Source organism: Micromonospora sp. NPDC052213, from assembly GCF_040679695.1.
Taxonomy (GTDB): domain Bacteria; phylum Actinomycetota; class Actinomycetes; order Mycobacteriales; family Micromonosporaceae; genus Micromonospora.
In genome coordinates, this window is sequence record NZ_JBFAVI010000049.1 from 1 (window position 1) to 40,835 (window position 40,835).

Annotated in this window: 33 protein-coding genes and 2 pseudogenes; 11 read left to right on the plus strand and 24 right to left on the minus strand. The window is 75.9% G+C overall.

Annotated elements, in window-relative coordinates:
• From AB0L34_RS14945 to gltB, 5 genes and pseudogenes are all read right to left on the minus strand, one after another.
• Positions 1 to 241 (minus strand): annotated as a pseudogene (locus AB0L34_RS14945) (hypothetical protein); the annotation flags it as partial.
• Positions 242 to 245: 4 nt separating this feature from the next.
• Positions 246 to 2,864, minus strand: coding sequence for an FtsK/SpoIIIE domain-containing protein (locus AB0L34_RS14950; RefSeq protein WP_363705086.1), 2,619 nt, complete (start codon positions 2,862 to 2,864; stop codon positions 246 to 248).
• A gap of 127 nt (positions 2,865 to 2,991) precedes the next feature.
• Positions 2,992 to 4,530, minus strand: a complete 1,539-nt coding sequence (locus AB0L34_RS14955) for an MFS transporter (RefSeq protein WP_363705087.1) — start codon at positions 4,528 to 4,530, stop codon at positions 2,992 to 2,994.
• A 176-nt stretch (positions 4,531 to 4,706) separates the two neighbouring features.
• Positions 4,707 to 6,215 carry a glutamate synthase subunit beta gene (locus AB0L34_RS14960; protein WP_363705088.1) on the minus strand — a complete coding sequence of 503 codons (1,509 nt, stop codon included), beginning with the start codon at positions 6,213 to 6,215 and terminating at the stop codon, positions 4,707 to 4,709.
• Positions 6,208 to 10,902 carry a glutamate synthase large subunit gene (gene gltB, locus AB0L34_RS14965; RefSeq protein ID WP_363705089.1) on the minus strand — a complete coding sequence of 1,565 codons (4,695 nt, stop codon included), beginning with the start codon at positions 10,900 to 10,902 and terminating at the stop codon, positions 6,208 to 6,210. The genes AB0L34_RS14960 and gltB overlap by 8 nt, the downstream gene beginning before the upstream one ends.
• A gap of 155 nt (positions 10,903 to 11,057) precedes the next feature.
• Between gltB and AB0L34_RS14970 the strand changes: the two genes are divergently transcribed.
• Complete coding sequence (locus tag AB0L34_RS14970) at positions 11,058 to 11,894, plus strand: GNAT family N-acetyltransferase (RefSeq protein WP_363705108.1); 837 nt, start codon at positions 11,058 to 11,060, stop codon at positions 11,892 to 11,894.
• A 30-nt stretch (positions 11,895 to 11,924) separates the two neighbouring features.
• Here AB0L34_RS14970 and AB0L34_RS14975 read toward each other — a convergent pair whose 3' ends face one another.
• Positions 11,925 to 13,112 carry an NAD(P)/FAD-dependent oxidoreductase gene (locus tag AB0L34_RS14975; RefSeq protein WP_363705090.1) on the minus strand — a complete coding sequence of 396 codons (1,188 nt, stop codon included), beginning with the start codon at positions 13,110 to 13,112 and terminating at the stop codon, positions 11,925 to 11,927.
• A gap of 13 nt (positions 13,113 to 13,125) precedes the next feature.
• Positions 13,126 to 14,283: a prolipoprotein diacylglyceryl transferase gene (lgt, locus tag AB0L34_RS14980; protein ID WP_363705091.1), complete on the minus strand. Its 1,158-nt coding sequence runs from the start codon at positions 14,281 to 14,283 to the stop codon at positions 13,126 to 13,128.
• Between the two features lie 101 nt (positions 14,284 to 14,384).
• Between lgt and AB0L34_RS14985 the strand changes: the two genes are divergently transcribed.
• Positions 14,385 to 15,011, plus strand: coding sequence for an NUDIX domain-containing protein (locus tag AB0L34_RS14985; RefSeq protein WP_363705092.1), 627 nt, complete (start codon positions 14,385 to 14,387; stop codon positions 15,009 to 15,011).
• 36 nt (positions 15,012 to 15,047) lie between these two features.
• Here AB0L34_RS14985 and trpA read toward each other — a convergent pair whose 3' ends face one another.
• The 3 genes from trpA to trpC all read right to left on the minus strand — a co-directional run bounded on the left by trpA (position 15,048) and on the right by trpC (position 18,003).
• On the minus strand, positions 15,048 to 15,851 hold the full coding sequence (trpA, locus tag AB0L34_RS14990; protein WP_363705093.1) for a tryptophan synthase subunit alpha: 804 nt from the start codon (positions 15,849 to 15,851) through the stop codon (positions 15,048 to 15,050).
• Positions 15,852 to 15,855: 4 nt separating this feature from the next.
• The gene (trpB, locus tag AB0L34_RS14995; RefSeq protein WP_357456683.1) at positions 15,856 to 17,094 is read right to left on the minus strand and encodes a tryptophan synthase subunit beta; all 1,239 of its coding nucleotides are present in this window, start codon (positions 17,092 to 17,094) and stop codon (positions 15,856 to 15,858) included.
• A gap of 105 nt (positions 17,095 to 17,199) precedes the next feature.
• Complete coding sequence (gene trpC, locus AB0L34_RS15000) at positions 17,200 to 18,003, minus strand: indole-3-glycerol phosphate synthase TrpC (RefSeq protein WP_363705109.1); 804 nt, start codon at positions 18,001 to 18,003, stop codon at positions 17,200 to 17,202.
• Positions 18,004 to 18,485: 482 nt separating this feature from the next.
• Here trpC and AB0L34_RS15005 point away from each other — a divergent pair, with 482 nt between their 5' ends.
• Positions 18,486 to 18,743 (plus strand): hypothetical protein, encoded by a 258-nt coding sequence (locus AB0L34_RS15005; protein ID WP_350709287.1) that lies wholly within the window; start codon positions 18,486 to 18,488, stop codon positions 18,741 to 18,743.
• Here AB0L34_RS15005 and AB0L34_RS15010 read toward each other — a convergent pair.
• The 6 genes and pseudogenes from AB0L34_RS15010 to AB0L34_RS15035 form a co-directional block, all read right to left on the minus strand.
• The gene (locus tag AB0L34_RS15010; protein ID WP_363705094.1) at positions 18,736 to 19,359 is read right to left on the minus strand and encodes a Trp biosynthesis-associated membrane protein; all 624 of its coding nucleotides are present in this window, start codon (positions 19,357 to 19,359) and stop codon (positions 18,736 to 18,738) included. The two genes, AB0L34_RS15005 and AB0L34_RS15010, sit on opposite strands and share 8 nt — an antisense overlap.
• Complete coding sequence (locus tag AB0L34_RS15015) at positions 19,356 to 20,945, minus strand: anthranilate synthase component I (protein WP_357456677.1); 1,590 nt, start codon at positions 20,943 to 20,945, stop codon at positions 19,356 to 19,358. The genes AB0L34_RS15010 and AB0L34_RS15015 overlap by 4 nt, the downstream gene beginning before the upstream one ends.
• On the minus strand, positions 20,942 to 21,379 hold the full coding sequence (hisI, locus tag AB0L34_RS15020; protein ID WP_357456838.1) for a phosphoribosyl-AMP cyclohydrolase: 438 nt from the start codon (positions 21,377 to 21,379) through the stop codon (positions 20,942 to 20,944). The genes AB0L34_RS15015 and hisI overlap by 4 nt, the downstream gene beginning before the upstream one ends.
• Positions 21,380 to 21,559: 180 nt before the next feature.
• Positions 21,560 to 22,156, minus strand: a pseudogene (locus tag AB0L34_RS15025) (phosphoribosyl-AMP cyclohydrolase); the annotation flags it as partial.
• 159 nt (positions 22,157 to 22,315) lie between these two features.
• A complete protein-coding gene (locus tag AB0L34_RS15030) occupies positions 22,316 to 23,320 on the minus strand; it encodes an aldo/keto reductase (RefSeq protein WP_363705095.1) in 1,005 nt (334 codons plus the stop codon).
• A complete protein-coding gene (locus AB0L34_RS15035) occupies positions 23,317 to 23,703 on the minus strand; it encodes a MerR family transcriptional regulator (protein WP_363705096.1) in 387 nt (128 codons plus the stop codon). The genes AB0L34_RS15030 and AB0L34_RS15035 overlap by 4 nt, the downstream gene beginning before the upstream one ends.
• 108 nt (positions 23,704 to 23,811) lie before the next feature.
• Between AB0L34_RS15035 and AB0L34_RS15040 the strand changes: the two genes are divergently transcribed.
• The 3 genes from AB0L34_RS15040 to AB0L34_RS15050 are packed head-to-tail and all read left to right on the plus strand — an operon-like array spanning position 23,812 to position 25,978.
• Positions 23,812 to 24,558 carry an ABC transporter ATP-binding protein gene (locus AB0L34_RS15040; protein WP_357456672.1) on the plus strand — a complete coding sequence of 249 codons (747 nt, stop codon included), beginning with the start codon at positions 23,812 to 23,814 and terminating at the stop codon, positions 24,556 to 24,558.
• Entirely contained in the window at positions 24,555 to 25,310 is a 756-nt protein-coding gene (locus tag AB0L34_RS15045) for an ABC transporter permease (RefSeq protein ID WP_357456669.1), read from the plus strand. Before AB0L34_RS15040 ends, AB0L34_RS15045 begins: the two co-directional genes overlap by 4 nt.
• Before the next feature lie 59 nt (positions 25,311 to 25,369).
• A complete protein-coding gene (locus AB0L34_RS15050) occupies positions 25,370 to 25,978 on the plus strand; it encodes a TetR family transcriptional regulator (RefSeq protein ID WP_363705097.1) in 609 nt (202 codons plus the stop codon).
• 99 nt (positions 25,979 to 26,077) lie between these two features.
• Here the strand turns inward: AB0L34_RS15050 and AB0L34_RS15055 are convergent, their stop codons facing one another.
• The 3 genes from AB0L34_RS15055 to AB0L34_RS15065 all read right to left on the minus strand — a co-directional run bounded on the left by AB0L34_RS15055 (position 26,078) and on the right by AB0L34_RS15065 (position 30,710).
• On the minus strand, positions 26,078 to 26,836 hold the full coding sequence (locus tag AB0L34_RS15055; protein WP_363705098.1) for a DUF2470 domain-containing protein: 759 nt from the start codon (positions 26,834 to 26,836) through the stop codon (positions 26,078 to 26,080).
• A 76-nt stretch (positions 26,837 to 26,912) separates the two neighbouring features.
• The gene (locus AB0L34_RS15060) at positions 26,913 to 28,664 is read right to left on the minus strand and encodes an ABC transporter ATP-binding protein (RefSeq protein WP_363705110.1); all 1,752 of its coding nucleotides are present in this window, start codon (positions 28,662 to 28,664) and stop codon (positions 26,913 to 26,915) included.
• Positions 28,665 to 28,829: 165 nt separating this feature from the next.
• On the minus strand, positions 28,830 to 30,710 hold the full coding sequence (locus tag AB0L34_RS15065; protein ID WP_363705099.1) for an ABC transporter ATP-binding protein: 1,881 nt from the start codon (positions 30,708 to 30,710) through the stop codon (positions 28,830 to 28,832).
• 146 nt (positions 30,711 to 30,856) lie between these two features.
• On the opposite strand from AB0L34_RS15065, the gene AB0L34_RS15070 reads away from it, so the two are divergent.
• The 3 genes from AB0L34_RS15070 to AB0L34_RS15080 all read left to right on the plus strand — a co-directional run bounded on the left by AB0L34_RS15070 (position 30,857) and on the right by AB0L34_RS15080 (position 34,525).
• Positions 30,857 to 31,486: a TIGR03085 family metal-binding protein gene (locus AB0L34_RS15070; RefSeq protein WP_363705100.1), complete on the plus strand. Its 630-nt coding sequence runs from the start codon at positions 30,857 to 30,859 to the stop codon at positions 31,484 to 31,486.
• Positions 31,487 to 31,609: 123 nt separating this feature from the next.
• Complete coding sequence (locus tag AB0L34_RS15075) at positions 31,610 to 32,560, plus strand: terpene synthase (RefSeq protein WP_363705101.1); 951 nt, start codon at positions 31,610 to 31,612, stop codon at positions 32,558 to 32,560.
• 138 nt (positions 32,561 to 32,698) lie between these two features.
• Positions 32,699 to 34,525, plus strand: a complete 1,827-nt coding sequence (locus tag AB0L34_RS15080; RefSeq protein WP_363705102.1) for a long-chain fatty acid--CoA ligase — start codon at positions 32,699 to 32,701, stop codon at positions 34,523 to 34,525.
• A 99-nt stretch (positions 34,526 to 34,624) separates the two neighbouring features.
• Here AB0L34_RS15080 and AB0L34_RS15085 read toward each other — a convergent pair whose 3' ends face one another.
• A complete protein-coding gene (locus tag AB0L34_RS15085) occupies positions 34,625 to 36,082 on the minus strand; it encodes a PLP-dependent aminotransferase family protein (RefSeq protein ID WP_363705103.1) in 1,458 nt (485 codons plus the stop codon).
• A 57-nt stretch (positions 36,083 to 36,139) separates the two neighbouring features.
• Between AB0L34_RS15085 and AB0L34_RS15090 the strand changes: the two genes are divergently transcribed.
• Both AB0L34_RS15090 and AB0L34_RS15095 read left to right on the plus strand, forming a co-directional pair.
• Positions 36,140 to 36,793 carry a hypothetical protein gene (locus AB0L34_RS15090; RefSeq protein ID WP_363705104.1) on the plus strand — a complete coding sequence of 218 codons (654 nt, stop codon included), beginning with the start codon at positions 36,140 to 36,142 and terminating at the stop codon, positions 36,791 to 36,793.
• Between the two features lie 215 nt (positions 36,794 to 37,008).
• Positions 37,009 to 37,470 carry a hypothetical protein gene (locus AB0L34_RS15095; protein ID WP_350709318.1) on the plus strand — a complete coding sequence of 154 codons (462 nt, stop codon included), beginning with the start codon at positions 37,009 to 37,011 and terminating at the stop codon, positions 37,468 to 37,470.
• Positions 37,471 to 37,494: 24 nt separating this feature from the next.
• Here AB0L34_RS15095 and hisF read toward each other — a convergent pair whose 3' ends face one another.
• The 4 genes from hisF to AB0L34_RS15115 all read right to left on the minus strand — a co-directional run.
• Entirely contained in the window at positions 37,495 to 38,262 is a 768-nt protein-coding gene (hisF, locus tag AB0L34_RS15100) for an imidazole glycerol phosphate synthase subunit HisF (protein WP_357456648.1), read from the minus strand.
• 140 nt (positions 38,263 to 38,402) lie between these two features.
• Entirely contained in the window at positions 38,403 to 38,960 is a 558-nt protein-coding gene (locus tag AB0L34_RS15105; protein ID WP_363705105.1) for a hypothetical protein, read from the minus strand.
• Positions 38,957 to 39,235: a hypothetical protein gene (locus AB0L34_RS15110; protein WP_363705106.1), complete on the minus strand. Its 279-nt coding sequence runs from the start codon at positions 39,233 to 39,235 to the stop codon at positions 38,957 to 38,959. The genes AB0L34_RS15105 and AB0L34_RS15110 overlap by 4 nt, the downstream gene beginning before the upstream one ends.
• 46 nt (positions 39,236 to 39,281) lie before the next feature.
• Positions 39,282 to 40,835, minus strand: a 1,554-nt coding sequence (locus tag AB0L34_RS15115) for a helix-turn-helix transcriptional regulator (protein ID WP_363705107.1), incomplete at its 5' end; no start/stop codon positions are given.

Consider the following 40,835-nt stretch of genomic DNA (forward strand, 5'->3'; position numbering starts at 1 on the left):
CCGCGGGTGCGGTCGCCGGCGCGGGCGCGGGGCCGGTGGGCACGCCGGGGGCCGGGACGCCGATGGCCTGGCCGAGCTGGTCGAGGCGCTGCCCCTGGGCGGTCAGCCGGTGCTGGAGGTAGTCCGCGGCGGCGTGCAGGTTGCGCCGGCGCTCGGCCTCGGCGGCGGCGCCGCGCTCACCGGCCCGACGCCGCTCGGCGAGCTGGCGGGCCAGCGCCGCGTACTCGGAGTAGTCGGACACCGCCTCAGTCCTCCCCGTCCGGGCCGTGCCCGTCGCGGGCGAACGGCACGATGAGTCGGGTGCGCTGGTCGTGCCGGTCGACCAGCAGCGCCCGGTCGGGCCGGGGCGCGTACGCGAGGTCGTGCACCCCGAGGTGCAGCCCGAGGTCGGCGCCGGGCACGTTCAGCGCCACCAGACAGGCGACGTCGTCGCGGTTGTGCGCGCCGCCGAGGTCGTCGGCGAGCCGGCGCAGCCCGCGCCACCAGCCGAGCAGGTGCACGCCCCGCGCGGGGCCCTGGCGCAGCAGCGCCCCCAGGTCGTCGTGGCCGGAGCGGAACGTCTCCGGGTCGGTGGCGGCGAGCGCCGCGCTGGCGGCGTCCATCCCGAACACGACGAGGTAGGTGCGGCCGGTGTCCGGCGCGGCACCGCCCTCCGGCCGGGCCGGGGCGACCGGGCCGGACGGCGTGGTGGCGGCCGAGCCGGACGGCGTGGTGGGGGCCGACAGCCCGGCGGCGAGGGTGGCGACGTGCCGGCGCAGGCCGGCGGTGTCGAGGCGGTCGACGGCGTGACCGGCGGCGACCAGCGTGGCGGTGGTGTCGTCGGCGGCGGGCTCGGCGGCGGCGACCAGCGGGGCGATGAGGAACCGGGCGTCGCCCGGGGCGTGCTGGCGGGCGAGGCTCAGGGTGGCCGCCCGCAGCACCTCCGCGCCGGTGGCCGAGGTGCCCACCACGGCCAGGTGCCGGCCCGGGGTGGCGTCCAGCATGAACAGCGCGGAGGTGCCGTCCACGTCGACCGTCCGCCCGACCAGGGCGAGCGGGCGACGCCCGCCCGGGCGCAGCCCGGCGAAGGTGGGGTCGTCCTCGACGCGCGCGGTCTCGTAGCCCCTGAACACCGACGGGGGGCGCGCGCCCGCCGGCCGCGCCTGCCACAGCTCGTGCCGCAGCGCGGCCAGCTCGGCCGCGGCGGCGTGGGCGTCGGGGAAGCGGACGACGGTGTCGGCGCCGACCGCCCCGGCGGCGGTGTTGAGCACGGCCGAACCGACGGGCAGGGTGTGGGCGGCCTCGTTCAGCGGGTCGAGGACCCCGCCGCCGCCGGGCAGCGCCACCCGGAGCGCGAACTGACCGAAGATCGCCTCGGCCCGCCCGTAGAGCGCCTCGACGCCGGTCATGCTCTGGCTCGCCAGGACCAGGTGCACGCCGTACGAGCGGCCCTTGCGGGCCAGCTCCTCGAGCAGGTCGACCGACTCGCGGGCCAGCGCGTCGTTGCCGGCGAGCAGCACGTGGAACTCGTCGACCACCGCCACGATCCGGGGTACCGGCGTGTCGCGGGGCAGGTCGGCGAGCTTGGTGACGCCGTGCCGCTTGAGCGCGGTGGCCCGCCGCGACAGCTCGCGGCGCAGCTCCCGCAGGACGGCGACGCCGTACTCCCGGTCGGACTCGATGCCGACGGCCCGGGCGTGCGGCAGCCAGGACGGGTCGCGGGGGGTGGGGACGAACTCGGTGAAGCTCACCCCCTCCTTGAAGTCGAGCAGGTAGAGCTGCAGCTCGGCGGGCGAGTAGCGGGCGGCGAGCCCGTAGAGGACGTCGAGCAGGAAGACCGTCTTGCCGGCGCCGGTGCGCCCGCCGACGAGCCAGTGCGGGGTGGCGTCGTCGAAGGCGACGGTGACCCGGTCCCGGCCGGCGCGGCCGACCACGGTGCGCAGCCCGTTGCCCGCCGACTCGGCCCACCGCCGCTCGGGCAGCAGCTCGGCGAAGCCCACCGCGTCGCCGCGCCGGGCGGCGGCGCCGAGATGGGCGGCGAGGGCCGCCACCGACGCGGCCGGCGGGTCGCCGTCGAGCAGCACGGGGGCCGCCAGGCCGGTGCCGTCGACGCTGAACGGGGCGCCGGGCGGGTCGCCGACGTGGGCGTACCGCTCGGTCAGCCGGACCGTGGTGGTGGCGCCGAGCTGGGGCGGCGGGTCGGCGGACGCGGCGGACGGCTGGCCGGCGACCAGGACGCAGACGGCGGCGGCCGGCCCGGCGTGGGTGAGCGCGGCGAGCCGGGCCGCCTCGCGGGGCGGCGGCGTCGACGCGGCGACGACCAGCAGCAGCTCCTGGTCGGGACGGTCGGCGTGCCGGGCGGCGCGGGCGTGCCGCTCGGCGGCGTCGAGCAGGGCGGCCACCTCGGCCTCGCCGGTGGCGGGCGGGTCGAGCACGCCGGCGTCGACCAGCGGGCGCAGCGGCCCGAAGGTGGCGCCCAGCGCGGCGGTGTCGATCCCGGCGACCCGGACCCCGCCGGGCGGCGCCGTGGCGAGCAGCCGCAGCACGAGCGCCCGCAGCAGGCCGGCCACCCGGGGGTCGCGGGCGTCCGCGTCGACCGCGAGGTGGTGTCCGCCGCCCAGCGGCACGAGGACGGGGAAGGCGCCGTCGGGAGTGGACGCCTCGCCGACGCGCACCGGGACGGGCGCGACGGCGACCGGGGTGGCCCCGGGGGTCGGGGTGGCGAGCGCGCCGCCGAGTTCGGCGAGCCGGGCGACGAGCGCGCCCGCGCCGTTCGGGACGGCCGGGGCGTGCCCGGCGAGCGCCCGACGGGCGGTGTCGAGGTGGGACCGGGCCGCGCGGTGCGCCGCGACCGCCTGCCCGTACGCCGACGCGAGCCTGCCCACCCTCTGCTCCCGTCGCCGTCGCCCCGCCTGGTCCTCAAGGACCCTAACGGACACAGGCGACACCCGGACAGTGGCGAGGCGGGCGCGTCGGTCCTTCCGCACACCGGGAGCTGGTGGGGCGGTGGGGTCAGCCGGAGCGGGGGCACTCGGCCGGCTGGTCGAGCGGACGTGCCGCGCCGGTCAGGCGGGAGCGGCGGCGGGCACGGCGCGGCGCGCAGGCGGCGCATTCGTGCGCCTCCCGGCCCGCCCGGGGTCGACCGGTGGCCGGCCGGGGCAGCACGGGGCGGCCGGCCGGGACGTCGCCTCCCGCCGGTCGGACGATCCGTGCGACGGCCCGGACGGGCCGGACGGACCGCACCGCGCTCGACGCCGGTCGGACGACGCGGGCCGCCGTCGAGGCGACCCGACGCACCGGACGCCGTACCGCCGGCACGGCCAGTGCCAGGGCGACCCGCCGGCGCAGCGGGCGCCCGCGCAGTCGGTCGAGCCCGATCCCCGCCACCACGGTGGCGATCGCCGTCACCGTCCCGGCCAGCACGAGGGTCTCCCGGGGGCCCGCGTGTTCGGAGAGCCAGCCGAGCAGCGGCGCGCCGACCGCGGCGGAGACGGAGCCGGTGACCGCCAGCGCGGCCAGCACCCGGCCCCGCATCGCGTAGTCGGTGTCGAGCTGGGCCCGGGCACCGACGGTGGTGTCGATGACCACGGCCGCGGCGGCGACCGGCAGGATCACCGCGGCGAAGCTCAGGGTGCCCGGGGCCAGCCCGGCGACGATCTGCAGCACGCTGGCCAGCAGGCCGGCCGCGAGCAGGATCCCGTAGCCCAGCTCACGCCGCCGGGCCGCGACGAGGGCGCCGAGCACCGTGCCGACCGCGAAGACGGTGGAGAGGAACCCGTAGCCGGAGGCACCGCCGCCCAGCGGTCCGTCGCTCATGGCCGCCATGGTCACCTGGTAGTTGCGGCCGAGGCTGCCGAGCACGAACGACAGGGCGAGCGCGACGAGCACCACCGGTTGGCGCAGCAGATAGCGGAATCCGGCGACGATGCCGCGGTCCGCCGGCTCCGCGTCGGCCGGCGCCGGCTCCCCCGCGTGCAGCTCCCGCTCGCGTACGGCGAACAGGGCCACCACCACCGCGACGAAGCTGGCGGCGTTGACCGCGAAGAGCAGCGCGGGGCCGACGGCGGCGACCAGGACGGCGCCGGCGCTCATGCCGAGGATGCGGCCGGCGGAGTTGGTCAGCGAACCGAGCGCCAGGGCGTTGCCGAGGCTCTCCCGGTCCACCAGGGTCGAGCACCAGCGCCCCATCACCGGGCCCTCGATGGCCGAGACGGCGCCGGTCACCAGCGAGATCGCGTAGATCGCCGGGAGGCCGCCCACGCCGGTGACGGCGACCAGCGCCAGCCCGGCCGCCAGGGCCGCGTGGAGCGCCTGGGCGACGATCAGCAGCGGCTTCGCGCGCAGCCGGTCGGCCAGCGCCCCGCCCCAGACGCTGAGCAGCAGCGTGGGCAGGGCCTGGAGCAGGACGGTGAAGCCCATCGACGTCGCCGAGCCGGTCTCGGCGAGCACGTACCAGTTCACGCCCAGGACCTGCATCCAGGTCCCGACGACGGACACGAATCCGGCGGCGGCCCAGATCCGGTAGTTCCGGTGGCGCAGCGCGGCGAACACGACTGATTCCCCCGTGGGACGGCGACATGACGGTGCCGAACCCGGGTGGCGGTGCGCGGCAGCCGCCAAGTCTGGCGGCAATTAAACCTATTTGCCGTCTTTCGTGAGGCGGCTCACGCGACGTGGCCCCGGCCTGCCAGGCGCAGGCCGGGACCACGTCGGGCCCGAGCGGGTGGTCAGCGGGCCGCGAGCGGCTGCCGGGCCGGGTCCACCGGGGCCGGAAGCGTTCCGACCCCGCCGAGGTACGCGTGGATCGCGGCGGCCGCCGCCCGCCCCTCGGCGATCGCCCAGACGATCAGCGAGGCGCCCCGGTGCATGTCACCGGCGACGAAGACGCCGTCGGTGTCGGTCTGCCAGTCCGGCCGGGCGTCGACGGCCCCGCGCGCGTTGCGGACGACCCCGAACTGGTCGAGCAGCGGCTGCGCCTCGGTGCCCTCGAAACCGATGGCCAGCAGCACCAGGTCGGCCGGCAGCTCCCGCTCCGAACCGGGCAGCGGGGTGACGATCCGCCGCCCGTCCCGCTTCTCCACGCTCACCTCGGCGATCCGCACCGCCCGCACCTGCCCGGTGCCGTCGTCGACGAACTCCTGCACCGCGACGGCGAAGACCCGCTCGCCGCCCTCCTCGTGCGCCGGGTAGCTGCGCAGGAGCCACGGCCAGGTCGGCCACGGGTCCCGGGCCTCGTCGCGGGCCTGCGGCGGCCGCGGGTAGAGGTCGAGCTGGTGTACGCCGGCCGTGCCCTGCCGGTGCGCCACGCCGAGGCAGTCCGCCGCCGTGTCGCCGCCACCGATGATCACCACGTGCTTCCCGGCCGCGTCGATGGGCGTGCCGTCGGGCAGCACTGCGGTGTCGGGCCGGCCGCCCGCCGCCGCGGCGACCACCCGGTTGGCCGCGACGAGGTGCTCCATCGCCTGGTGCACGCCGCGCAGGTGCCGGCCCGGGGTCTCCGGGGTGTCCCGGCCCTGCAACGCGCCGCAGGCGAGCAGCACCGCGTCGTGCTCGGCGCGCACCTGCTCGGCGGTGACGTCGACGCCGACGTTCACCCCGGTGCGGAAGCGCACGCCTTCGGCGGCGAGCTGGGCCAGCCGCCGGTCGATGTGGGCCTTCTCCAGCTTGAAGTCGGGGATGCCGTACCGGAGCAGGCCGCCGATCGCGTCGTCGCGCTCGTACACCGTCACGGCGTGACCGGCGCGGGCGAGCTGCTGCGCGGCGGCGAGGCCGGCGGGCCCGGAGCCGACCACGGCGACCGACCGGCCGGTCGGCGCGGGCACCGGGCGCGGCAGCAGGCCGCCCCGCGCGACGGCCGCGTCGGCGATCTCCACCTCGACCTGCTTGATGGTGACGGGCTGGCCGCCGCCGATGCCGAGCACGCAGGCCGCCTCGCAGGGCGCCGGGCAGAGCCGGCCGGTGAACTCCGGGAAGTTGTTGGTGGCGTGCAGCGACTCCACCGCTGCGTCCCAGCCGCCCGTCCGGACCAGGTCGTTCCAGTCGGGGATGCGGTTGCCCAGCGGGCAGCCGTCGTGGCAGAACGGGATGCCGCAGTCCATGCAGCGCGTGGCCTGCTCGCGGATCAGCTCCTCGCCGGCCGGCGGGTAGACCTCCCGCCAGTCGCTGATCCGCACCGGCACCGGGCGGCGCGCCGGCAGCCGCCGGTCGTAGCGCAGGAAACCGTTCGGGTCAGGCACGAGCCACCTCCTGGACCGCCGCCCGCGGGGCGGGCGTGGTCGGCATGGACTTCGCGGCGGGCGCGGAGAGCGCGCTCATCACCGCGTCGTCGACGTCGCGGCCGGCGGCTTCGGCGGCCCGCATGATCTCCAGCACCCGGCGGTAGTCCCGGGGCACCACCGCGGTGAACTCCGCCACCGCCTCCGGCCAACGCTTGAGCAGCTCCTCGGCGACCGCCGAGTCGGTCTCGGCGAAGTGCCGCTGCACCAGCTCGTGCAGCACGGCCTGCTCCTGGTCGGACAGCGGGGCCAGGTCGACCAGCTCCGCGTTGACCCGGCGGCGGTCCAGCCGGTACACGAACGCGGTCCCGCCGGACATGCCGGCGGCGAAGTTGCGGCCCGTCGGCCCCAGCACCACCACGGTCCCGCCGGTCATGTACTCGCAGCCGTGGTCGCCGACGCCCTCGACGACGGCAACCGCGCCGGAGTTGCGCACCGCGAACCGCTCCCCCACCCGCCCGCGCAGGAAGAGTTCGCCCGCCGTGGCGCCGTAGAGGATGGTGTTGCCGGCGATGGTCTGGTCCTCGGCCCGCTCCCCCGGTGCGGCGTCGCCGTCGACGAAGGGGGCGGCGGCGTCCGGCCGCACGATGAGCCGGCCACCGGAGAGGCCCTTGCCCACGTAGTCGTTGGCGTCGCCGTGCAGCCGCAGGGTGACCCCGCGCGGCAGGAACGCGCCGAACGACTGCCCGGCGGTGCCGCGCAGCGTGAACTCGACCGTGTCGGCGGGCAGGCCGGCCCCGCCGAAGCGGCGGGTGACCTCGCCGCCCAGCATCGCGCCGACGCTGCGGTGCTCGTTGCGCACCGCCACCTCGACCCGTACGGGCGTGCCGTCGCGCAGCGCCGGCCCGGCGAGGGCGATCAGCTCGTTGTCCAGCGCCCGGTCCAGGCCGTGGTCCTGGGCGCGGACGCCCCGGCGGGCGGCGCCGGCCGGCAGCTCCGGCAGGTGCAGCACGGGCGTCAGGTCGAGCCCGCCGGCCTTCCAGTGCGCGATCGCCGGGGCGACGTCGAGCAGCTCGGCGTGCCCGATGGCCTCCTCGATCGAGCGGAAGCCCAGCTCGGCCAGGTAGCCGCGGACCTCCTCGGCGAGGAAGAGGAAGAAGTTCTCCACGAACTCCGGCCGGCCGGTGAAGCGTTCCCGCAGCACCGGGTTCTGGGTGGCGATGCCGACCGGGCAGGTGTCCAGGTGGCACACCCGCATCATCACGCAGCCCTCGACGATCAGCGGGGCGGTGGCGAAGCCGAACTCCTCGGCGCCGAGCAGCGCCGCGACCAGCACGTCCCGGCCGGTCTTGAGCTGGCCGTCGACCTGCACGGTGACCCGGTCGCGCAGCTTGTTGAGCAGCAGCGTCTGCTGCGCCTCGGCCAGCCCCAGCTCCCACGGGGTGCCGGCGTGCTTGAGCGAGTTCAGCGGGGACGCGCCGGTGCCGCCGTCGTGGCCGGAGATCAGGATGACGTCCGCCTTGAGCTTCGCCACGCCCGCCGCCACGGTGCCGACGCCGACCTCGCTGACGAGCTTGACGTGCACCCGCGCGGACGGGTTGACGCACTTGAGGTCGTGGACGAGCTGGGCGAGGTCCTCGATGGAGTAGATGTCGTGGTGCGGCGGCGGGGAGATCAGGCCGACGCCCGGCGTGGCGTGCCGGGTGCGGGCGATCCACGGCCAGACCTTGTTGCCGGGCAGCTGCCCGCCCTCGCCGGGCTTGGCGCCCTGGGCCATCTTGATCTGGAGGTCGTCGGCGTTGACCAGGTATTCGCTGGTCACCCCGAACCGGCCGCTGGCGATCTGCTTCACGGCGGAGCGGCGGGCCGGATCGTGCAGCCGCTCGACGTCCTCGCCGCCCTCGCCGGTGTTGGACTTGCCGCCGAGGCGGTTCATGGCGATGGCGAGGGTCTCGTGCGCCTCCGCCGAGATCGACCCGTACGACATGGCGCCGGTGGCGAACCGCTTGACGATCTCGGTGGCCGGCTCGACCTCCTCGATCGGCACCGCCGGCCGCACTCCCGTCCGCAGGGTGAACAGCCCACGCAGCGAGCCGGCCTTCGCGGCCAGCTCGTCGACCTTCGCCGTGTACTGGCGGAAGACGTCGTACTGGCGGCTGCGGGTGGCGTGCTGGAGCAGGAAGACCGTCTCCGGGTTGAACAGGTGCAGCTCACCCTCGCGGCGCCACTGGTACTCGCCGCCCACCGCCAGCCGCCCGGAGGACTCGGCGCCCGGCTCCGGCCAGGCCACGGCGTGCCGGGCGGCCACCTCGGCGTGGATGCCGTCCAGCCCGATCCCGCCGATCTTGCTCGGGGTGCCGCGGAAGTAGCGCTCGACCAGCCGGGAGTCCAGCCCGACGGCCTCGAAGACCTGCGCCCCGCAGTACGACGACACCGTCGAGATGCCCATCTTGGACATGATCTTCAGGACGCCCTTGCCGAGGCCCTTGACGTAGTTGCGGACCGCCTTCACCGGCTCGACGCCGACGAGCGCGCCGGTGGAGATCATGTCCTCCACCGACTCGAAGGCCAGGTACGGGTTGACCGCCGCCGCGCCGTAGCCGATCAGCACGGCCGCGTGGTGCACCTCGCGGCAGTCGCCGGACTCGACGACCAGCGCCACCTGGGTGCGGGTCTGCTCGCGGACCAGGTGCTGGTGCACGGCGGCGGTGAGCAGCAGCGACGGGATCGGGGCGAGGTCGGCGTTGGAGTCCCGGTCCGACAGCACCAGGATCCGCACGCCGTCCTCGATCGCCTCGGAGACGTGCCGGCAGATCTCGGTCAGCCGGGCCTTGATCCCGGCGCCGCCGTCCCGCACGCGGTAGAGCCCGGAGACCCGGACGGCCTTGAAGCCCGGCAGGTCGCCGTCCTCGTCGATGGAGAGGATCTTGGCCAGCTCGTCGTTGTCGATCACCGGGTACGGCAGCACGATCTGCCGGCAGCTCGCCGGGCCCGGGTCGAGCAGGTTGCCCTCCGGCCCGATCGTCGACGCCAGGCTGGTCACCAGCTCCTCGCGGATGGCGTCCAGCGGCGGGTTGGTGACCTGCGCGAAGAGCTGGTGGAAGTAGTCGTAGAGCAGCCGCGGCCGGGTGGACAGCGGGGCGATCGGGGTGTCGGTGCCCATCGAGCCGAGCGGCTCGGCGCCCGTCCGCGCCATCGGCGCGAGCAGGATCTTCAGCTCCTCCTCGGTGTAGCCGAAGGTCTGCTGCCGGCGGCGCACCGAGTCGTGGGTGTAGACGATGTGCTCGCGCGGGGGCAGGTCGGTCAGCTCGATCAGGCCGGCGTGCAGCCACTCGGCGTACGGCTGCGCGGCGGCCAGCTCCGCCTTGATCTCGTCGTCGTGCACGATCCGCCCGGCGACGGTGTCGACCAGGAACATCTTCCCCGGCTGGAGGCGGCCCTTGGCGACCACCCGGGCGGGGTCGAGGTCGAGCACGCCGGCCTCGCTGCCGAGCACCACCAGGCCGTCGTCCGTCCGCCACCAGCGGCCCGGGCGCAGCCCGTTGCGGTCGAGCACGGCGCCGACGATCTCGCCGTCGGTGAAGGCGACCGAGGCCGGCCCGTCCCACGGCTCCATGAGGCTCGCGTGGAAGCGGTAGAAGGCCCGCTTGTCGGGGGCCATGTCCGGGTCGTTCTCCCACGCCTCGGGGATCATCATCAGCACGGCGTGCGGCAGGCTCCGCCCGGCCAGGTGCAGCAGTTCGAGGACCTCGTCGAAGTTCGCCGAGTCGGAGGCGGCGGGGGTGCAGACCGGGAAGACCCGGCGGATGTTGCCCGACAGCTCCGGGGTCCGCAGCAGTGCTTCGCGGGCCTGCATCCAGTTGCGGTTGCCCCGGATGGTGTTGATCTCGCCGTTGTGCGCGATGAGCCGATACGGGTGCGCCAGCGGCCAGGACGGGAACGTGTTGGTGGAGAACCGGGAGTGCACCAGCGCGATCGCGCTCTCCACCCGCTCGTCGGTCAGCTCGGGGTAGAACGCCGGGAGCTGGTCGGGGGTGAGCATGCCCTTCCAGACCATGGTCCGCGCGGACAGCGACGGGAAGTACGCCGGCACGCCCCGCTCGGCGCTCTCCCGCTCGGCCTGCTTGCGGACGCAGAACGCCACCCGCTCCAGCTCGATGCCGCCTAGCGGCGACCCGGCCGGCCCCGCGGGCGAGTCGGTGAGCCGGTGCGCGGCGAGGAACAGCTGCCGGACCCGGGGCATCGCCGCGAGGGCGGTCTCGCCGAGGCCGCTCGGGTCGACCGGCACGTCCCGCCAGCCGAGCAGGTCGGCCCCCTCGACCAGCGCGTACTTCTCCACCACGCGGCGGGCGCGGGCCTCCGCGGCGTCGTCGTCGGGGAGGAACACCAGGCCGGTGGCGTACTCTCCGGCGGGCGGCAGCGGGAAGTCGACCACCGCGCGCAGGAACGCGTCCGGCACCTGGATCATGATCCCCGCGCCGTCGCCGGTGTTCGGTTCCGCGCCACGGGCTCCCCGGTGGTCCAGTCGGCAGAGCGCGTCGAGGCCGTTGACCACGACCGCGTGCGAGCGCCGTCCGTGCAGGTCCGCCACGAAGGCCACACCGCAGGCGTCGTGCTCCTGGGCGGGGTCGTAGAGCCCGGCCGCGGGCGCTCCCGGGCCGAGGTGCGGGGCCTGCTGGGGGCTGCGGTGAGGGTACGGAAAGGCCACCGGGCCTCCTGTCGTCACTCAGGATGGATCTGGATCGGGACGACGTCGGCCCTCGGGGGTCTATTGAGTCTACGTTAGGGTCCGACGCGCAAGGCCAGTGCAGATTGATCACACCTTCCAGACTCTGGGACGTGTAGTCTCGCCCGGTGGATCGCCTGCCGAAGGACCTGTTCGACCGGTTGGAACGCTTCTACGACGCGGTGCCCCGGGACGTCGCCCGGACGGAGGAGCACGGCGCACTCGTGTTGTTCGTCCGGAACGGGGTCGGCTGGCCGTTCTACGCGCGGCCCCGCCTCGACGCCACCGAGCCGCCGTCGCTGGCCGACGTCGCGGCGGTGCGCGAACGGCAGCGCGAACTCGGCCTGCCCGAGGCCCTCGAGTGGGTGCACGAGACGACCCCGGACCTGCTCGCGGTGGCCCGCTCGGCGGGCCTGTCCGTGCTGGAGGCTCCGCTGATGGTGCTCGACCCGGACGCCCTGCCCGACCGGGGCGCCCTCACCGACGTGCCGGTGCGGCTGCTCGACCCGGCGGGCCCCGGCTTCGCGGCGGACGTGGCCGCGCAGCGAGCGGTCGCCGCCGTCGGGTTCGCCGCGCCCGGCACCGACCGCGGCGAGGCCGGCCCGGCGCAGCGGGACGCCGCCGTGGCCGGGTTGGACGAGGCGGCGCTGGACGAGGAGCGGGCCCGGATCGCCGACGGTCGGCGACTGTCGGCGCTGGCCGGCACGCCCGCCGACGGCGCGCTGGCCAGCGGGATGGCGATGCGGGTCGGCGACGTGGCCGAGATCGCCGGGATCGCCACCCTGCCGGCCGCCCGCCGCCGCGGCCTGGGCGCGGCGGTCACGGCCGCGCTGGCCCGCACGCTGCTTGCCGCCGGCACCGACCTGGTCTTCCTCTCCGCCGGCAGCGAGGACATCGCCCGGGTCTACCTCCGCGTCGGCTTCCGCCGCGTCGGCACCGCCTGCATCGCCGAGCCCGCCCCCGTCACCCCCTGACGCCCGCCCTGGCGGAGCGGGGTGGGCGGGTCAGGTCGGGGGGCGCCACTGGGCGGCCGTGGTGGCGGCGGTCGAGAGCAGGCGGGGCGTGATCGTGCCGAGGGCGGCGTCGCGGGCGCGCAGCGCCAGCGGGCCCCGGGCCTTCAGCACCGCCGACATCCGGCGGGTCTGCCGGACCACCGTCGCCGCGCGGGGGCGGCGCACCCGGTCGTACGCGACCACGGCGTCGGGCAGTCGGGACTCGCGCAGCAGCGAGGCGAGGGTCGCCGCGTCCTCGAAGGCGAGGCAGGCGCCCTGGCCGAGGTGCGGCGGCATGGCGTGCGCGGCGTCGCCGAGCAGCACCACCCCGCCCGGGCCGGCCGGGAAACCGTACGACCTGGGCAGCGGTCGCAGCTCGCGGATCTCCTGCTGCACCAGGTCCGTCGGGTCGGTGGCGTCGAGCAGCTCGGCGATCGGCGCGGGCCAGCCCGCGTACCAGCGGCGCAGCAGGGCCAGCTGGGTCTCCGGCGGCTCCGGGCGCGGCGCCCCGGCGGCCGTGGCCACCCAGTAGATGCCGCCCCGGCTGGAGGCGCCGGAGGATCCGCGCTCGCCCAGCGAGGCGGACACGAACCGGTAACCGGCGCCGAGCACCTCGCCGCCGACGGGCCGGTCGGCGGGCAGCTTCGGGGCGCGGTACCAGGGGATCACCGCCCGCCACGCGGCGCAGCCCGAGCTGACCACCCCGGACTCCGGGGCGAGCTGCCGGCGGATCTCGCTGTCGGTGCCGTCCGCGGCGACCACCAGGTCCGCCTCGACGGTGTGCCGGCCGTCGCCGACCGACGGGCGTTGGCCGGGCTCGGCGCGGACCGTCCGCACCGTCACCCCGGTGCGCAGCTCGACCTCGTCGCCCAGCCCGGCGATCAGCGCGTCGTGCAGGTCCTCCCGGTGCACCACCACCGGCATCCGGTCGGCGGGGGTCGGCCGGGGCTGCACCAGCCAGTGGCCGTCCGGGCGGCGTACCCCGCCGTCGGGCAGCGGCGTGGCGATCGCCTCCAGGCCGGCGCCGAGACCGAGGGCGCGCAGCGCGCGTACGCCGTTGGGCCAGAGCACCACGGCGGTCGGCTCGGGGCGGACCCGGTCGGCGCGCTCCAGCAGGGTGACCCGCCACCCGGAGCGGGCCAGCGCGCCGGCGACCGCGAGGCCGCCGATGCCGGCGCCCACCACCACCGCGCTACGCATGTGGTGCTCCCCCTCAGCTGTCGCGGTCGGCGGGCCGGGAGCCGGCAGCCCCCGCCCGGTCCTCCGTGCTCTCCTCGTCGCCGTCCGACTCGGCGGACCCGTCGCCGGCGCTCGCGGCGTCCGTGTCGGTCGCCGTCTCCTCGCCGGTCGTGACGGGCAGCTCGCCGGTCTCCCGCCAGCGCCGGTACTGCTCCTCGCCGACCACCCGGTAGCCCTCCGGCGCGGCCTGCTTCGCCCCCGCCTCGGCGGCGGAGAGGTCGACCTGCGAGACGTCGGAGTCGGCGGGCACGGGCGGCGTCGCGGCGGCGCCGACCGGAACGAGGTACTCGCGGGGCCCGCGCACCCGCAGGAAGTAGACCAGGGCGCCGAGGAACACCAGGCCGGCGGTCCAGACGTTCAGGCGTACGCCGAGGATGGTGTTCGCCTCGTCGGTGCGCATCAGCTCGATCCAGAACCGCCCGGCGGTGTAGCCCATCACGTAGAGGGCGAACGCCCGCCCCCGGCCGAGGCGCAGCTTGCGGTCGAGGACGAAGACCAGCGCGGCGACGCCGAGGTTCCACAGCAGCTCGTACGCGAACGTCGGGTGGTAGAGCCCCGGCTCGAGGATCGGCCGGCCGGCGTCGTCCCGCAGCGCGTGGCCGGGGTTGTCCGGGTCCATCCGGTGGATCTCCAGCCCCCACGGCAGGGTGGTCCGGCCGCCGTACAGCTCGTTGTTGAACCAGTTGCCGAGCCGGCCGACCGCCTGGGCCAGCGGCAGGCCCGGGGCCAGCGCGTCGGCGACCACCGCGAACGGGATGCCGAGCTGGCGGGCGGCGATCCAGGCGCCGACCGCGCCACCGGCCACCGCGCCCCAGATACCGAGACCGCCCTCCCAGATGGCGAACGCCTTCAGCGGGTCGCCGCCGGTGCCGAAGTACTTCTCCGGCGAGGTGATCACGTGGTAGATGCGGGCGCCGATGATGCCGGCCGGCACCGCCCAGACCGCGATGTCGAGCACCGCCCCGGGGGCGACGCCGCGCTGGCGCAGTCGCCGTTCGGTGACCCAGCAGGCCACCACGATGCCGAGGATGATGCACAGCGCGTACGCCCGGATCGGCAGCGGTCCGAGCTGCCACACGGCGGTGCTGGGGCTGGGCAGGGCCGCCTGGGGGGTCAGCGAGGCGAGAGTCACGGATGCACACGCTACCGCCGTCTGCCCCTCCGGCGGCACCCCGGTCCACCGTCGCCCGATCCCGGTGACTTCTGGTTTGCGCCCCCGTAGGCTCTTTGTCCATGGGCGCGCTCACCTGGGCGGTCGCGGCGGTCGTCACCGACGACGCCGGCCGGGTGCTGCTCTGCCGCCAGGGCCGGGGCGAGCGGCGCTACGGGCTCCCGGGCGGCCGGCTGCGTCCGGCGGAGAGCCCGGTACACGCCGCGGTGCGCGACGTCCGGACCGAGACGGGCTGGGAGGTCGAGGTCGTGGACCTGGTCGGCCTCTACCACCTGGCCGGCGCGTGCGCCCCGCCGTCGACGAGCCCCGCCGGCCCGGCCTCGTCGACGGGCCGGGTCGCGTCGTCGGCCGGTCGCGCCGGGCCGCTGCCCGACGTCCTGGTGCACGTCTTCCGGGCGCGCGTCCGGGGGGCGGGGCCGACCGGCGAACCGATGGGCGGCTGCCGGGCGTCCTGGCACGACCCCACGGCTCTCCCGGAGGCGCTCACGCCGACCACCCGGGCCGCGCTCGCCGACGCGCTGGCGGGCCGCTCCGGCGTCCTGCACACCGCCACACCGCCCACCCCCGCACCGGCCAGCCTCCCACCGGACACCGCGGCCGAGAGGGCCAGCACTCCGGGCGCGGTCGCACCCCCGGCCGGACACCCGCCGGGCCAGCGGGCCAATCCACCCACGGCGACCCGCCACTAACTCCCCCGCGCGCCCCTACGTCCCCACGCTCCCGCCTCAGGGGGTGGGGGTGCGGACGCCTTGGGCGAGTTCGGCGCTGAGGGCGCGGAGGGCGGCCAGGCCGGACGCCTCGTCCGGGGCGTCGAGCAGGCAGCGGATCAGGGCGCTGCCGACGATGACGCCGTCGGCGTACCCGGCGACCGTGCCGGCCTGCGCGCCCGTGCCGACGCCCAGCCCGACGCCGACCGGCAGGTCGGTGACCTCCCGCACCCTGGAGACCAGGACCGGCGCCGCGTCGGAGGTCTTCGCCCGGGCGCCGGTGACGCCCATGATCGCGGTGGCGTAGACGAAGCCCCGGCAGTGCGCCGCGGTCATCGCCAGCCGCGCGTCCGTCGAGGAGGGCGACACCAGGAAGGTGCGGTCCAGCCCGTACGCGTCCGAGGCGGCGAGCCACTCGCCGGCCTCCTCGGGGATCAGGTCCGGGGTGACCAGGCCGGTGCCCCCGGCCGAGGCGAGGTCCCGGGCGAAGGCGTCCACGCCATAGCGCTCGACCGGGTTCCAGTAGGTCATGGTGACCACGGGCGCCCCGGTGGCCGCGACCGCCTCGATGACGCGCAGCGTGTCGGCGGTGCGTACGCCCCCGGCGAGGGCGATGTCGCTGGCCTTCTGGATCACCGGCCCGTCCATCACCGGGTCGGAGTACGGGATCTCCACCTCGATCACGTCGACGCCGGCCTCGACCATCGCGGTCATCGCGGCGATGCTGCCCTCGACGGTCGGGAACCCGGCCGGCATGCAGCCGACCAGCACCGCCCGCCCGTCGGCGCGCGCCTTGTCGAACGCCACCCCGATCCGGCTCACGTTCTCACTGCTCCTTGTCGAGGATGCCGAAGTAGTTGCCGGCCGTGTGGACGTCCTTGTCGCCCCGGCCGGAGAGGTTGACCACGACGGTGGGCTCCCGACCCAGCTCGGCGGCGAGCTTCGGGGCGATCTTGAGGGTGCCGGCGAGCGCGTGCGCGCTCTCGATCGCCGGGATGATGCCCTCCGTCCGGCAGAGCAGCTCGAACGCGGCCATCGCCTCGTCGTCGGTGACGGGCACGTAGCTGGCCCGGCCGGTGTCGTGCAGCCAGGCGTGCTCCGGCCCGACGCCGGGGTAGTCCAGCCCGGCGGAGATCGAGTGCGACTCGCAGGTCTGGCCGTCGGCGTCCTGGAGGACGTACGTGCGGGTGCCGTGCAGCACGCCGGCGGAGCCGCCGGTGATGCTGGCCGCGTGCCGCCCGGTCTCCACCCCGTCGCCGCCGGCCTCGAAGCCGTAGAGCCGCACGTCGGGATCGCCGACGAAGGCGTGGAAGATGCCCAGCGCGTTGGAGCCGCCGCCGACGCAGGCGGTGACCGCGTCCGGCAGCGCGCCGGTCAGGTCGAGGCACTGCTGGCGCGCCTCGTCGCCGATGCCGCGGACGAAGTCGCGGACCATCGCCGGGAACGGGTGCGGCCCGGCGGCGGTGCCGATCAGGTAGTGGGTGTCGTCGACGTTGGCGACCCAGTCCCGCATCGCCTCGTTCATCGCGTCCTTGAGGGTGCGCGAGCCGTTGGTGACCGGGACGACGGTGGCGCCGAGCATGCGCATCCGCGCCACGTTGAGCGCCTGCCGCTCGGTGTCGACCTGGCCCATGTAGACCACGCAGTCGAGGTCGAACAGGGCGGCGGCGGTGGCCGTGGCCACGCCGTGCTGGCCGGCGCCGGTCTCCGCGATCACCCGGGTCTTGCCCATCCGCTTGGTCAGCAGCGCCTGGCCGAGCACGTTGCGCACCTTGTGCGCCCCGGTGTGGTTGAGGTCCTCCCGCTTGAGCAGCACCCGCGCGCCGGCCTTGGCGGAGAACCGCTGGGCCGCGTAGAGCAGCGAGGGCGTGCCGGCGTAGTCGCGCAGCAGGGCGCCGAACTCCGCCCGGAACGACTCGTCGGCCATCGCCGTGCGGTGCGCGGCGTCCAGCTCGTCGAGCGCCGCGACCAGCGCCTCCGGTACGAACCGGCCGCCGAACCGGCCGAAGTGACCGGCGGAGTCGGGCTGCGGACCGGCCGGGGCGGCCAGCGCTTCGGCGCTCATGCCGGCACTCCGCTTCGCTCCGCGCCGCCATGAGGCATGTTGAGCATTCGCTCGCTGCGCTCGCTCATGGGATCGTCCTCTCGGTGCTGACGAACCGGCGCGGGATCAGCGCACCGGGCGGGGCGTGGCCGGGTGGTTGCCGGCGTTGACCAGCTCGGCCACCGCCTCGCGGGGGCTCTTCTGGGTGACCAGACCCTCGCCGACCAGGACCGCGTCGGCGCCCGCCGAGGCGTACCGGATGAGGTCGTGCGGACCACGCACCCCCGACTCGGCGATCTTGACGACGCTGCTGGGCAGGCCGGGCGCGATCCGCTCGAACACCGAGCGGTCGACCTCAAGGGTACGCAGGTTGCGGGCATTGACCCCGATGACCTGGGCGCCGGCCTCCAGCGCCCGGTCGGCCTCCTCCTCGTCGTGCACCTCGACGAGCGCGGTCATGCCGAGCGACTCGATCCGCTCCAGCAGGCCGACGAGGGCGTTCTGCTCCAGGGCGGCGACGATCAGCAGCACCAGGTCGGCGCCGTGCGCCCGGGCCTCGTGCACCTGGTAGCTGGAGACCACGAAGTCCTTGCGCAGCACCGGGATGTTGACGGCGGCGCGGACGGCGGCCAGGTCGGCCAGCGAGCCGCCGAACCAGCGCCCCTCGGTGAGCACGCTGATCGCCCGCGCGCCGCCGGCGGCGTAGTCACCGGCCAGGTCGGCCGGGTCGGCGATCTCCGCCAGCCGTCCCTTGGACGGCGAGGAGCGCTTCACCTCGGCGATCACCGCGACGCCCGGCTTGCGCAGGGCCGCGTACGCGTCCAGCGGCGGCGGCGCGGCGGCGGCCAGTTCGCGGATCCGCTCCAGCGGAACCTGCTCCTGTCGCCGGGCGACGTCCTCACGCACGCCGGCCAGGATCTCGTCGAGCACGCCTAGGGACGCCGCCGGACCGGCCTCGTCCCCCTCCGCGTGCGCATGCTCAGCAGTCACCAACGGACTCCCCTCTCCGGGTGTCATGGGCCGATGCTAGGGGGCGCCACCTGGCGACGGGTGCCGGGGGTATGGCGTGCCTCACGAGATGGGCTGCGGCATAATGGCCGACTTCCGGTGAACGGGACGTCACGCAGGGCGACCACCCCCATCGACGACCGTCACCCCGCATCGTCGCCCCGCCGCGCGGGACATCAGCCCGATCCCGTCCACCCCCGCGCCCGGCCGCCCGGCGGCCACGGCGGGACGCCGGCCCCTGTGACCTAGCTCAAGGGCGAACGGCCCTTTCCCTGGTCGCGGGCCGGACGGAGAGTTGACGTGTCGGTCACCACGGCGAAACGTGAGCCAGCCAGCATCTCTCTCGGGCAGACTCGATGTCGCGCCTGCCCCACCGACACCAACGATCTCCGTGCGGGGTGATCATGAGCACTGTCGAGCCCAACCAGACCATCGGACTGACGACCATCTCGCGTACCGTCGCGTCGCTCGCCGCCGGCGTGGTCCACACCCTGGAGCGCGCGGTGGTCGGCGAGGCCCGGATGCGGACCGCGCGCGGCAACGCCTGGGAGGCCGTCTGCGCCGACCGGGCCCGCGCCGACCAGCGGGCCGAGCTGGACCGCCTGGTGGCGGAGCTGACGGCCGCCCGGGCCGCCGCCCGCGACCGCCAGCCCGTCAGCTGACCGTCGGATCCTCGCCGCGGTCCAGCGCGTCCCACGCCTCCGTCGTGCGCCGGCCGGTGACGCGGCCGCCCTCGCCCCGGGCGGCGGCCGGCGCGCCGCTGCCCTGGGCCGGCCGCTCGTAGCGGGCGCCCATCGCCGGCCACCGCCGGCCCCGCAGCGCCGTCAGCAGCCCGCCCGCCGCGGCGAGCACCCCGCCGACCAGGCACAGCGCCGGCCAGTGCCGGCTGACCTCACCGTCGAACCCGGCGACCAGGCCGTAGCCGCCGCCGGCCGCCACCGCCACGCCGAGCCCGCACAGCAGCGCGCCCAGCAGCCGCCGCGCCCGGCCCCGGGTGGCGAGCACCGCGCCGCCCCCGGCCAGCCCCACCAGGGCCAGCGCCGGCAGCCACGGCAGCAGGCCCGCGCCCGTGCGCGCGTCGCGTACCGGCGGCAGCGGGGTGGGCCGGGCGGTCAGTTCGACCGCCCAGGTGCGGGTCGACGCCCAGAACGCGAGGCCCGCGCCGGCCACGCAGAGCAGCACCGCGTACGTCAGCTCGCGCCGGCCCGCGACGGCCCGCGCGCGCTCCTCGGTCTCGGCCGCCCCCGGCTCGTGGCCGCGCGGCTGCGCCGCCGTCATCGGGCGGGCCGGAGGGTCTCGGCGGCGGCGATCGCGGCGAGCACCGCCGCGGCCTTGTTCCGGGTCTCCTGGTCCTCGGCGGCCGGGTCCGAGTCGGCCACCACCCCCGCCCCGGCCTGCACGTACGCCCGGCCGTCGCGCATCAGCGCGGTGCGGATGGCGATCGCCATGTCCAGGTCCCCACCGAAGCCGAAGTAGCCGACGGTGCCGCCGTAGAGGCCGCGGCGGACCGGCTCCAGCTCCTCGATGATCTCCATCGCCCGTACCTTCGGCGCGCCGGAGAGCGTGCCGGCGGGGAAGGTCGCGGCGAGCGCGTCGAAGGCCGTGCGGTCGTCCCGCAGCGTGCCGACGACGGTCGAGACGATGTGCATGACGTGGCTGTAGCGCTCGATGGTGGCGAACTCCGGCACCTCCACGGTGCCCGGACGGCACACCCGGCCCAGGTCGTTGCGGCCCAGGTCGACCAGCATCACGTGCTCGGCCCGCTCCTTGGGGTCGGTGAGCAGCTCCGCGGCGAGCCGGGCGTCGGCCTCCGGGGTGGCGCCGCGCGGCCGGGTGCCGGCGATCGGGTGCAGCAGCGCCCGCCGCTGCCCCTCCGCGTCGGCGGTCACCTTCAGGTGCGCCTCCGGGGAGGAGCCGACGATGTCGAACCCGTCGAAGCGCAGCAGGTACATGTACGGGCTGGGATTGGTCGTGCGCAGCACCCGGTAGACGTCCAGCGGGTCGGCGTGCGTCTGCCGCTCGAACCGCTGGGCCAGCACGATCTGGAAGCACTCGCCGGCCCGGATCGCCTCCTTCGCCGCCTCCACCGCCTTCGGGTAACCGCCCTCGGGCGTGCGGCTGCGTACCTCCCCGGCGGACGGCCGGTCGACGGTGGACACCATCGGCGGGATGGGCCGGGACAGGGCGGTGGTCATCGCGTCGAGCCGGCCGACCGCGTGGTGGTACGCGGCCGCGACCCGGGCCTCGCGGTCCGGCTCGTCCAGCGGGGGCAGGATCGCGTTGGCGACCAGGATCGCCGAGCCGTCGTAGTGGTCCAGCACCACCAGGTCGGCGGCGAGCATCATGCCCAGCTCGGGCAGGCCCAGGTCGTCCTCGGTCAGCTCGGGCAGCCGCTCGAACCGGCGGATCAGCTCGTAGCCGAGGTAGCCGACCATGCCCCCGGTCAGCGGCGGCATGCCGCTGGCCGCGTCCCAGGCGGGGCCGGCGAGGGCGTCGACGGTCTCGCGCAGCACCCGGACCGGGTCGCCGGAGGTGGGCAGGCCGGCCGGCGGCTGCCCGGTCCACACGGCGGCGCCGTCCCGCTCGGTCAGCGTGGCGCTGCTGCGTACGCCGATGAACGAGTACCGCGACCAGGCCAGCCCGGCCGAGCCGACGCCCTGCTCGGCGGACTCCAGCAGGAACGTCCCCGGGCCGCCGGCCAGCTTGCGGTAGACGCCGACCGGCGTCTCCGCGTCGGCGAGCAGCCGCCGGGTGACCGGGACGACGCGCCAGCGGGCAGCCAGTTCGGTGAAGGAGGCCACGTCCGGGCTGACCGCGCCGTCGGTCCGGGACCCGCCGCCGGGCGTCGCGCGCTGCGCCGTCATCGGGCCCCCGCCTCTTCCCCGCTGACCGGCAGCTCCGTGAAGAAGCAGGTGCGGTGCCCGGTGTGGCAGGCCGCGCCGACCTGGTCGACGTCGACCAGCAGCGCGTCTCCGTCGCAGTCCAGGGCGACGGAGCGGACGTACTGGTGGTGCCCGGAGGTGGCGCCCTTGACCCAGTACTCCTGGCGGCTGCGCGACCAGTAGGTGGCCCGCCCGGTGGTCAGGGTGCGGTGCAGCGCCTCGTCGTCCATCCAGGCGACCATCAGCACCTCGCCGGAGTCGTGCTGGCGGACCACCGCGGCCACCAGGCCGTCGGGGGTGCGGCGCAGCCGGGCGGCGATGGCCGGGTCGAGCCGGGACGCACGGGCCGGGCCGCCGGCCGCGGGCTCCTGCGGACTGGGGTGGGCGCCGGTCACCGGCGCGTCAGGTACGGGCACAGTGACCCATTGTCCCGCACGCGGGGCGGGCACCGGCGACGGCTCCCGCCGGGGGCGCGGCGGCCGGCCGGCGGGCCGGGTCAGCTGGTCGACGTAGCGGTCCAGCCGGCCGTCGACCAGGGCGTCCGCCAGGTCCGCGCCGGCGACCTCGGCGATCTCGGCGGCGTACGGGCGGATCAGCGGCAGGGCGCCGGCGACGAGGCGGGCCGCGGCGGCGCAGACCTGGCCGACCGAGCCGGGGCGCAGCCCGAGGCAGAGCAGCATGTCCTCCCGGTAGTTCGGCGGCGCCACCGGCAGGTCGAGGGCGGCGGCGAGGGCCTCCCGGCGGGACGCCACCCGGACCGTCGGGTTGGCCGGCCGCAGCACGGACGGGCAGAGCCGGGCCAGGTCGGCGGCGGCCAGCCGGACGCCGAGGTGGTCGTCGGCGTCCCGCGCGCCCGCCACCTTGCCGAGAGTGGCGATCAACTCCTCCAGCTGCGGCTCGCCGGCCGGCTGGCAGAGCACCGGCAAATCGATCCGGACCCGCCAGTGCGGATCCGCCCAGAGCAGCCGGGCCGGCGCCGTCACCGGCAGCCCGAACGCCCAGTCGGCCGGCTCGCCGAGCCGGCTCAGCCAGGAGCGCACGTCGCGGGCGGCCACGGAGACGTGGGTCAGCCGCCCGGCGTGCTCCGCCAGGTACGCCCGGCGGGCCGCGTACGGGGCGCCACCGAGCAGCACGTCGACGTCGACGTCGCTGTGCGCGGTGGCGGCCCGCCGGGCGTGGCTGCCGCGCAGCATGATGCCGACGACGGGCTGCTCGGCGCCGGCCCGCAACCGGGCGGCCCATTCGCGGAGGAACCCCTCGTCCGGTGACGGAGCGTGACCCACGGCGCCATCGTGCCGTACGCCCGATCGGTGCGCAATGCCCGATGGCGGACCCGGTGTCCGGTCCGAAGGCTAATGCCCGACGAACCTCATCGACGCCTCGGGGTACCGTTCGCCGGCCGCCGCGCCCGGCGGCACCGCCTCGCCCAGCCGGGACCGCTGCGTCGGGGTGAGCCGGATGTCGGCCGCCGCCGCGTTCTCCTCCAGCCGGTGCGCCCGTCGGGTGCCCGGGATCGGGAGGACGTCCTCGCCCTGGGCGAGCAGCCAGGCCAGGGCGGCCTGGGCCGGGGTGCAGCCGATCTCGTCGGCCACCGCCCGCACCTCGTCGACCAGCTTGAGGTTGGCGTCGAGGTTGCCCTCGGCGAAGCGCGGCGCCGCCGTGCGCCAGTCGTCGGCGGCGAGCTGCTCCCGGCTGGTGATCGCCCCGGTCAGCAGCCCCCGCCCCACCGGCGAGTACGCGACCAGCGCCACCCCCAGCTCCCGGCACGTGGCCAGCATCTCGCCCTCGACGTCCCGACTGAACAGCGAGTACTCCATCTGCACGGCGGCCACCGGGTGCACCGCGTGCGCCGCGCGCAGGGTCGCCGGGCTGACCTCGGAGAGGCCGATGAGCCGCACCTTGCCGGCGGCGACCTGCTCGGCCATCGCACCGACCGTGTCCTCGATCGGGGTGGCCGGGTCGCGCCGGTGCAGGTACCACAGGTCGACGGTGTCCACCCCGAGCCGACGCAGGGAGGCGTCGCACGCCGTGCGCGCCCAGGCCGGGCTGCTGTCCACGTACGCGCCGGGGCTGCCGGTGGCGCCCGAGCCGTCGCCGCGCACCCGGTTGCCGAACTTGGTGGCCAGGAAGACCTCGTCGCGGCGCGCCCGCACCACCGGGGAGAGCAGTTCCTCGTTGCGGCCCCGGCCGTACATGTCGGCGGTGTCCAGGTGGTTGACGCCCAGGTCGAGCGCGTGGTGCAGGGTCCGGGTCGACTCGGCGTCGTCGGCCCCGCCGTAGGCGAAGCTCATCCCCATGCAGCCCAGCCCGATCGCGGAGACCTCCGGCCCGGCCGCGCCCAGCCGACGGCGGATCACTGGCACCCCTCCGCCCGGCGGTAGTTGTCGATCTTGTAGTTGAGCACCTTCAGGTCCTCCTCCAGCTCGGCCATCCGGCTCAGCACGCGGGAGCGGTGCGCCTCGAACAGCGCCCGCCGGGCGGCCAGGGTGGCGTCGCCCTGCCGGGCCAGCTCGGCGTAGCGGCGCATGTCCCGTACCGGCATGCCCGTACGGCGCAGCCGGGTGAGCAGGAACAGCCAGTCCACGTCCCGTTCGGTGTAGCGCCGGCGCCCGGCCGAGTCCCGCCCGACCGGGGCGACCAGCCCCTCCTGCTCGTACCAGCGCAGCGTGTAGGTGGTCAGGCCGACCCGCTCGGCCGCCTCGCCGACGGTGAGGGTCGTTTCCCGCGTGCTGATGTCCACGCCCCCAGGCTTCCAGTTCGAGTGCACGCGAAGTCAACCGTTGCGACCCGGAAGACGTCTCCACTAGCGTCGAGTTCAACAGCCGTTGAGTTTCCGGGAAGGTGGGCGATGGACGAGGCGATCGCCGTCCGCGACCTGGTCGTCGACCGGGGCGGGCGGCGGGTGCTGCACGGCATCAACGCGTCCGTGCCGCGCGGCCGGGTCACCGGGCTGCTCGGGCCGAGCGGCAGCGGCAAGACGACGCTGATGCGCGCGATCGTCGGGGTGCAGGTGGTCGGCGCCGGCTCCGTCACCGTGCTCGGGCGCCCCGCCGGCACGCCGGAGCTGCGCCGCCGGGTCGGCTACCTCACCCAGGCGCCCAGCGTCTACGCCGACCTCACCGTGCGGGAGAACGCGCGCTACTTCGCCGCCCTGCACGGCCGGGGCCGGGCCGACGCCGACCGGGCGGTCGCCGACGTCGGGCTCGCCGAGGCGGCCGGCCAACTCGTCGGCAGCCTCTCCGGCGGGCAGCGCAGCCGCGCGTCCCTGGCCTGCGCGCTGGTCGGGGAGCCGGAGCTGGTCGTCCTCGACGAGCCGACGGTCGGCCAGGACCCGGTCCTGCGGGCCGACCTCTGGGCCCGGTTCCACGCCATGGCCGCCGCCGGCACCACCCTGCTGGTCTCCAGCCACGTGATGGACGAGGCGGCCCGCTGCGACCGGCTGCTGCTGATCCGCGAGGGGCGGCTGATCGCCGACGACACCCCGGACGCGGTGCGCGCCGCCGCCGGCGTCCACGACCTGGACGAGGCGTTCCTGCGGCTGATCAGGGCGGGCGAGGCGGGCCCGGCGGGCGCCGCCGGACGGGAGGCGTCGTGAACCCGCGGATCCTGGCCGCCACCACCGGCCGCATCCTGCGCCAGCTGCGGCACGACCGGCGTACCGTGGCACTGCTCGTGGTGGTGCCGTCGGCGCTGCTCGCCCTGGTCTACTTCATGTACGTCGACCAGCCCGCCCCGCCGGGGCAGCCGTCGACGTTCGACCGGGTCGCCCTGGTGATGCTCGGCTTCTTCCCCTTCGTGATCATGTTCCTGGTGACCAGCATCGCGATGCTGCGCGAGCGCACCACCGGCACCCTGGAGCGGCTGCTCACCACCCCGCTGGGCAAGCTCGACCTGCTCTTCGGCTACGGGATCGCGTTCGGGCTGGCCGCGGTCGTCCAGGCCGTCATCGCGTCCGCCGTGGCGTACGGGGTCTTCGACCTGGACACCGCCGGCAGCAGCGGTCTGGTGATCATGATCGCCGCGCTGAACGCGGTGCTCGCGGTCGCGCTCGGGCTCTTCTGCAGCGCCTTCGCCCGCACCGAGTTCCAGGCCGTACAGTTCATGCCGGTCGTGGTGGTGCCCCAGTTGCTGCTCTGCGGGCTGTTCGTGCCCCGGGGCGAGATGGCCGGCTGGTTGCAGGCGGTCAGCGACGTGCTGCCCCTGTCGTACGCCGTCGAGGCGCTGCAGGAGGTGGGCGCGAACGCCGAGCCGACCGGCACCATGTGGCGGGACATGGCGATCGTCGCCGGCGCGGCGGTGCTGGCGCTGGTGCTCGCCGCGGCCACCCTGCGGCGGCGCAGCGGCTGACGCCACCGGCACCCGCCCCGCCGGGACCGGGGGCGGACGACGACGAGCGAAGGGCGGCGATGGCGCGGCGGACCGGACGGCGACCCGGCAACCCGGACACCCGGGAGGCGATCCTCGGGGCCGCCCGCGCCGCCTTCGCCGAGCGGGGCTTCGACGGGGCCTCGATCCGGGCCATCGCCGCCGCCGCGCAGGTGGACCCGGCGCTGGTGCACCACTACTTCGGCAGCAAGGACCAGCTCTTCCTGGCCGCGATGCACGCGCCGGTCGACCCGGGCGAGCTGCTGCCGAAGGTGCTCGCCGGGGACCGGGAGGGCCTCGGGGAGCGGCTGGTCCGCACGTTCCTCGGCGTCTGGGACTCACCGGCCGGCACCGCCGGGGTGGCCCTGCTGCGCTCGGCGGTGAGCAACGAGTGGACCGCGCGCCTGCTGCGGGAGTTCCTGGTCAGCCAGGTGCTCCGCAAGGTCCTCGACCAGCTCGACGCCGACCCGGCCGAGCTGCCGCTGCGGGGCTCGCTGGTGGCCAGCCAGATGATCGGGCTGGCCATGATGCGGCACGTGGTCCGGCTGGAGCCGGTCGCCTCGGCCGCCCCGGAGACGCTCGTCGCGGCGGTCGGCCCGACGGTGCAGCGCTACCTGACCGGCGACCTCGCCGAGGTCCTCGCCGGCTGACCCACGCCGGCACCCCCGGCCGAGCGGCACCCGGCGGCGGGCCGGCCGCGGCCGGCGGGCCCAGGTCTGGTCGCCGGGCCCCGGCGCGACGCGGCGGGCTCAGGCGTGGTCGGCGTGCCGGGAGGCGGCGTGGCGGCAGAGCATCGGGTGCAGGAGGCGGGCCAGCTCCTCCTCGCCGTCGAGCGGGCGCGGGAACGCCAGGCGGGCCCGCCGGCGGGCGCCGGGCCGGCCGTGGTCCGCCAGCAGGCCGTACCGGTCGATCCGGACCACCCGGGGCGCGGCGTCCGGGGCGCTGTCGGCCAGGCCGAGCTGCCGCCGCAGGTAGGCGGCCACCTCGGCCGCGTGGTGCTCGGCGAGGTCGGCCAGCAACCCGGCCTCGACCGCGTGCAGGGGGTCCGGCTCGGCCTCGGCGTACGCCGTGGGGTCGATCCGGCGCACGGCGTCGGCGCGTTCCCAGCGGGCCTCGACCACCTCGAAGCGGTGCAGCCGGAACCGGGTGCCGACGTCGAGCAGGTCGCCGGTCGGCTCGACCGCCGCGAAGTCCAGCGCGGCCCGGCGTTCCTCCGCGCCCTCCAGGCGGGTCGCCCAGCCGGAGACCCAGGCCCGGCCGAGGCTCGGCGCGCCCGCGGCGGGCGGCAGGTCGAGCACGTCCAGCACCAACGCCACGTCGGACTCGCCGTCGGCGGGCCGCAGTGCGGCGGCGAGGTCGCTGACCACCGGCACCAGCAGCAGCACCCGCCCGTCCGGGTCGGTCACGTGCCGGACCTGGTGCGGGCCGGGCCGGTGCGCGACGTGGGCGACGCCGGGCAACCGGCCCGCGACAAGGGTACGGACGATCTCCGCCGGGCTGGGCCGCATGCCACGACCTCCTTTGGTTAGGCTTACCTAACTCGGAGACTAGAGCACCGGTTCGGAGACGTCCAGCGGGATCGGGTCAGCGGGTCTGCTCCAGCCACGAGGCGTAGAGCAGGCCGTAGACCGACTCCGGGTCGCGGACCAACTCGTCGTGCGGGCCACGCTGCACGATCCGGCCCCGGTCCACCACGATCACCTCGTCCGCGGACTGCGCCGTGGAGAGCCGGTGCGCGATGGCGAGGGTCGTCCGCCCCCGCGTCACCGCGTCCAGGGTGCGTTGCAGCCGCACCTCGGTGGCCGGGTCCACCGCGCTGGTCGCCTCGTCCAGCACCAGCAGGTCCGGGTCGGCCACGTACGCGCGGGCCAGCGCGACCAACTGCCGCTCCCCCACGCTCAGCGCCTCGCCCCGCTCCCCCACCGGGGTGCGCAGGCCCGCCGGCAGCCCCTCCAGCCAGTCGGCCAGACCCAACTCCGTGAAGGCCGCGGCGAGCTGCTCGTCGGTCAGCTCGGGGCGGGCGAAGCGCACGTTCTCCGCCACCGTGGCGTCGAAGAGGAAACCGTCCTGCGGCACCATCACCACCCGCGACCGCAGCGAGGCGAACCGGACCTGCTCCAGCGGCACCCCGGAGAGCAGCACCCGGCCGGCGGTCGGGTCCATGAGCCGGGTCAGCAGCTTGGCGAACGTGGTCTTGCCGCTGCCGGTCTCGCCGACCACCGCCACCCGGCTCTTCGCCGGGATCTCCACGTCGATCCCGTGCAGCACGGGCGGGCCGCCCGGGTAGGCGAAGCCCACCCCCGCGAAGCGGATGTCCAGCGGGCCGGGCGGCAGCTCGCGCCCCTGCTCGCCGGGGTCGGCGACATCCGGCGCGACGTCCAGCACGTCCAGCACCCGGCGCCAGCCGGCGATGGCGTTCTGCGCCTCGTTGAGCACCTCCGTGGCGATCTGCACCGGCTGGATGAAGAGGGTGACCAGGAAGAGGAAGGCGGTCACCTCGCCGACGCTCAGGGTGCGGTCGGCGCCCAGGGTCACCCCGAGCACCACCACGCCCGCGAGGGCCAGCCCGGCGGCCAGCTCCCCGACGGAGCTACCCATGATGCTGATCCTGATCGCCCGCTGCTGCGCCCGCCGCTGGCCGTCGATCGCCTCGTCGAGCCGGCGCGCGGTGCGCCCCGCGATCCCGTACGCCCGGATGACCGGCGCGCCGACCACGCTCTCCCCGATCGCGCCGAGCAGCGCTCCCGTGCGCTGCCGGACCACCCCGTACGCCCCGGCGAGGCGGCGCTGGAGCACCCGGATCACGAGCACGGCGGGCAGGAAGGCGGCGTAGACGACCAGGGTCAGCTGCCAGGAGTACGCCAGCATCACCAGCGTGGTGACCACCAGCTGGCCGAGGTTGATCACCAGGATCACGCCGCCCCACTGGAGGAACTGGGTGATCTGGTCCACGTCGCTGGTCACCCGCGACACCAGCGAACCGCGCCGCTCGGACTGCTGGTGCAGCATGGACAGGTCGTGCACGTGCCGGAACGCCCGTACCCGCACGTTGGCCAGCGCGGTCTCGCTGACCGTGAACAGCCGGCGCATCATCAGGTAGCCGCAGACCGTGGTCACCACCAGCACGGCGGCGGTGGCGGCGACCACCGTCCAGACCACGGTCAGGTCGAGACCGCCGACGATCCCGTTGTCGATGCCCTGCTGCACGGCCACCGGCACGGCCGCCCGGCCGACCATGTAGACCAGGGCCAGGCCGAGCGTGCCGGCGAGGCCGACCCGCAGCTCGGGGGAGAGCGCCAGGCCCCGCCGCAGCGTCCGCCAGGTCGTCTCGGTCACCTCGGCCGTCTCGGCCGACTCCGCCTTGCGCTCGGTCGTGGTCGCGCTCACCGGGCCTGCCTTTCGTTCGCGACTGCGGGGCTCCGCTCCGCCGCACTCCTCGCGCTCACCGGGCCTGCCTTTCGTTCGCGACTGCGGGGCTCCGCTCCGCTGCACTCCTCGCGCTCACCGGTCCACCTCGATCTCCAGGCCCGAGCTCAGCGGGGCGACCTCGTCGTACGTCTCGTCCTTGGCGTGGTCGACCTCGGCCTGCTCGTAGGCGGTGACCAGGTCGGCGTAGCCGGGCACGGTGGCGAGCAGCTCGGCGTGCGTGCCACGGGCGACCACCCGGCCCTGCTCCAGGTAGACCACCTCGTCGGCCAACGCGATGGTGGCCCGCCGGTAGGCGACAACCAGGATCGACGCGGCCGGCGCGCCGGGCTCCCCGGCGGAGGACCGCAGCCCGGCCAGGATGGCCGCCTCCACGCGGGGGTCGACGGCGCTGGTCGCGTCGTCGAGGACGAGCAGCCGTGGCCGGCCCGCGAGCGCGCGGGCCAGGGTGAGCCGCTGCCGCTGGCCGCCGGAGAGCGAGGTGCCCCGCTCGCCGACCTTCGTGTCGAGGCCGTCGGGCAGTGCGGCGACGAAGCCGTCCGCCTCGGCGAGCCGCAACGCGGCCCAGACGTCGTCGTCGTCGATGCCCGGCCGGTCCAGGGTGATGTTGGCCCGCACCGTGTCGTCGAAGACGAACGGCACCTGGGCGACCAGCGCGGCGGTGCGGGCCAGCGAGGCGGCGGTGAGCCGGCGCACGTCCACCCCGTCCAGGGCGACCGTGCCGGCCCGGGGGTCGACCAGCCGCACGGCCAGCGAGGCGATCGTGGACTTGCCGGCGCCGGTCGGCCCGACCAGGGCGACGGTCTTCCCCGCGGGCACGGTGAAGGAGACCTCGCCGAGCACCTCCGTGCCGGGCAGGTGCGCCTCGGCGGGCTCGTAGCCGAACCGGACGCCGGTGAAGGTGAGGGGGGCGGGGCGGGGGTCGGCCGGGTCGAGCGTCGTGTCGCCGTACGGCATCTCGCCGGTGGCGTCGAGGACCCGGCGGACCCGGTCCCAGCCGGCGACGCTGCGCGGCAGCTCCGCCAGCACCCAGCCGATGGCCCGGACGGGGAAGGCCAGCACGGTGAAGAGGAAGGCGACGCTGACCAGCTCGGCGACGCTGATCGCGCCCTGCCGCAGCCGGAACGTGCCGACCACCAGCACCGCGAGGGTGCCGAGGCTGGGCAGGGTCTCCAGCACGGGGTCGAAGACGCCGCGCAGCCGCCCCACCGACACCAGCGCGTCGCGCAGCTCGCCCGCGCGGACGGCGAACCGGTCCGTCTCCTGGGCCTCCCGGCCCATCGTCTTGACCACCAGGGCGCCGTCGAAGCTCTCGTGGGCGATGCCGCTGACCTCGGCGCGCAGCCGCTGGGCCCGCGCCTGGCGGGGGGCCATCCGGCGGGAGTAGGCGACGTTGAGCGCGAAGAGCGCCGGGAAGACCGCCAGGCCGACCAGGGCCAGCGCCCAGTCGGTGGCGAAGAGCGAGGCCACCGCGCCGACCAGCATCACCAGGGTGCCGACCGCGAACGGCAGCGGGGCGATCGGGTGCCAGGCGGCCTCGACGTCGGAGTTGGCGTTGGACAGCAGGGTGCCGGTGGCGTTGCGGTGGTGCCAGGACAGCGGCAGCTCCAGGTAGCGCCGGGTGACCCGGCGCCGGTAGGCGGCCTGGAGGCGGTACTGCATGTAACCCGCGCCGAGCCGGCGGCCGAAGATGCCGGCCACCCGCAGCACGCTGATGCCGAACAGCGCGACGGCGGCCAGGGCGAGCGCCCCGACCCCGACCGAGCCGCGCTCGATCGCCGGGACCACCACGTCGCCGACCACCGCGCCCACCACGAACGCGCTGGCCACCGTCATGGCGCCGAAGAGCACGCTGCCGGTCACCGCGACCGCGAAGATCCGCGGCTGCTCCCGGATGGCCACCCCGAGGACGGCCAACCCCCGACCGAGCACGTCCCGACTTGTCCTGCTCGCCACGCTCTCCCCCGCCGTAAGCCGCAATTATCTCCCTCATCCTTACCGGTCGGGGCCAGCTCCGCCGCCCCGGGCCGCTATGTCCGCCGTCACGGCCGACCCGCCGCGCCGGCGCGCCGACCCGGGCGCCCACGCCTACGATCGATGCCATGCCGCGGTACGCCCGATCGGAGCGCGAGGCGCTCGCCGACCTGATGCTCACGCTGGGACCGGACGCCCCGACGGTCAACGAGGGATGGACGACCCGCGACCTCGCCGCCCACCTGGTGCTGCGCGAGCGCCGCCCGGACGCCGCCGGCGGCATCCTGCTGCGACCCCTGCGCGGGTACGCCGAGCGGGTGCGCCGGCACATCGCGGCGCGCCCCTGGCCCCGCCTCGTCGAGCAGGTGCGCCGGCCACCGGTGTGGAGCCCGGTCAGCAACCCGGTGACCGACGAGCTGGCCAACACGATGGAGTTCTTCATCCACCACGAGGACGTGCGCCGCGCCCGCCCGGGCTGGCTCCCGCGCGACCTGGCGGCCCGGCTCCAGGCGACACTGTGGACGCGCGCCGCCGGGCTGGCCCGGCTGGCACTGCGCCGGTTCCCGGCCGACGTCTTCGTGCAGGCGCCGGGCTACGGCGCGCTCTCCGTCGGCCGGGGCGGCGAACCCGTCCGGGTGGTCGGGGCACCCGGCGAACTGGTCCTTTTCCTCTCCGGTCGGCAGCGGGTGGCCCGGGTGCAGATCGACGGGCCGGCGGCGCTGGCCGACCGGCTGCGCAACACCCACCTGGGCATGTAACGGACTGCACGGAAGCGGTCACCGTCTCGCCGGCGGGACGGCTCCCCAACGACCGTCGCCGATCCCCTCTCCCGTACGCTGTCCCGCGCCGTCCCGCCCGGGGGCGGCGCGACAGGGGGCGCCATGCGGACCTTCGCGCTCTCGGCGCTGCGGGAACCCCCTTTTCCCGCGCGCCGGCACGACGCCACCGATCAGGTGGCACAGGAGAGCACCGAGTGGGTGCTCGGCCACGGCCTGATCGCCAACGGGCACCGACTGCACCGGCTGCGCCGGGCCGACGCCGCCGGCCTCGCCGGTCGGGCCTGCCCGGAGGGGCCGGTCGACCGGCTGCGGCTGCTCGCCGACCTGATCTCCTGGCTGTTCGTGATGGACGACGCCTGCGACGAGGACGGCCTCGGCGACGGTCCCACCCGGCTGGCACCGACCGTCGCCGCCATGCTGGACGTGCTGGACCGGCACGGCGACCCGGTGGCGCCCGCCGGCGCGGCCGGCCCGCTGGGCGACGCGCTGGCCGACCTGTGCCGGCGCGTGCGCGCCGCCGGGACGCCGGCGGTGCTGCTGCGCTTCACCAGCCAGGTGCGGGAGTACCTGCTGGCGCTGCTCTGGGAGGCCGCGAACCGCGAGCACGGCCGGGTGCCGGAGCTGGCGGAGTACGTCCAGATGCGCCGGCACACCGGCGCGGTCCACCCCAGCTTCACCCTCACCGAACTGGCCGCCGGCGGGCGGCCGGGGCCGGCCGACCGCGCCGAGCCCACGCTGGTCACGCTCGACCTGCTCGCCGCCGACCTGGTCTGCTGGTGCAACGACGTCTTCTCGTACGGCAAGGAGAACCTCGCCCAGCCGGACGGCCACAACCTGGTGGCCGTCATCGCCGCCGGGCGGACCGGCGGTGACGAGCCGTCGGCCCTGCGGGCGGCGGCCGACCGGTTCAACGAGTCCCTGGCGGCCTACCTGGCGACGGAGTCGGCCCTGCTGGCCGCCGGCGACGAGGGCCTGCGACCGGCGGTGCTCGCCCGCCGCAACTGGATCCGGGCCACCTACGACTGGTCGCTGCGGGCCGCCCGGTACGCCTGAGGGTGTTCCAGGTCCCGGGACGTGGCCCAGCCGTGATCGACCGGGGCTGGCCGACGCCCGGGGTGCAGGCAATACTCTTCGGTAACGAATACTGACGTGACGACCGTCACGCCTCCACCCCCGAAGGCGGCTACAGCGATGGCTCTCGATGTACCGTACCGCTCCATCCCGGACATGTTCCTCAAGCGCGTGGCGGCGTCCCCCGACCGCGACGCCTTTGCCCACCCGGCCTCCGACGACTCGGGTCCGGTCTGGTTGACCTGGGCGCAGGTGGCCCGCCGCGCCAAGGCGGTCGCCGCCGGGCTGCACGGGCTCGGCGTCGGCCAGGAGGATCCGGTGGCGATCCTGGCGAACACCCGGCTCGAATGGGTGCTCGCCGACCTCGGCATCATGTGTGCCGGGGGCGCGACCACCACCGTCTACCCGACCACCGAGCCGGAGGACGCGACCTACATCATCGCCGACTCGGGCTCCCGGGTGCTGTTCGCCGAGAACCCGGCCCAGGCCGCCAAGATCGCCGGAGCCGACCTGCCGGCCCTGACCCACGTGGTGCTCTTCGACGGCGCGGCCGACCCGTCCGCCGCCGTCCCCCAGCTCACCCTCGCCGAGCTGGAGGAGCGGGGCACCCGGGCGCTGGCCGCCGAGCCCGACCTGATCGAGATGCTGGTCGCCGGGATCGGCCCCGACCACCTGGCCACCCTGATCTACACCTCCGGCACCACCGGGCGCCCGAAGGGCGTCGAGCTGCTGCACGGCGGCTGGTGCTGGGAGGGCGTGGCGCAGGCCGAGCTGGGGCTGCTCCGCGACGACGACCTGCAGTACCTCTGGCTCCCGCTGTCCCACTCGTTCGGCAAGACGCTGCTCTGCGGGGTGATCCACGTGGGCCTGCCGACGTACGTCGACGGGCGGGTGGACAAGCTGGTCGAGCTGCTCGCGGTGGTGAGGCCGACGCTGATGTGCGGCGCGCCGCGGGTCTTCGAGAAGGTCTACAACAAGGCGGTCACCACGGCCCAGGACGCCGGCGGCGCGAAGGCGAAGATCTTCGCCTGGGGCGTGCGGGTCGGCAAGGAGAGGGTCGCCCTGGAGCAGGCCGGCAGGCCGGTCCCGACGGGGCTGAGGCTGAAGTACGCGGTGGCCGAGAAGCTGGTGTTCAGCAAGCTCCAGGCCCGCCTCGGCGGCCGGATCCGGGTGCTCGTCTCGGGCGCCGCCCCGCTCAGCGCGGAGATCGCCACCTTCTTCGCCGCCGCCAACCTGCCGATCTCCGAGGGCTACGGCCTCACCGAGACCAGCGCCGGCAACTTCGTCAACCCGCCGGGCGGGCTGCGGATCGGCACCGTCGGCAAGGCGCTGGGCGATCTGGAGTGCCGGATCGACACCGACGGCGAGATCCTCGTCCGCGGCCGGCCGGTCATGCGCGGCTACCACAACCTGCCCGAGGAGACCGCCGCCGCGTTCACGGAGGACGGCTACTTCCGCACCGGCGACATCGGCACGCTGGACGCCGAGGGCTACCTGAAGATCACCGACCGGAAGAAGGACCTGGTCAAGACCTCGGGCGGCAAGTACATCGCGCCGTCGCACATCGAGGGGATGTTCAAGGCGACCTGCCCGTACACCTCCCAGGCGGTGGTGATCGGCCAGGCCCGCAACTACTGCACGATGCTGGTCACGCTGGACCCGGACGCGATCAGGGGCTGGGCCGCCGGCACGCCGCTGGAGGGCCGCGACTACGCCGAGATCGTCGCCTCGCCCGAGGCGCAGGCCATGGTCGAGGGATACGTCGCGGAGCTCAACGCCAAGCTCAACCGCTGGGAGACGATCAAGAAGGTCGCCATCCTGCCGCGCGACCTGACCATCGAGGACGGCGAGATCACCCCGTCACTCAAGATCAAGCGCAGCGGGGTGGAGAGCAACTTCGCCGCCGAGATCGAGAAGATGTACGCCGGCACGCTCGCCGAACTCTGAGCACGCCGCGTCGGTGGCCCCGCGCCCGCCGGGCACGGGGCCGCCGACCGTCACAGGTGCCGCCGGTCGACCAGGGCGCAGCCGCCGGTCGGGAGGCGGTCAGGCGATGACGGCCGGTTCCCGCCACTGCGGCCGGCCGCCGCGGTCCAGGTCGTACCGGACGGCGGCGATCCGCCCGACCGCCTCGACGAGGTCGCCGGCGGGCAGGGTGAACGGCAGCCGCAGGAAGCGCTCCAGCGTGCCGTCCAGGCCGAACCGGGGACCGGGCGCCAGCCGTACGCCGACCTCCTCGCTGGCCCGGGCGAGCGCGCTGGAGATCGGGCCGTCGAGTTCGGCCCACAGGGTCACGCCGCCGTGCGGCACGGTGACCCGCCACTCGGGCAGGCGCTGGGCGAGCGCCGCCAGCAGCGCGTCGCGCTGGGCGGTGAGCTGCGCCCGACGCGCGGCGACGATGGCCGGGGCGTCGGCGAGCAGGTGGACCGCGACCAGTTGGTCCAGCACGGGGCTGGCCATGTCGACGCCGACCCGGGCGGCGGCCAGCCGCTGCACCTGCGGGGCCGAGGCGCGCACCCAGCCGATCCGCAGGCCGCCCCAGAACGGCTTGCTCATCCCGCCGATGGTGACCACGCGGGAGTGCCGGTCGAAGCTGGCGGTCGGCGGGGGCAGCACCGTCCCGTCCAGGGGCAGGTCGACGAAGGACTCGTCGACGACCAGGTCGGTGCCGACGGCGTGCGCGGTGCCGACCACCCGCTCGCGCAGCGACGCCGGCATCAGGTGGCCGGTCGGGTTCTGGAAGTCCGGGATCAGGTACGCCAGCTTGGGCCGGGCCTGGCGGAGGCTGCCGAGCAGCAGGTCGGCATCCCACCCGGGCTCCTCGACGGCGAGGCCGTGGGTGGTGATCCGGGCGCGCCGGGCGGCCAGCGCGGCCAGCGCGTTGGGGTAGCTGGGCGCCTCGACCAGCACGTTGCCGCCCGGCGCGAGCGACAGGCGCAGCACCAGGTCCAGCGCGTGCTGGGTGCCGTTGGTGACCATGATCTGGTCGGGCGAGGTGGGCAGGCCACGCTCGGTGTACGCGCGGGCCACCGCCTCGCGCAGCTCGATGATCCCGGTCGGGTGGTAGCCGGCGCCGCCCAGGTAGCGCGGCAGGTCCTCGGCGGCGGCCCGGGCGGCCGGCAGCAGCTCCGGCGGGGCGGCGAGCGCGGCCACGCCGAGATCGATCATGTCCCGGTCGTCCAGCGGGGTCCACAGGCCCGTGCTCGCCACCCGGTGGGTGCCGGGGAGCATGGTCCAACTGCCGGCACCGCGCCGGCTGGCCAGGTGGCCGCTCTCCCGCAGCTCCCGGTACGCGGCGGTGACCGTGGTCCGGCTGATCTTCAACGCCTCGGCGAGCTCCCGCTCGGCGGGCAGGCGTACGCCCAGCGGCAGCCGGCCGTCGGCGAGCAGGCCCCGCACGGCACCGGCCAGGGCGGCGTAGTCGGGGCTGCGTCGGCGGCCCGGAAGCGCATGCCACTGGCCGAGAAGGCGAGCCAATTGCGCACCCCGAACCTGACTCGTCATGCCACCCCTCCGATATTGGCTCTTCCGTCCCGCCAATTGGACCCTAGAGTGGCATGGGTGGCAGCAATTGGCAATCTCCGGCATCGCCCCGCGCGGCGGCTCACCCAGCTCTACGCGGGGCTCGTCCTCTACGGCGTGAGCATGGCCCTCATGATCAACTCCGGGCTGGGCCTCGACCCGTGGGACGTGTTCCACCAGGGCCTGGCCGAGCTGACCGGCCTCTCCTTCGGCACGGTCACCATCGCGGTCGGCGCGCTGGTGCTGCTGCTCTGGATCCCGCTGCGCCAGCGCCCCGGCCTCGGCACGGTGAGCAACGTCCTGGTGATCGGGCTGGTGGTGGACGCGACGCTGGCCCTGCTGCCGGCCGGCGGGCCGCTCGGCGTACGGATCGGGCTGCTGGTGGCCGGCATCGTGGCCAACGGCGCGGCCACCGGCCTCTACATCGGCGCCCGCCTCGGCCCCGGCCCCCGCGACGGCCTGATGACCGGCTACGTCGCCCGGCGGCCCGGCCGGTCGATCCGGCTGGTCCGCACCGTCATCGAGGTCACCGTACTGGCGCTCGGCTGGCTGCTCGGCGGGACGGTCGGCGTCGGCACGGTCGCCTACGCGCTCGCCATCGGCCCGCTGACCCAGGTCTTCCTGCCGCTGTTCACCGTCCCCGAGCCGGCGGCGGTCCCCCCGGGCCGGGTCGAGCCGCTCCCCGCGGCCTGACCGGTCCCACCGCGGCGAACGACTCCCGGCGACCCGGACCCTCCCGGCCCGGACCGGCCACGCCGCTCCGGGCGGCCCGACCGCTCCGCCGACGGGCCCTCCCGGCGGCCGACCCTCCGCGCGACCTCGTCCGCAGACGGCCACGGACCCCTGTTCCGGGAGGCCCGCCCGTCCTCGGTGTTCCCTTCGGCCGCCACGCCCGGCAGAATCCTGGCATGGGGGAGAACGGTTGGCGCTGGACCGATGCCTGGATCTTCGTCTCGCTGGTGATCGCCAGCGGTGCCGGCCGGCACCGCCGGGCCGCGTCCAGCCGCCGGCCCGAGGGCGTGCGCCTCGCCGACGTGCTCTCCACCGCCGACCACCTCAACCAGGCGATCCCCGAGCGACACGAGGTGGAGGCGGCGGTCCGCCGCCTCGTCGGAGCCGGGCTGGTCAGCGTCACCGACGGCTGGTTCCGGATCACCGCCGACGGTGAGCGGCTCTGGCGCACCCGACCGAGCGCCGGGCTGGCCACGACGGTGGACACGGTGCAGGGCGTGCTCAGCCGGCGGCACACCCCGGTCAGCGCGGAGTGGCACCTCGACGAGGAGGAGCACGCCGCGGCCGTCCAGGAATACGTGGTGCGCTCGATCCCGGCGCCCCGGCGCTCCCCGGAGAACCGGTCCCGCCCGGACTGACCCGGCCGACGACCCGGGCCCCGGTCAGCGGACCGGGTGGCCGGCGCCGCGCAGCGCGTCCTTGACCTCGGCGACGGTCAGCTCCCCGAAGTGGAAGACGCTGGCGGCGAGCACCGCGTCCGCGCCGGCGCCGACGGCCGGCGCGAAGTGCGCCACCTCGCCCGCGCCACCGCTGGCCACCACCGGCACGTCGACCACCCGGCGCACCGCGCCGATGAGTTCGAGGTCGAAGCCGGCCTTGGTGCCGTCGGCGTCCATCGAGTTGAGCAGGATCTCCCCCGCGCCCAGCTCGGCGCCCCGCCGGGCCCAGTCGACCGCGTCCAGCCCCGTGCCGCGCCGGCCGCCGTGGGTGGTCACCTCGAAGCCGCTGGGCGTGGTGCCGGCCGGCGCGCGCCGCACGTCGAGCGAGAGCACCAGCACCTGCCGGCCGAACCGGTCGGCGATCTCGGCGATCAGCTCGGGGCGGGCGATCGCGGCGGTGTTCACCCCGACCTTGTCCGCGCCGGCCCGCAGCAGGGTGTCGACGTCGGCGACCTGCCGGATGCCGCCGCCGACCGTCAGCGGGATGAAGACCGACTCCGCGGTGCGGCGGACCACGTCGAGCATGGTGCCGCGGTCGCTGGAGGAGGCGGTGACGTCGAGGAAGGTCAGCTCGTCCGCGCCGGCCCGGTCGTACGCCGCGGCCAGCTCCACCGGGTCGCCGGCGTCGCGCAGGTCGAGGAAGTTGACCCCCTTGACCACCCGCCCGGCGTCCACGTCCAGACACGGGATCACGCGTACCGCCACCGTCATGCCGCGAGCCTATCCTTCCCGGTGACGGCGCTGACCGGCCCTGTGAGGCCGACCACCGCCGTCGACACGGGTTCCCTACCCCACCGGAGGTGTCCGGAAGGTGCCTTCCTCACGCCCGGACGAGCATCCCGCCCACCCGCTCAGAGCCGTCCCGCCACGGTACGGGCCACCCGCTCCAGCGGCGCACGGTTCTCCGCCGGGTCGTTGAGCCGCACCAGGCGCACCGACGCCCAGACCCCCGACCGGTGCACGAAGACGGCCTCGTGGCTCGCGTACGCCTCGTCGCCGACCCCGGCCAGCGGCCGCAGCTCGTGGCCGAGGTCCCGCTCGATGTCCAGGAACTTCCTCGCGCCCTCGCCCACGAAGATCTCCACCTGGGCCGTCGGCCCGCTGGTCGGCCCGGTGTAGGTGCAGGTCTCGCGCACCGGCTGGCCCTCCTCCAGCGGGGTGCCGGCGAGCTGTTCGGCCTCCCGCCGGGACACGAGCGCGCACGGGTCCGGGGCCGACGCCGCCGGCGTCGGGGAGGGCTCGGCGGCCGTGGTCCCGGCGACCACCGCCTCCGGGGTCGCCCCGGCACCGGCGGCGGGCGGGGCCTCCTCCGTATCGCCGCAGCCGGCCACCGGCCCGGCCGTTGCGAGCAGCCCGGCCAGCAGCAGCACGGACCGCCGGTGACGACGGATCTGCTTCGGTACGGTCACGGTCGGTCTCCTCCACTCCACCGCGCCGGGGTGTCCGGCACGGTGATCCACTCGGCCGGGGCCAGCCGGTCGACGCGCCAGCCGGCGGCGGCGGCCACCGCAACCACCGTCTCCGCGTCGGGCCCCTCGACCAGCGCCAGCGCCACGTCGTCGGCCGGGATCCGCAGCGCGCCCCGCAGCCGGGTCATGCCGGTGCTCAGCGCCCCGACCGGCACGTCGGCGCACTCCCCCGGAACGCGGTCGTAGCGTTCGAGGACGAAGAGTCGAGCGGCCATGCGTCGACGCTAGGCCCGCCCGACGCCGGGGTAATCGGGTGTTTCCCTATCCTTCGCCGTCGGCCGCGCGGGCCATCGCGGCACCGAGTTCGGCACGGCTGGCGACCCCGAGCTTGCGGTAGATCCGCGCGAGGTTCGCCTCGACCGTCTTCGGGCTGATGAACAGCGTGTCGGCGATGACGCGGTTGGTGCGACCGGCGGCGGCGAGCCGGGCCACCTCGCGTTCGGTGCCGGTGAGCTGGCGGGGCGCGGGCGGGCGGCCGCCGGTGCGGCCCGCCTCCGCGCGGGCCCGGGCCGCCAGGGCGGCCGCCCCGAGCGCCTCGAACTCGGTGGCCGCCGCGACCAGCGCCTCCCGCGCCTCGCGGCGGCGCCGCACCCGCCGGTACGCGACCCCGGCCACCAGCAGGCAACGGGCCCGGTCCAGGGGCAGCACGTCGGCGGGCACCGCGGCCCGGGCGGCGGCCAGCTCCGCCAGGGCGTCCGACGGGTCCCGGCCCCGCGCGCCGGCGAGCAGGGCCCGACTGCGGGCCAGGCCCAGCGTGGTCCACGGCCGGGGCAGCCGCCGGTGCCGGGCGGCCAGCCGGTCCAGCACCGCCTCGGCGGTGGCCAGGTCACCCGCGCCGACGCAGGCCTCCAGCCAGTCCGGCTCGAAGCGCTGGGCGATCGGCTCGACCAGGCCCAGCTCGTCGACGGTGGCGGCCAGCTCGCCGTAGTGCCGGGCGGCGGCCGGCAGCCGGCCACCGGTCAGCGCGGCGAAGCCGGCCAGCTGGGCGTAGATCCGCCGCCGCCAGCGGTCGTCCAGCTCGGCGGCCCGGCGCAGCCCGTCCTCGGCGACGCGGGCGGCCTCGGCCAGCTCGCCCCGGTACGCGTGGAGCAGTCCGTCCAGCCAGTGTTCGCCGGCCGAGTCGCTGCCGTACTGCTCGCCCAGTTCGCGGGCGGCGGCGATGTGCGCCGCGGCGGCCGGATACCGCCCGGCGAGCAGCTCGGTCTCCCCCAGGTGGCAGAGGAGCTCGTGCTGGGATGGCTCGTCGCCGCGGGCGACCGCCCGGTCGAGCATCCGGTGCAGCCGGTCGCGGGCCCGCCCGTGCTCGTCCACCGCCTTCCACCAGGCGGCCGGCACGATGCCCGCCAGCCAGGACGGTTCCTCCCCCTCCAGCGCCAGCCCCCGGTCCAGCAGGTCGGCGCGGGCCGGCAGCCCCGCGCGCACCTCGTTGAAGAAGAGCAGCAGCAGCGCCGCGGCGTGCACCGGGCGGTCGTCCGGGCGGTCGGCCAGCAGGGCGACCGCCGCCTCCGCGTGCCGCCGGGCCGGGTCCGGCGCGTCCCGGAACAGGCTGAGGTGCGCGTGGATCCGCCCCGCCAGCGACGAGCCGGCCGGGGCGGCGGCGAGCGCCCGGTCGGCCGCCGCCCGGACCGCCTCCGGCGGCTCGTCGGAACTCCACGCGACGACCGCCCGCAGCAGCAGCGCCTCGGCGCGCGCCGGCCCGGTCAGCTCCTCGGCCGCGCGGTCGGGGGGCGGCGTGGGGGCGGGGGTGTGGGGGCGGTGTGTGACGCGGGGCCGGGGGGCGCGGGGGGCACCCGGCGGCCGCGGCCGGGGCGCCCC

Bases quoted from the DNA above. Each gene is read 5' to 3' on its own strand.
- AB0L34_RS14975 (WP_363705090.1), bottom strand. From the start codon at position 13,112: ATGCGTAGCGCGGTGGTGGTGGGCGCCGGCATCGGCGGCCTCGCGGTC.
- AB0L34_RS14985 (WP_363705092.1), top strand. From the start codon at position 14,385: ATGGGCGCGCTCACCTGGGCGGTCGCGGCGGTCGTCACCGACGACGCC.
- trpB (WP_357456683.1), bottom strand. From the start codon at position 17,094: ATGAGCGCCGAAGCGCTGGCCGCCCCGGCCGGTCCGCAGCCCGACTCC.
- AB0L34_RS15005 (WP_350709287.1), top strand. From the start codon at position 18,486: ATGAGCACTGTCGAGCCCAACCAGACCATCGGACTGACGACCATCTCG.
- AB0L34_RS15010 (WP_363705094.1), bottom strand. From the start codon at position 19,359: ATGACGGCGGCGCAGCCGCGCGGCCACGAGCCGGGGGCGGCCGAGACC.
- AB0L34_RS15015 (WP_357456677.1), bottom strand. From the start codon at position 20,945: ATGACGGCGCAGCGCGCGACGCCCGGCGGCGGGTCCCGGACCGACGGC.
- AB0L34_RS15040 (WP_357456672.1), top strand. From the start codon at position 23,812: ATGGACGAGGCGATCGCCGTCCGCGACCTGGTCGTCGACCGGGGCGGG.
- AB0L34_RS15050 (WP_363705097.1), top strand. From the start codon at position 25,370: ATGGCGCGGCGGACCGGACGGCGACCCGGCAACCCGGACACCCGGGAG.
- AB0L34_RS15055 (WP_363705098.1), bottom strand. From the start codon at position 26,836: ATGCGGCCCAGCCCGGCGGAGATCGTCCGTACCCTTGTCGCGGGCCGG.
- AB0L34_RS15070 (WP_363705100.1), top strand. From the start codon at position 30,857: ATGCCGCGGTACGCCCGATCGGAGCGCGAGGCGCTCGCCGACCTGATG.
- AB0L34_RS15075 (WP_363705101.1), top strand. From the start codon at position 31,610: ATGCGGACCTTCGCGCTCTCGGCGCTGCGGGAACCCCCTTTTCCCGCG.
- AB0L34_RS15080 (WP_363705102.1), top strand. From the start codon at position 32,699: ATGGCTCTCGATGTACCGTACCGCTCCATCCCGGACATGTTCCTCAAG.
- AB0L34_RS15085 (WP_363705103.1), bottom strand. From the start codon at position 36,082: ATGACGAGTCAGGTTCGGGGTGCGCAATTGGCTCGCCTTCTCGGCCAG.
- AB0L34_RS15095 (WP_350709318.1), top strand. From the start codon at position 37,009: ATGGGGGAGAACGGTTGGCGCTGGACCGATGCCTGGATCTTCGTCTCG.
- hisF (WP_357456648.1), bottom strand. From the start codon at position 38,262: ATGACGGTGGCGGTACGCGTGATCCCGTGTCTGGACGTGGACGCCGGG.
- AB0L34_RS15110 (WP_363705106.1), bottom strand. From the start codon at position 39,235: ATGGCCGCTCGACTCTTCGTCCTCGAACGCTACGACCGCGTTCCGGGG.